The sequence below is a fragment of the Leisingera sp. S232 genome, assembly GCF_049800895.1.
In the GTDB taxonomy this organism is placed as follows: domain Bacteria; phylum Pseudomonadota; class Alphaproteobacteria; order Rhodobacterales; family Rhodobacteraceae; genus Leisingera.
In genome coordinates this window covers 1-46609 of sequence record NZ_JBNAFX010000024.1, presented here as the reverse complement: position 1 = coordinate 46609, position 46609 = coordinate 1, and the positions used below count along the sequence as shown (strand labels likewise).

General features: G+C 63.5%; 45 protein-coding genes and 1 pseudogene. 24 read left to right on the top strand and 22 right to left on the bottom strand.

The window, feature by feature from the left end; genetic code table 11:
* Positions 1 to 133: 133 nt before the first annotated feature.
* The 4 genes from ACP151_RS14540 to ACP151_RS14525 all read right to left on the bottom strand — a co-directional run bounded on the left by ACP151_RS14540 (position 134) and on the right by ACP151_RS14525 (position 4629).
* Positions 134 to 1789 (bottom strand): DUF4139 domain-containing protein, encoded by a 1656-nt coding sequence (locus tag ACP151_RS14540; protein WP_424979626.1) that lies wholly within the window; start codon positions 1787 to 1789, stop codon positions 134 to 136.
* Between the two features lie 92 nt (positions 1790 to 1881).
* Positions 1882 to 2214 (bottom strand): hypothetical protein, encoded by a 333-nt coding sequence (locus tag ACP151_RS14535; RefSeq protein ID WP_424979625.1) that lies wholly within the window; start codon positions 2212 to 2214, stop codon positions 1882 to 1884.
* Between the two features lie 125 nt (positions 2215 to 2339).
* Complete coding sequence (locus ACP151_RS14530; RefSeq protein WP_424979624.1) at positions 2340 to 3362, bottom strand: aspartate-semialdehyde dehydrogenase; 1023 nt, start codon at positions 3360 to 3362, stop codon at positions 2340 to 2342.
* 82 nt (positions 3363 to 3444) lie between these two features.
* Complete coding sequence (locus ACP151_RS14525; protein ID WP_424979623.1) at positions 3445 to 4629, bottom strand: MFS transporter; 1185 nt, start codon at positions 4627 to 4629, stop codon at positions 3445 to 3447.
* 122 nt (positions 4630 to 4751) lie between these two features.
* Between ACP151_RS14525 and ACP151_RS14520 the strand changes: the two genes are divergently transcribed.
* The 4 genes from ACP151_RS14520 (at position 4752) to ACP151_RS14505 (ending at position 8854) form a co-directional block, all read left to right on the top strand.
* Positions 4752 to 5915 carry a DUF3095 domain-containing protein gene (locus ACP151_RS14520; protein WP_424979622.1) on the top strand — a complete coding sequence of 388 codons (1164 nt, stop codon included), beginning with the start codon at positions 4752 to 4754 and terminating at the stop codon, positions 5913 to 5915.
* A 282-nt stretch (positions 5916 to 6197) separates the two neighbouring features.
* Positions 6198 to 6557, top strand: coding sequence for a hypothetical protein (locus ACP151_RS14515; protein ID WP_424979647.1), 360 nt, complete (start codon positions 6198 to 6200; stop codon positions 6555 to 6557).
* A gap of 84 nt (positions 6558 to 6641) precedes the next feature.
* On the top strand, positions 6642 to 8024 hold the full coding sequence (locus tag ACP151_RS14510) for a leucyl aminopeptidase family protein (protein ID WP_424979621.1): 1383 nt from the start codon (positions 6642 to 6644) through the stop codon (positions 8022 to 8024).
* Between the two features lie 5 nt (positions 8025 to 8029).
* Positions 8030 to 8854, top strand: a complete 825-nt coding sequence (locus tag ACP151_RS14505) for a C40 family peptidase (protein WP_424979620.1) — start codon at positions 8030 to 8032, stop codon at positions 8852 to 8854.
* A 94-nt stretch (positions 8855 to 8948) separates the two neighbouring features.
* Here ACP151_RS14505 and ACP151_RS14500 read toward each other — a convergent pair whose 3' ends face one another.
* From ACP151_RS14500 to ACP151_RS14490, 3 genes are all read right to left on the bottom strand, one after another.
* Positions 8949 to 9293, bottom strand: a complete 345-nt coding sequence (locus tag ACP151_RS14500; RefSeq protein WP_424979619.1) for a DUF2794 domain-containing protein — start codon at positions 9291 to 9293, stop codon at positions 8949 to 8951.
* A gap of 115 nt (positions 9294 to 9408) precedes the next feature.
* On the bottom strand, positions 9409 to 10098 hold the full coding sequence (locus tag ACP151_RS14495) for an ArsR/SmtB family transcription factor (protein ID WP_424979618.1): 690 nt from the start codon (positions 10096 to 10098) through the stop codon (positions 9409 to 9411).
* Positions 10099 to 10185: 87 nt separating this feature from the next.
* Positions 10186 to 11871: a Y-family DNA polymerase gene (locus ACP151_RS14490; protein WP_424979617.1), complete on the bottom strand. Its 1686-nt coding sequence runs from the start codon at positions 11869 to 11871 to the stop codon at positions 10186 to 10188.
* A 111-nt stretch (positions 11872 to 11982) separates the two neighbouring features.
* On the opposite strand from ACP151_RS14490, the gene ACP151_RS14485 reads away from it, so the two are divergent.
* Positions 11983 to 12459, top strand: coding sequence for a c-type cytochrome (locus tag ACP151_RS14485; protein WP_424979616.1), 477 nt, complete (start codon positions 11983 to 11985; stop codon positions 12457 to 12459).
* Positions 12460 to 12467: 8 nt separating this feature from the next.
* Here the strand turns inward: ACP151_RS14485 and ACP151_RS14480 are convergent, their stop codons facing one another.
* A complete protein-coding gene (locus ACP151_RS14480; protein WP_424979615.1) occupies positions 12468 to 13085 on the bottom strand; it encodes a TetR/AcrR family transcriptional regulator in 618 nt (205 codons plus the stop codon).
* A 146-nt stretch (positions 13086 to 13231) separates the two neighbouring features.
* Here ACP151_RS14480 and mbfA point away from each other — a divergent pair, with 146 nt between their 5' ends.
* Positions 13232 to 14206, top strand: coding sequence for an iron exporter MbfA (gene mbfA, locus ACP151_RS14475; protein WP_424979614.1), 975 nt, complete (start codon positions 13232 to 13234; stop codon positions 14204 to 14206).
* A 260-nt stretch (positions 14207 to 14466) separates the two neighbouring features.
* The gene (locus ACP151_RS14470; RefSeq protein ID WP_424979612.1) at positions 14467 to 15402 is read left to right on the top strand and encodes an AEC family transporter; all 936 of its coding nucleotides are present in this window, start codon (positions 14467 to 14469) and stop codon (positions 15400 to 15402) included.
* Between the two features lie 10 nt (positions 15403 to 15412).
* On the opposite strand, the gene ACP151_RS14465 is transcribed toward ACP151_RS14470, so the two are convergent.
* Positions 15413 to 15754, bottom strand: a complete 342-nt coding sequence (locus tag ACP151_RS14465; protein ID WP_424979611.1) for a cupin domain-containing protein — start codon at positions 15752 to 15754, stop codon at positions 15413 to 15415.
* Positions 15755 to 15981: 227 nt separating this feature from the next.
* On the opposite strand from ACP151_RS14465, the gene fghA reads away from it, so the two are divergent.
* From fghA to ACP151_RS14450, 3 genes are read left to right on the top strand one after another with little or no spacing between them, the layout of a single operon-like run.
* A complete protein-coding gene (fghA, locus tag ACP151_RS14460; RefSeq protein ID WP_424979610.1) occupies positions 15982 to 16815 on the top strand; it encodes an S-formylglutathione hydrolase in 834 nt (277 codons plus the stop codon).
* 18 nt (positions 16816 to 16833) lie between these two features.
* Complete coding sequence (gene sthA, locus ACP151_RS14455; RefSeq protein ID WP_424979609.1) at positions 16834 to 18330, top strand: Si-specific NAD(P)(+) transhydrogenase; 1497 nt, start codon at positions 16834 to 16836, stop codon at positions 18328 to 18330.
* Positions 18327 to 18785 (top strand): YaiI/YqxD family protein, encoded by a 459-nt coding sequence (locus ACP151_RS14450; RefSeq protein ID WP_424979607.1) that lies wholly within the window; start codon positions 18327 to 18329, stop codon positions 18783 to 18785. The genes sthA and ACP151_RS14450 overlap by 4 nt, the downstream gene beginning before the upstream one ends.
* Positions 18786 to 18818: 33 nt before the next feature.
* Here ACP151_RS14450 and ACP151_RS14445 read toward each other — a convergent pair whose 3' ends face one another.
* Positions 18819 to 19112, bottom strand: coding sequence for a hypothetical protein (locus ACP151_RS14445; protein ID WP_424979605.1), 294 nt, complete (start codon positions 19110 to 19112; stop codon positions 18819 to 18821).
* Between the two features lie 109 nt (positions 19113 to 19221).
* Complete coding sequence (locus ACP151_RS14440) at positions 19222 to 19560, bottom strand: NIPSNAP family protein (protein WP_424979604.1); 339 nt, start codon at positions 19558 to 19560, stop codon at positions 19222 to 19224.
* Positions 19561 to 19887: 327 nt separating this feature from the next.
* On the opposite strand from ACP151_RS14440, the gene ACP151_RS14435 reads away from it, so the two are divergent.
* From ACP151_RS14435 to ACP151_RS14420, 4 genes are read left to right on the top strand one after another with little or no spacing between them, the layout of a single operon-like run.
* A complete protein-coding gene (locus tag ACP151_RS14435) occupies positions 19888 to 20850 on the top strand; it encodes a DMT family transporter (RefSeq protein ID WP_424979603.1) in 963 nt (320 codons plus the stop codon).
* A gap of 4 nt (positions 20851 to 20854) precedes the next feature.
* On the top strand, positions 20855 to 21163 hold the full coding sequence (locus ACP151_RS14430) for a hypothetical protein (protein WP_424979602.1): 309 nt from the start codon (positions 20855 to 20857) through the stop codon (positions 21161 to 21163).
* The gene (locus ACP151_RS14425; RefSeq protein WP_424979601.1) at positions 21160 to 22077 is read left to right on the top strand and encodes an ornithine cyclodeaminase family protein; all 918 of its coding nucleotides are present in this window, start codon (positions 21160 to 21162) and stop codon (positions 22075 to 22077) included. The genes ACP151_RS14430 and ACP151_RS14425 overlap by 4 nt, the downstream gene beginning before the upstream one ends.
* Positions 22074 to 23000 (top strand): alpha/beta fold hydrolase, encoded by a 927-nt coding sequence (locus tag ACP151_RS14420; protein WP_424979600.1) that lies wholly within the window; start codon positions 22074 to 22076, stop codon positions 22998 to 23000. The genes ACP151_RS14425 and ACP151_RS14420 overlap by 4 nt, the downstream gene beginning before the upstream one ends.
* A gap of 87 nt (positions 23001 to 23087) precedes the next feature.
* Here the strand turns inward: ACP151_RS14420 and ACP151_RS14415 are convergent, their stop codons facing one another.
* The gene (locus tag ACP151_RS14415; RefSeq protein ID WP_424979599.1) at positions 23088 to 24329 is read right to left on the bottom strand and encodes an MFS transporter; all 1242 of its coding nucleotides are present in this window, start codon (positions 24327 to 24329) and stop codon (positions 23088 to 23090) included.
* Positions 24330 to 24534: 205 nt separating this feature from the next.
* Between ACP151_RS14415 and rffA the strand changes: the two genes are divergently transcribed.
* The 5 genes from rffA (at position 24535) to ACP151_RS14390 (ending at position 29219) form a co-directional block, all read left to right on the top strand.
* Positions 24535 to 25680 (top strand): dTDP-4-amino-4,6-dideoxygalactose transaminase, encoded by a 1146-nt coding sequence (rffA, locus tag ACP151_RS14410; protein ID WP_424979598.1) that lies wholly within the window; start codon positions 24535 to 24537, stop codon positions 25678 to 25680.
* Positions 25680 to 26243, top strand: coding sequence for an acyltransferase (locus ACP151_RS14405; protein WP_424979597.1), 564 nt, complete (start codon positions 25680 to 25682; stop codon positions 26241 to 26243). Before rffA ends, ACP151_RS14405 begins: the two co-directional genes overlap by 1 nt.
* Before the next feature lie 34 nt (positions 26244 to 26277).
* On the top strand, positions 26278 to 27177 hold the full coding sequence (locus ACP151_RS14400; RefSeq protein ID WP_424979596.1) for a hypothetical protein: 900 nt from the start codon (positions 26278 to 26280) through the stop codon (positions 27175 to 27177).
* A 66-nt stretch (positions 27178 to 27243) separates the two neighbouring features.
* Positions 27244 to 28317, top strand: coding sequence for a cell division protein ZapE (gene zapE, locus ACP151_RS14395; RefSeq protein ID WP_424979595.1), 1074 nt, complete (start codon positions 27244 to 27246; stop codon positions 28315 to 28317).
* Positions 28314 to 29219, top strand: a complete 906-nt coding sequence (locus tag ACP151_RS14390; RefSeq protein WP_424979594.1) for a bestrophin family protein — start codon at positions 28314 to 28316, stop codon at positions 29217 to 29219. Before zapE ends, ACP151_RS14390 begins: the two co-directional genes overlap by 4 nt.
* Positions 29220 to 29381: 162 nt before the next feature.
* Here the strand turns inward: ACP151_RS14390 and ACP151_RS14385 are convergent, their stop codons facing one another.
* From ACP151_RS14385 to ACP151_RS14375, 3 genes are all read right to left on the bottom strand, one after another.
* Positions 29382 to 30650: a bifunctional folylpolyglutamate synthase/dihydrofolate synthase gene (locus ACP151_RS14385; RefSeq protein WP_424979593.1), complete on the bottom strand. Its 1269-nt coding sequence runs from the start codon at positions 30648 to 30650 to the stop codon at positions 29382 to 29384.
* Positions 30651 to 30758: 108 nt separating this feature from the next.
* Positions 30759 to 31706 carry an acetyl-CoA carboxylase, carboxyltransferase subunit beta gene (gene accD, locus ACP151_RS14380; RefSeq protein WP_424979592.1) on the bottom strand — a complete coding sequence of 316 codons (948 nt, stop codon included), beginning with the start codon at positions 31704 to 31706 and terminating at the stop codon, positions 30759 to 30761.
* A gap of 63 nt (positions 31707 to 31769) precedes the next feature.
* Positions 31770 to 32660, bottom strand: coding sequence for a lysostaphin resistance A-like protein (locus ACP151_RS14375; protein WP_424979591.1), 891 nt, complete (start codon positions 32658 to 32660; stop codon positions 31770 to 31772).
* A 162-nt stretch (positions 32661 to 32822) separates the two neighbouring features.
* Between ACP151_RS14375 and ACP151_RS14370 the strand changes: the two genes are divergently transcribed.
* The 3 genes from ACP151_RS14370 (at position 32823) to ACP151_RS14360 (ending at position 34892) form a co-directional block, all read left to right on the top strand.
* Positions 32823 to 33650, top strand: coding sequence for a hypothetical protein (locus ACP151_RS14370; RefSeq protein ID WP_424979590.1), 828 nt, complete (start codon positions 32823 to 32825; stop codon positions 33648 to 33650).
* A gap of 92 nt (positions 33651 to 33742) precedes the next feature.
* On the top strand, positions 33743 to 34504 hold the full coding sequence (locus ACP151_RS14365) for a DUF6478 family protein (protein ID WP_424979589.1): 762 nt from the start codon (positions 33743 to 33745) through the stop codon (positions 34502 to 34504).
* Between the two features lie 10 nt (positions 34505 to 34514).
* On the top strand, positions 34515 to 34892 hold the full coding sequence (locus tag ACP151_RS14360; protein WP_424979588.1) for a hypothetical protein: 378 nt from the start codon (positions 34515 to 34517) through the stop codon (positions 34890 to 34892).
* A 3-nt stretch (positions 34893 to 34895) separates the two neighbouring features.
* On the opposite strand, the gene ACP151_RS14355 is transcribed toward ACP151_RS14360, so the two are convergent.
* The 7 genes from ACP151_RS14355 to ACP151_RS14325 form a co-directional block, all read right to left on the bottom strand.
* On the bottom strand, positions 34896 to 35639 hold the full coding sequence (locus ACP151_RS14355) for an isocitrate lyase/PEP mutase family protein (protein WP_424979587.1): 744 nt from the start codon (positions 35637 to 35639) through the stop codon (positions 34896 to 34898).
* Positions 35636 to 36700: a bifunctional transcriptional activator/DNA repair enzyme AdaA gene (locus ACP151_RS14350; RefSeq protein WP_424979586.1), complete on the bottom strand. Its 1065-nt coding sequence runs from the start codon at positions 36698 to 36700 to the stop codon at positions 35636 to 35638. The genes ACP151_RS14355 and ACP151_RS14350 overlap by 4 nt, the downstream gene beginning before the upstream one ends.
* A gap of 82 nt (positions 36701 to 36782) precedes the next feature.
* Positions 36783 to 37424 carry a LysE family translocator gene (locus ACP151_RS14345; protein WP_424979585.1) on the bottom strand — a complete coding sequence of 214 codons (642 nt, stop codon included), beginning with the start codon at positions 37422 to 37424 and terminating at the stop codon, positions 36783 to 36785.
* 440 nt (positions 37425 to 37864) lie between these two features.
* Positions 37865 to 39196 carry a S41 family peptidase gene (locus ACP151_RS14340; RefSeq protein WP_424979584.1) on the bottom strand — a complete coding sequence of 444 codons (1332 nt, stop codon included), beginning with the start codon at positions 39194 to 39196 and terminating at the stop codon, positions 37865 to 37867.
* Positions 39197 to 39203: 7 nt separating this feature from the next.
* Positions 39204 to 40337 carry a murein hydrolase activator EnvC family protein gene (locus ACP151_RS14335; protein ID WP_424979583.1) on the bottom strand — a complete coding sequence of 378 codons (1134 nt, stop codon included), beginning with the start codon at positions 40335 to 40337 and terminating at the stop codon, positions 39204 to 39206.
* On the bottom strand, positions 40334 to 41851 hold the full coding sequence (gene gpmI, locus ACP151_RS14330) for a 2,3-bisphosphoglycerate-independent phosphoglycerate mutase (protein ID WP_424979582.1): 1518 nt from the start codon (positions 41849 to 41851) through the stop codon (positions 40334 to 40336). The genes ACP151_RS14335 and gpmI overlap by 4 nt, the downstream gene beginning before the upstream one ends.
* Positions 41852 to 41997: 146 nt before the next feature.
* The gene (locus ACP151_RS14325; protein ID WP_424979581.1) at positions 41998 to 44925 is read right to left on the bottom strand and encodes an error-prone DNA polymerase; all 2928 of its coding nucleotides are present in this window, start codon (positions 44923 to 44925) and stop codon (positions 41998 to 42000) included.
* A gap of 234 nt (positions 44926 to 45159) precedes the next feature.
* On the opposite strand from ACP151_RS14325, the gene ACP151_RS14320 reads away from it, so the two are divergent.
* Positions 45160 to 45624: a DUF1203 domain-containing protein gene (locus ACP151_RS14320; protein WP_424979580.1), complete on the top strand. Its 465-nt coding sequence runs from the start codon at positions 45160 to 45162 to the stop codon at positions 45622 to 45624.
* A gap of 142 nt (positions 45625 to 45766) precedes the next feature.
* A pseudogene (locus tag ACP151_RS14315) lies at positions 45767 to 46609 on the top strand (transposase); the annotation flags it as partial.

The window sequence follows — 46609 nt, the reverse complement described above, 5'->3', positions numbered from 1 at the left end:
CACCGCTACCCAATGGCGGCCTGGGTGGGGGGTGCCGCCGCTCGGCGGGGGGCCCCACGCCCAACGGGAGGAAGGTATTTTCAATACCTGACGACGGGCGGGAGTTCCCCCAGATGCGGCGCGGATCAAAACGTCAGCGCAGCACCATACCGTCAGGCCAGTTCAGCGTTGTTTCCAACTGAATGGTCCGGCTTTCGCCCGCACCCAGTTCCATATCCCAGGCCAGAATGCCACGCTGCTTCTCGACATTCTCCTGCGAAGGCCGCGGTTTGGCGCGCCAAGCGATCTCCAGATCATCCTGCTGCGAATACGGTACCCGGTCCAAGAGCCGCAGCGGCCAATTCCGTCCGGTCAGGTTCTCGACCTCAATCTCCACCTTCTGCATCTGAGCATTGCTGCGCGAGATCAGCCCCTGTTCCCCCTCACTCTGCCCCAGCACATCGCGGCGCAGCCGCAGCCCTTTGATCGGGCCAAACCCTGCGTCCATCTCCGCCCCCGGCGCCAGCCCGGTAAAACGCTCCAGCGCAACCAGCTTGCCGTCTACAAACCGCGGCACCTCATCCGAGGCCAGAAGCGGCTCGCCAAATGTATTTGTGAAGGTGGCCACCCGGTAGGCGGTTTCATCCCGCGACGGCACCGCCACTGCCTGCAGCTTTGCCTCGGCTGTCAAGCTGTCCATCTCCAGCCGCAGCAGATCAGCGCCGGAGGCAACGGACACCGGCAGGCCGAACTGGTAAGTCGCCGCTGCACCGCCCAGATCAGCCCCCCATCCGCTTTGAGCCTCCTGGGCACTCATCGGCGCCGCCGCAACCGGCTCCGCCAGCGCAGACATTTCCGCCACGTCCCGTCCCATGGATTTCAGCGCCCGCGGCAGCGCGGGTTCTTCAAGCCGTCGCAGCCAGGGATACAGTACAGACGGGCTGCCCTGCCCTCCGGGAACCGCAGTCGACAGGGTCAGCGCCACGTCCTGCCAATTCTCGCCGGTGTCCTGCGCCAGCATCACCGCGCGTTTCAGGATCACCTGTTCCTCAGTCCCGGTGCTGAGATGCATTTCATAGGAGGGCTGCCAGCCGATATTGCCCGCGCCCGCAGTGTAGTAACTCACTTTGACGGCGCCCTCCCCCGCCTGCTCCGCCTCGATGTCCACTGCGATGTACAGGCGGTCGTCATCTTCCAGCGTGAGTGCCGCCAGCGCTGCCTGCGCCTTTGAAAGCTCCTCTGCCAGCCCCTCCAGTTGCAGCTCGATCCGGCGCGCTTCGGCCTCTGCCGCTACAGCGGCCTGGCTGGCACCGGCGGCCTCTTCCGAAATCATCCGGGCGATTGCACTCAAGGCGCTGGCATCTGCTTTGGCCAGGCCTTCGTTCGAACCCAGTTGCTGCAGGAACGTGATCGAGGCCTCCGCCGCCCGAACGCCGGATCGTGCGCGCGCAGCCTCGTCCCGCACGGCCGCGATCCGTGCCTCGACCTCGCGCAGGCGGGCTTCTGCGGCCTCGACTTCCGGGTCATCGGCGTTGCGTGGCGGCGCGTCATCTTCGCGCAACAAAGTAGCGACGCGCCGGGCACCGGAGATGTCCACCTGCAAAGTCTCCAGCAGGGCCGTTTTTGGAACATTCTGCAGGATCAGCCGGTGGCGCCCTTCCGGCAGGGTCACAGCCGCGGTCCGGGTCACATCCGCAAGCCCCGGATACAACGTTACCTTGGACACTGTGCTGCTGACCGGAATTGTGTCCGCAACAGCCGCCGCTGCAGCACAGGAGGTTAAGGCAAAAGCCATCAAGGAAATTCGCATTGGCATCTCACAATCAAAAATCTCGGCGGCTCCCCGCCTGATGCCATGCTACCGCTGCCTGACAGCTCCGGCCAGCCCGGCCGACGCCGTGTTCAGGCCTGCGGCAAAAGCCTGCCCAAACGCTGCTCCAGCACCGCCACCGGAAAACCCAGATACCGGCAGGAGCAGATTTCCACATGGCTGTGGATGTCACACAGAAACAGGCGCAGCCCCTGGCGGCGCAGGTAGAACCCATGCTGTTTCAGCCCCCTGCGCAGCTCCAGCCAGCTTTGGGTCGTCTCGAAGATTCCAGACAGAAGCATCCTCAGCTGCGCCGCCATTTCCGAGTCCAGCCGCTTGTGAATACGCGCGCTGGCCCATGCCGTTTGCGACGGAGCGGCGTTCCGGTTCACGAAACCTGCAATAAAATCCTTATGTGCCAGCATGGCCTAACCTCCTTTACACGACTGTTCAGGATCAGCGTAGGTCTGGCCGCGCCCGTCCGGCAGAGGCGCAAAAGAAAAGGGGCCGCCTCTTTCGAAGCGGCCCCCTATCCGAAAAGATACAAGGCTTAGCCTTTTTTCAGGACTTCGCGGCCCAGCAGCTCAGCAATCTGCACCGCGTTCAATGCAGCACCCTTGCGCAGGTTGTCGCTGACGCACCACAGGTTGATGCCGTTTTCGACAGTTGAATCCTGGCGGATGCGGCTGATGAAAGTGGCGAAATCGCCCGCGCATTCGATCGGCGAGACATAGCCACCAGGCTCGCGCTTATCGATCACCATGATGCCCGGCGCCTCGCGCAGGATGTTGCGGGCCTCGTCCTCGTCCAGGAACTCCTCGAACTCGATGTTCACCGCTTCGGAATGGCCAACGAATACTGGTACGCGCACGCAGGTCGCGGTGACCTTGATCGACGGATCGACGATCTTTTTGGTTTCCACAACCATCTTCCACTCTTCCTTGGTCGACCCGTCTTCCATGAAGACATCGATCTGCGGAATGACGTTGAAGGCAATCTGCTTCTGGAACTTGTTCGGCGGCACGTCCGTGGTCGGGTTATAGATCGCTTTGGTCTGATCCCACAGCTCGTCCATGCCATCCTTGCCGGCGCCCGACACCGACTGATAGGTCGACACGACAACGCGCTTGATCTTGGCACGGTCATGCAGCGGCTTCAGCGCCACCACCATCTGCGCGGTCGAGCAGTTGGGGTTGGCGATGATGTTCTTGTTCTTGTAGCCGTGGATCGCCTCCGGGTTGCACTCTGGCACGATCAGCGGGATCTCAGGGTCATAGCGGTACAGTGAGGAGTTATCGATCACCACACAGCCCGCAGCCGCAGCCTTGGGGGCGTACACTTTGGTCGCCTCGGACCCCACGGCAAACAGCGCCATGTCCCAGCCGGTGAAATCGAAAGTGTCCAGATCCTTGGTCGTGAGAGTCTTATCGCCAAAGCTGACTTCGGTGCCGAGAGAGCGGCGGCTTGCCAGCGCAGCAATCTCATCCACAGGGAACTGGCGCTCGGCCAGGATGTTCAGCATTTCGCGGCCCACGTTGCCAGTGGCGCCAACGACGACGATGCGGTAACCCATTTGTCTGTTTCTCCAGTGTATCCCGGCCCCATGGCCGGCGGCGGTGTGATACTGCCTTAGGAGACAAGTTTAAAGTCCCGGATCAGTCCAGGCTGTCGCGGCTGAGCAGATAAATTGCGCATCCCAGCACCAAAAAGGCCAAAAAGAAGCCGAAAATTCCCGTATAGGGCCCCGGATCAGACGGCAGACGGTCCGCAGCGGCCATTTCCGCGTGAATGCGTCCGGTGGCGAATTGCATGATTCCCACGCCGCCAATGCCAAAAAGGTTGAGCAGCGTCACCCCCCGCCCCGCCAGATGCGGCGGCACAAAGGCGCGGCCATGTGCCATGATCACCGGGAAGGATGCGCCAAAGAACCCGATCAGCGCCATCATTGCCACCGGCAGCCAGACCGGCGCCCCCGCAGCCAGGATCAGCCCGCCCAGCGCAGCACAGGCCAGCACGTTGCCGCCCAGGATCAGCCATTTGCGGGTGCCCAGCACCCGGTCCAGCGGCCCATAGGCAAATGTGCCCGCAATCATCGCAGCCCCCATCACCAACGTCGCCACCCCGATCTCCGGGGTGCTGAGACCGTAGACGTCGTTCAGATACGGACCGATCCACAGCCCCCGCAGCGCCCCCGAAGGCGCATAGGCCACCAGCATCAGCGGAAAAATCGCCCACATCACCGGCATCTTCAGCAGGTCCAGCACCGATCCCTTATGTTCGCCCTCTGGTTTGCCGGGATCGCTGACGGTCAGGAAAATCCCTGCTGCCACCAGTGCGGAAACTGCGGCCAACCCGGCCAGCGTCCCGCGCCAGCCAAACAGGTCCACAGCCAGCGCGGTGGGATAGGACGCAACCAGATTGCCAACCGATCCCACCCCCAGCATCACCGCCGCAAGCGTTGCAAAGCGTGCAGGCGGGTATTGTCGGGCAAAGATGTAGTAAGAGGCCATCAGCACCGGCGCGCAGCCGATACCGATCAGGAACATGGCGATGCTCACATGCGCCGGAGCAGTTGCCGCAGCAAAAACCGCTGCACCTCCGCTGCCTCCCAGCAGCAAGAGCAGCGACGCAGTCTTGCGCGGGCCGATATGATCCAGAGCCCAGCCCACCGGCAACTGCATGGCAGCAAACGACAGGAACCACATGCCCGAAGCAAAAGCGAGGTCATCCGGCGCCGCACCAATATCCTGACCCAGCACGGCTGACAGCACCGCAAGAAAGGCGCGGAAAAACTGGCTCAGCACATAGGCCAGGCACAAGAGTATCAATCCTGCCTGCATTCTCTGCCCCCAATTCCGTCCCGGTTGTCCTGTTCTGCCGCACAGCTTGCATGTTTGGCCCCGGCGTACAATTTGTTTAGGAAGAAACGAAAGGTCACAGGACCGGATTGCAGGGAGTGCTTATGCCGATGGACTCATTCTACGCCACCCTTCCCAAGATCCGCGATTTCGGCGATCTTTCAGACCCCTCTGCCTTTGCGCCGCTGCCAGCGGACTGGCACCTGTGCTGCACCGATATCGTGAACTCCACCGGGCTGGTGCGGGAAGGCCGCTACAAGACCGTAAACATGATCGGCGCCGCAGTGATCGCCGCCATGCGCAACGCGCTGGCAAGCGAGGCGTTTCCCTATGTGTTTGGCGGCGACGGCGCCTCTTTTGCCGTGCCGCCCCACCACCGGGCCACCGCTCAGAGCGTTCTGGGTGCTTTGCGCAGCTGGACCGAAGCCGAATACGGCATTTCCCTGCGCGCTGCGATGCTGCCCGCCTCTGCCATCCGGGCCAAGGGCCTGGACGTGAAGGTCGCCCGCTACGCTGTGTCGGATCACGCCGATTTCGCCATGTTCAGCGGCGGCGGCCTGGCCTGGGCCGAAGCACAGATGAAGGCGGGCCTTTTTGCGGTAGACCCCGCACCACAGGCGGATCCGCCCGATCTGGCGGGCCTTTCCTGCCGCTGGAGCAATACGCCCGCCCGCCACGGCATCATCCTTTCATTGGTTGCCCAGCCCGCCCCCGGTGCCAGCCCGCAGGCGTTTGCCCGGTTCGCCGCAGAGGTGCTCAGCCTTGCTGCGGAGCTGGAGGACAACGGCCACCCGGTCCCCGAATCCGGTCCCAAGCTGCAATTCCCGCCGGCCGGGCTGTCGATCGAAGCCCAGGCCTCTCACGGTAGGGTACCGCTGTTTCTGCGTAAAATTGCCCTGTTCTTTCACAGCAGCCTGGCCGGTCTGATCTTCCTCGCCCGGCGTCCCGTAGGCGGCTTTGATCCTGTGCATTATTTGTCGATGCTGCGAGCGCACTCCGATTTCCGCAAATTCGACGACGGGCTAAAGATGACACTGGATTGCACACCCGCCATCTGCGAGCGCATCCGCCGACATCTGCAGCAGGCAGCCGATGCCGGGCTGGTGCAATTCGGCCTGCACGAACAAGACGCTGCCATGGTCACCTGCATCGTTCCGTCACCCGTGGAGGAAGATCACATCCACTTTGTCGACGGTGCCGCAGGCGGTTACACCCAGGCGGCGGCCAATCTGGCGGCTGCCTTTGCTGTGAAAACAAAAGATCCATAAACCCGAACCGCAACACAGGCGCCGGTCGTCAATATACGCAAACGGCGCGCCCTGTCAGTGCGGCGCAGGCCCGCCAAACAACGGACAGGGTTGGGCAAAAACCCTTGCAAAACCCACCCTCGGCTGAATGCTGCCAGCCGTTTTTACCCTGCATTGTCCCTAAATTCGAATGATTTGAACCGCCCGCGGAAACCTTTTGAAAACGAATGGAACTCAAATTGGCAGTTGTGCCGTGGGGGCATATTGAATTGGGTGAATGTGGTGGCCAATATACTGACAGTAATGCACTCGGAAACAGTGCGCTTGGATCCTGACAAGCTTTCTGCGCTCTACGACCAGCTCGGCGAAGCCGGAGCTGAAGATGTCGTGTGCAGGGCGATTGAGGAAATGGCGGTCCGCCTGACACATTGTGAGCGTCTGTGGCGTCAGAATGATATGGCGAACCTGCGCAAAAGCGCCCGTTCGCTGATTGCGATTGCCGAACAAATCGGAATGACCGCGCTGGCCCGCATCGCCAGCGACGTCACAGAAGCAGTCGACGCCGAGGACGCGCCGGCGGTTGCCGCGATCCTGTTCCGGCTGATGCGAGTCGGAGAGCGTTCCCTGACTGCGGTCTGGGACCAGCAGGACATGACGATCTGACATTTCCACTGTCCGCGGGGCTTGCAGGCCGCGCGGCGGCGGCTAATCTGTTGCATCAGAAGTGATTGCAACCGGAGAATTTCAATGCCGCCAGTCTTTGCCGCCCCCGGCCCGGACAGCTGTCCTGTGCACGTGATTGAAAGCGATTCTTTCGACAGCTGGCTGTCCAGCCAGCCGCAGCGCGTTCAGGCTTGGGTTTCGGCGCAGGGCTTCAGCGGCGCCTGCGGTCAGGCGCTGACCGTGCCGGACGGCGATGGCGGGATCGGGATGGCCCTGGCAGGCTACGGCAGCGCCGCCCAGCGTGCGCGCCGCCGGTTCGTGCTGGCCGAAGCGGCGCAGAAACTGCCTGCCGGAACCTACCGCATTCTCTCTGGCCTGCCGGCAGAAGACGCCGCCAGCGAATCGCTGGGCTGGCTGCTGTCCGGCTATCGCTTTGACCGGTACAAGGAGACCAAGGGCGCCGCCGCTGCCTTGCAGGCGCCCGAAGGGGTGGAGGCCGCCGCCGTGGAATCACTGGCTGCCGCTGAATGCCTGACCCGTGACCTGATCAACACCCCCGCCTCCGACATGGGCCCTGCCGAACTGGAGGCCGCTGCCCTGAAGCTGGCCGAAGACTTCGGCGCCAGCGCATCCGTCATCACCGGCGAAGAGCTGCTGGAACAGAACTTCCCGCTGATCCACACTGTCGGCCGCGCTTCAAACCGCGCCCCGCGCCTCATTGACCTGCGCTGGGGCGCTGCCGGACCCACGCTGACCCTGGTGGGCAAGGGCGTCTGTTTCGACACCGGCGGTCTGAACCTCAAGCCCGGAAACAGCATGGCCTTGATGAAAAAGGACATGGGCGGTGCGGCAAATGTTCTGGGCCTGGCGCGGATGATCATGGCCGCAGGGCTGCCGCTGCAACTGCGCGTCCTGATCCCTGCGGTGGAAAACTCCGTTTCCGACTCCGCTTTCCGCCCGGGCGATGTGCTCACCTCACGCAAAGGTCTGACGGTCGAAATCAACAACACCGACGCCGAGGGACGCCTGGTGCTGGCTGACGCCCTGGCACTTGCGGCCGAGGACACGCCTGATCTGCTGATTTCCATGGCGACCCTCACCGGCGCTGCACGGGTGGCGGTCGGCCCGGACCTGTCACCGTTCTATACTGATCACGACAGCGACGCCGCTGCGCTTTCGGCCAGTGCGGCGCGCACTGCCGACCCGGTCTGGCGGATGCCGTTCCACACGCCATACGAAAAGATGATCGAACCGGGCATTGCCGACCTCGACAACGCGCCTTCGGGTGGCTTTGCCGGATCCATCACGGCGGCGCTGTTCCTGCGCCGCTTCGCCGGAGAGGCCCGCTATATGCATTTCGACATCTACGGCTGGGCTCCATCCGCCGAGCCGGGCCGCCCCAAGGGCGGCGCTCTGCAAGGCGCCCGTGCGCTGTTTGCCGCCCTGCCCGACATGCTGGAACTCTGACTGTCATGGCAGACCGCCGCCGCTTGCCCCTGAACATCCGTGTCGCCGCCGCGCATCTGGAAAACGTGCCGGACGGGCTGGAGCGGGTCAAGGGCACCCAGGCCCGCATTGGCGCATCCGTCACCGACCTTTTGCGGGCGCCAGACGGCGCCCGCGACCGCCAGCTTGTCTACGGTGAGCTGGTCACAGTTTATGAGAACCGCAATGGCTGGGCCTTTCTGCAATCCGCCAAGGATTCCTATGCAGGCTATGTGGCCAGCGCGGCGCTGACAGATCCTTTTGAAGCCACTCATCGGGTCCGCGCCCCGGCCACCCATGCCTATTCGGCGGATGACTTCAAATCACCAGAATGCCATGCGCTTAGCCATGGCAGCCGGGTGCAGGTTCTTGGCGGCACCGGACGGTTTGCACATACCAATCTCGGCTTCATCCCGGCCCGCCACCTGTCACTGCTGGGCACACATGAGGATGACCCTGTGGCAGTGGCGGAACTCTTTCTTGGAACCCCTTATCTCTGGGGCGGCAACAGCCGTTGCGGCATTGACTGCTCCGGTCTGGTGCAGGCAGCCCTGCTGGCCTGCGGCATCCCCTGTCCCGGCGACAGCGACATGCAGGAAACAGACGTGGGCAGCCAGGCCCCTGCCGGCGATTATCAGCGCGGCGACCTGCTGTTCTGGAAAGGCCATGTGGCACTGGTGCGGGATACCCGGACCCTGATCCATGCGAATGCGCATGATATGGCCGTGGCCCTTGAACCCATCGATGCGGCGATCGCGCGGATTATGGCACAGGGCGATGGCCCCGTCACCGCGCACAAACGGCTGGCCTAGGCCGGACCGGCAGCCGCAGACAGAAAAATCTTGCCAAGATTCTGGCCGGAAAATTTGAATTTTCCGGTCCCCGCTCCGCCGCAAACCCTTGCGGCTACTCCACGGAGCGGATCAGCTTGCGCTCCAGCACCCTCAGCACGGCCTTCAGATCCGCGCCGCGCTTGAGGATATGCCCGTCCATGCCAACCACCGAATACTGGCCCTGCCGCTGCCGCAGCTTGGGGCGTTTTTCGATACGGTAGAGCGGATGCTCCGCCGTGCGCCGGAAGATCGAGAAAACTGCCAGATCACGCAAGGAAGCAATCCCGTAGTCGCGCCACTCCCCGGCCGCGACCATACGTCCGTACAACGTCATGATGACCGACAGTTCCCGCCGGTCAAATGCGACTTGCTGAGGAATGGGAGATCCGGGAAAAGGCTGCACCTGATCAAAGCTCATACCTAAAAGGTTGCGCCATTCCCGGTTCAGATCAAGGTTTTTAACTGTCGAATTTTCGTGTGGTGCAGGATACACACAGGCTTTGCCGCTGTGTCGCAGACCTTTCAGCCCCCTCTCAGGCTGCCGCCGGCTCGCCGTATTTCGGGCCCAGAATCTGCTCCAGAGCCACCCGTCCCGGCGCCGTCAGCATCAGACCCCGCTTGTGCCGGTGCCGCTTGACCCAGCCGCTGTCCAAGGCGTGATCCAGGATCTGCCGCCCCATCGGACCGGCCACATGCAGCTTGCGCTCGGTCCAGTCCAGGCAGGGCCGGGCAAAAGGCTGGCGGCTCGCTTTCTCCGGCAGCACCACGCCCAGTTTCAGCCATTCTGGGGCCGGCACGGGGCGGAAGGCGCCCTGTTCCTCGACCAGCAGGCCGCGATCCAGAAACGCAGCTGTCATTGCCACCGCCAAAGGCCCTGCCAGATGATCGTAACAACTGCGCAGCTGCGCCAGCCCGCCTGCCTTGCGCCGCTGTGCCCGGTGCAGGCTGTCTGCGGGCGCAATCGCCGCCAGCTGCTCCAGCGCATGGGCAACCTCCGCCCCCGCCAGCCGGTGATAGACACAGCGGCCGCGCTTTTCAGCCACCACCAGCCCGGCCTCCTGCAGCAACCGCAAATGCGCTGTGGCAGTCTGTGGCGTGACACCCGCCGCTGCTGCCAGTTCCTTGTTGGTATAGGCGCGCCCCTCCATCAGCTCGCACAGCATCTGTGTGCGGCTGGCATCGGCAATAGCCTGACCCAGAATGTCAAAGCGTGGTGTGATCATTCCCCTATCTTATGCCGTTTCTGCAGGGCTGCCCAAGCAAAACCCTTCGCTGCGTGCCGAATTGTCCGGCGGTAGCTGGTGCAGCGGTCACGCAAACGACCCATGGCAGAACCAGCCCGGCGACAGCGCCCCGCCATGGGCAAAGAACAGCCACAGCCGGGTGCCGCACTGTGTCACCACCACCCAGTAATCCCGCACCCCGTTGCGCCATTCCGGATCATCCAGCCACCATTCCGGAGCGATCCGCTCCGGCCCCTCCGCTCCGGCCAACTGCCAGTCGCGACCGCGCCAGCGAAACTGCTGCGGTACCTCTGGCCGCTCCGGTGCATGGACCAGCTCAGGCCGCCACAAAAGCAGCGGCCGGGGCCGCGGTGGCAGCGGCCAATCCCCGGTGGCAGGCTCTGACCAGGCTGCTGCCTGCACAGTGAAACTCTTTTCCGGAATGTGGCTCTCGGCGGGGTGATAGCGGGTGATGGCCTCCAGCCCCAGCCGCGCGCCCAGGCGGCCGATCAGATCCTCCAGCGCTGCCTCATCCTCTTGCCGGGCCTCCTGCCGTGCCCGCGCCGCAGCGCCTGCCTGCATGTGGCCCGCCGGGGTGCGGGCATGAATGGCCTCTGCCTGCAAGACCTCCAGCCGCAGCATGTCGATGCCGTACCCCGCATCGATCTGCTCCAGCTTCATCTCCAGCAGAGGCCGGATGCGGGCCGGCGCGCGGCTGGCACGGGCCAGGCCCAGGGTCACCGCCTCCATCTCCAGATCGCAGCGGTGCGCCTCCAGCCGCAGCACCCGGGCGCCCTTGCCGCGTGCCTCCAGCCGGGAACACAGCCGCGGCAGCATCCGGTCGATGCCCGCCAGCAAATCCTCCATCAGCCCGATCGGCTCTGGCAGGGTCAGCCGCACTGCAAAATGATCCGGGCTGCGCGCGGGCGAGACTGGCTCTGGCGCACTGCCCATCGCCTGATCCAGCCGCAAGACCAGCCCCCGGCCAAAGCGGCGGGCCAGACCGGCGCGCGGCTGCCCCAAAAGATCTCCGATCCGCCTGAGGCCAAGCCGGTTCAGCTGTGCCACCGTGGCGCGGTCCAGCCGCAGGGCTGCCACCGGCAAAGGCGCCAGCGCCCCATAGGCCTGGCCTGCTTCGGCAATCCGCCCCGTCTGCGGCACCGCGGTCGGCAGCTGCGGCGCCGCCCCGCCCCGTGTCCAGTGGCGGCGCTTGACGCTCTGGCGTTTCTGCGCCCGGGCACGAGTCGCCCGCGCCTCCTGATCGATGGCATCGCCGGACCGCTCCGGCGCAGTCTCCTCCTCTGCGTAGCGCGCCAGCGCCCAGGCCGTGCCCAGGGTATCCGCCAGCCCCATCCGCACGCTCAGGCCCATCGCCACACAATCCTGCCCCGCGGTCTCCATCAGCGCCGCCTCGCTGCCGAACAGATGCGCACAGCCGGTCAGGTCGATGGTCAGCCCGTCCTCCCCGGCCTCTGCCACCCAGGGGCTGAACTTGCCCGCCCAGCGCCTGAGAACCGCCAGAAACGCTGTCTCTGCCGCCCGGTTGCGCGGCCGCACCACCAGGGCCGCGCACATCGCATGGGCATCGCGCAAGGGCTGGCCTACTTGCAGTCCTTGTGCAGAAGCGGCGCTGTTTAACGCAGAAATAACCTGGGTGTTGGAGACTTCCTCAGCGACGGCCAGAGGCCCGGCAATGTCGCCGCGCTCCGCCCGCAGAACGCGTTCGGCGCCAAGGCGCGGAAACCACAGCGACAGAATGCGGCGATGGGACATGGGCAGTTCGGGCAGCAGGGGCCGACAGACGGCAGGTTATAAGGATCAGTGACAGGTGTTCTCTTTTTGTTCCAAATATATGATTCGGTCAATCCACACAGAGGCCGCGCAATGACCCTGCATTGGCTCAAAGCCCTCGCCTTCCTCGCGATCCTTGTCGCGCTCGCCGTCGGCACCACGGCACCGGTCACGGCAGACAGCGGTCTCAGCAAACAGGTCACCCGGCGCATAACCCTGATGACCACTCAAAAGGCCGCAATGGATGTTCTGACCAGCATGATGGCCGGTCGTACCGCTTTTGACAGAGACACGGCGCAAACCGCCCGGCGGCAGCTGATCAAAACCACTGGCAGCATCCGCAAACGCTTCAAAAAACACCGGATGGACCCGCGCACCAATGCGCGGCCGCAGATCTGGACGGCCTGGGATGACTTCAAGGCCCGCGCAGAAACGACCCGGGCCGCGGCCCGCGATCTCAACACCTGGTCGCTGCCCGGATTGCGCCGCACCCTGCCCAGCCTGATGCAAAGCTGCCTTAGCTGTCACAAGACCTACCGCAGAGCGCCCAACAGCTTCATCACCCATTGAATAGGAGGTCAGGCGCCGAACCGCGCCATGAAGGTCTCGATCGCCCCTGCGACCACCCGCTCGCGCTCGGCTTCCGTGAACTCGGTCTCGACCTTGAAAAGAAACCGCAGAAAGATGTCGGCCTTGCACAGTTCGATGAACTGCGCCGCAGCCAGGTCGGCATCCCCGATCACCAGCTCGCCCCGCTGTGCCGCGGTTTCCATATAGCTGCGGATCTCCTCGTGCAGCGCCATCGGCCCGCTTTCATAGAACATCGGCCCCAGCTCCGGGAACCGATCCGCCTCGGCCACGAAGATCCGGAACAGCTGCAAGCTGAACCCGTTCAACAGAACCCCATGCACCCGCTCCGCAGCCAACCGCAGCACATCCCGCGGGCCGCAGCAGCCCTCAGCCAGCTCCATCGAGCTGTCCGCCTGCTGCACGCAGGCCGCGCGCACGACCTCCATGAACAAGACCCGTTTGTCCGGGAAATAGCTGTAAAGCGTTGCCTTGGACACGCCCGCCGCTTTGGCGATATTGTCGACGCTTGCACCTTCAAACCCATCGGCCAGAAACACCTTGCGCGCACCGTCCAGAACCTGATCGAATTTCCGGCCCGTGCGCAGGATGCTGTCTTGCTGGTTCATAAACTTCCCTCAGAATACGGGCAGGCAGCCGCATGCTCTGCCTCTAGTGTAACCCATGGGGCCTGTTTGCAACAGCTTTACAGCTGCAGTCTTGCGGCACCTCGCGAAACCGTTATATTTAGAATAATTCTAAAAAGAGACTCGAGATGCGGTTTTTCACTCAGCGCAAGCGTTTTGCAGATCTGACCGGGCAGGAAGTTCTTGCCCTGGCGATTTCCTCGGAGGAAGACGACGTCCGGATCTACCGCGGCTATGCCGAACGGCTACGGTCGGAATATCCCGCCTCCGCCGCCATGTTCGACGGAATGGCCGCCGAGGAAGACGGGCACCGCGCCCAGTTGATCGCCCTGCACGAGACGCGGTTCGGCCCGGCCATCCCGCTGATCCGGCGCGAGCATGTGGCCGGCTTTTATGCCCGCCGCCCTGTCTGGCTGATGGAAAACCTGAGCCTGGAGCGTATCCGCGCCGAGGCCCGCGCCATGGAGCGTGATGCCGAACGTTTCTATGCCGCCGCCGCGGCTCGCACCCAGGATGCCGCAACCCGCAAACTGCTGGGCGATCTGGCCGCCGCCGAAGCTGGTCATCAGGCCCGGGCGGGTGAATTGGAAAACGCGCATCTGGACGAAGACACCCGCGCAAATGAGGATGCCGCCGCCCATCGCCAATTTGTGCTGACATGGGTCCAGCCGGGGCTCGCAGGACTGATGGATGGCTCCGTCTCCACTCTGGCGCCGATTTTTGCCACCGCCTTTGCCACCCAGGACACCTGGACCACCTTTCTGGTCGGCGTCGCGGCCTCGGTCGGGGCCGGGATCTCGATGGGCTTTACCGAGGCCGCCTCGGATGACGGCGCATTGTCAGGCCGCGGCTCACCGATCAAGCGCGGCCTCGCCTCCGGGATCATGACCACCCTGGGCGGCCTGGGCCACGCCCTGCCTTACCTCATCCCCGAATTCTGGACCGCCACCACCCTGGCCCTGCTGATTGTCTTTGTCGAACTCTGGGCCATAGCCTGGATCCAGAACCGTTACATGCAAACACCCTTCTGGCGCGCCACCATGCAAGTGGTTCTGGGCGGCGCCCTGGTGCTGGGTGCCGGAGCCCTGATCGGCAGCGGCTAGGCAGGGGGCAAAGGCGGCCCTCCCGCCCGTTCCGGCACTGCCAAAGGCTGCCCCGCCCCGGTTGGGCCCGGCAGCGCTGACGCGCTGCTGGGCACACAATGCAACCGGTGGTCTCTGCAGGATCCCCTGCCCTGTGCGCAGCACAGGGCCACGCCCAACTGTGAAGGGCAGTCCCCGGACTGCCCATGAACAGGCGGGAGCTTCCCTTACAGTCCGAAAAACAGCCTTTGCCAATTGGTCAGCTCTTGTTACCAATCCCCATGGCCGAGATCTTCTTTCGCACCCTGCCCTTCTTCGCAATCATCGGCCTTGGCTACGGGGCCGGCCGCAGCCGCTTTTTCACCGAGGAAGCCACCGCATATCTCACCAAATTTGTCTTCTATTTCCCACTCTCGGCGATGATCTTCGGCTTTGCTGCCAACCTCTCCTTTGCCGAAGTCTTCGATCCTGCGCTGATCCTCGGCTATCTGGCCGGCACGCTGGCGGTCTATCTGCTGGTGACAGCTGTCGCCATGGCGCGCGGGCTGGATGTACCGACGACGGCGGTGGAGGCGCAATGTGCGGCCATCGGCAATGTCGGCTTCCTTGGCCTGCCGATGATGGCGATCCTGTTCGGCCCGGCCTCGGTTGCACCGATGATGGTGGTGCTCAGCGTTGATCTGGTGGTGTTCTCATCGCTGATCGTCATTCTGATCAACGCAGGCCGCGGCCAGGGCCAAGGATCCAACCTGGGTTTGGCGACCCTGAAGCTCGTTGGGCTGGGCTTGCTGAAGAACCCGATGATCCTGTCCATTGTCGCAGGCCTTGCCTGGTCAGCCTCAGAGCTGCCGATCCCGGGGCCCGCAAATGATTTCCTGACGATCCTCGGCGGCGCCGCCACGCCCGGCGCGCTGTTTGCCATCGGTGCCTCGCTGGCTTCAAAATCGGCGGAGCGGGTGCAGGTCGCGGGCTGGCTCAGCTTTGCCAAACTGGTGCTGCACCCGACCTGCGTCGCTGTCGCCGTGCTGTGGCTGATCCCGGCAGCGCCGTTCTCTGCCGCCGTTGCCATCGCGGCTGCCTCCCTGCCGGTGGCGGGCAATGTCTATATGCTGGCGCAACACTACGGCGTGGCCCCACACCGGGCCTCCGCCGCTATTTTCATTTCTACCGTGGTATCGATCGTCACCGTACCTGCGGTCATCGCCTGGGTCTCCTGAACCCGCGATTTCAGAGCCGGATCACGTAATCCTTGCGAGTGGTCTCGATCACCTCCCAGGTACCGCTGAAACCGGGCCGCAGGATGAAGCTGTCGCCGGCCGCCAGCGGATATTCACTGCCGTCATCGCTGGTGATCACCGACCGCCCCTGCAGAATTCGGCAGTATTCCCACTCGTCATAAGAAATCCGCCACTTACCTGGTGTCGACTGCCAGATGCCGCAGTACAGGCCCTCGCGCTCCTCGGCATTCCAGGTGGTAAACACCGGATCGCCAGCAATCACTTTCTCCGGCGCCGGGCGCTCCACTTCCGCCTCCGCAGCCTCCGGTGTCAGTCTCAGAAAATCGCTCATGGCTTTTGCCTCCCTCTTGTCTTGGCTGCGGACAGTCCCGGTTTTCACCGCTGCTGTCCAGCGCCCCATTGCACATTTGCTGCCACCGCCACGCAGCCGATGCGGATAATGTTTGCGAATTCGCAATCCTTCTGCCGCAAAAACAAGCATTGCTGCCGCCCTCCCGCTGGACCCTGAGGCCAACTGCGGATAGCGATAGGGCTAACAGATTTTGAGGAGCCTTACCCATGGAAACCGTTTCCGAGAACCGCGCCTTTGGCGGCACTCAGGGCGTCTACAAACACGCCAGCACCGCAACCGGCTGCGATATGACCTTTGGCCTGTTCCTGCCGGAGGAAGCCAAAGACGGTCCGGTGCCGGTGCTGTGGTATCTTTCGGGCCTCACCTGCACCCATGAGAACGCCATGACCAAGGCCGGCGCCCAGGCCTGGTGCGCCGAGCAGGGCATCGCCATCGTCTTCCCCGACACGTCGCCGCGCGGCGAAGGCGTGGCGGATGATGACGCCTATGACCTGGGCCAGGGCGCAGGCTTTTATGTAAACGCCACCCAGGACCCCTGGGCGCCGCATTTTCGCATGTGGGACTATGTGGCGGAGGAACTGCCCGCACTCCTGGGGGAGAAATTCGCCATCGACCTGGACCGCCAGGCGATCACCGGCCATTCCATGGGCGGCCACGGCGCGCTGACTTTGGCGATGAACCTGCCGGGCCGCTACAAGTCGGTTTCCGCCTTTGCACCGATCTGCAACCCGACCGCATCGGATTGGGGCCGCAAACAGCTGAGCGCCTACCTGGGCGACGATGAAGCCGCCTGGGCCAAACATGACGCCACCCTCATGATGCGCGAAACAGGGTTCGACGGCCCGGTCCTGATCGACACCGGCACCGCAGATCAGTTCATTGACCTCCTGAAACCCGAAGCGCTGGCCCATGCGGTGGCCGAACGCCGCCAGCAGGCCACCCTGCGGATGCAGCCGGGCTATGACCACAGCTACTTCTTCGTGTCGACCTTCATGGAGGAGCATGTCTCCTTCCATGCCGACGCGCTGTACCAAAACTAAAGAACGAAGGACGCGGCCATGAGTGACGAATTTGATTATGACCTGATCATCATCGGTTCCGGCCCCTCGGGCCGCGCCGCTGCCATCCAGGCAGGCAAGCTGCACCGCCGGGTGCTGGTGATCGACCGCAAGGACCGGCTGGGGGGCGTGTCGGTGCACACCGGCACCATCCCGTCGAAAACCCTGCGTGAAACCGTGCTGAACCTGTCGGGCTGGCGCGAACGGTCTTTCTATGGCCGCTCCTACCGGGTCAAGGACGACATCCTCGCCGATGACCTGAAAACCCGCCTGCACCAGACGCTGGATCACGAAGTCGACGTGCTGGAACACCAGTTCAACCGCAACCACGTGGACACGCTGCACGGTCTGGCGAAATTCATTGGTCCCAATGAGGTCGAGGTCGCGACCGAGGCCGGGGAGACCACCTGCCTGACGGCAGAGAAATTCCTGATCTCCACCGGCACCAAGACCTATCGCCCCGACTATGTGCCCTTCAACGGCACCACCATTGTGGATGGCGACGAGTTTCTGGAAATGGCGGAAATCCCGCGCTCGCTGGTGGTGATCGGCGCCGGCGTCATCGGGGTGGAATATGCCACCATGTTCTCTGCCCTGGACGTGCGCGTCACATTGATCGAACCGCGCGAGACCTTCCTGGATTTCATCGACAAACGGCTGATTCAGGAATTCACCCATCAGATCCGTGACAACGGTGTGGACCTGCGACTGGGTTCTGCAGTGGAGACTATCGAGGATGCGGGCGAACATATCGAGGTCACGCTGGAAAACGGCCGCCACGTGCGCGCAGAAATGCTGCTGTTTGCAGCCGGGCGCATGGGGGCCACCGCGTCGCTGAATCTCGAGGCCACCGGCCTCAAGACCGACCACCGCGGCCGTCTCAGCGTTGACCGCAAGACCTACCAGACCGAGGTGCCGCATATCTATGCCACCGGCGATGTGATCGGCCACCCTTCGCTGGCCTCCACCTCGCTGCAGCAGGGCCGGGTTGCCGCCTGCCATGCGCTCGACACGCCGACCATGCCGGAAAGCCCCTGGTATCCCTATGGCATCTATTCAGTGCCGGAAATGTCCACCTGCGGCATGTCCGAAGAAGAGCTGAAAGAACGCGGCATTCCTTATGAGGTCGGCGAGGCCCGCTTTCGCGAAACCTCGCGCGGCCACATCATGGGGCTGGAGCACGGCATGCTGAAGATGCTGCTGTCCCTCAAAACCCGCCGGGTGCTGGGGGTGCAGATCGTCGGCGAAGGCGCAACGGAACTGATCCACATCGGACAGGCGGTGATGAACCTCAAGGGTACGGTCGATTACTTCGTGCAGAACACCTTCAACTACCCGACCCTGGCCGAGGCCTATAAGGTCGCAGGGCTGGACGCCTTCAACCGGATGCCGATCCCGGAAGAATTCAAGGTGAAGAAACCCGCCCGCAAACCCAAGGCCAAACCCGCCCCCAAGGCGGAAAAGCCTGCCGAAGCGGACAAGAAGGCCGCCGAGTGACCGCGCTTTACATCGACGCCGACGCCTGCCCGGTCAAGCAAGAGGCAGAGCGGGTTGCCACCCGCCATAGGGTGCGCATGTTCGTGGTCTCCAATGGCGGGCTGCGCCCCTCGCAGAACCCGCTGGTGGAAACCGTGATTGTGTCCGAGGGCGCCGATGTGGCCGACATGTGGATCGCTGAGCGCTGCGGCCCCGGCGACGTGGTGGTGACGGGCGACATCCCCCTTGCAGCCAAATGCATCGAGGCTGGCGCCCGCGTGCTGCGCCACAACGGCGAGCGGTTTACTGAGGCCAACATCGGCCAGCAACTGGCGATGCGCGACCTGATGGCCGACCTGCGCGCCGCCAACCCGCTGGGCGCAGGCGGCAGCGGCAAAGGTTTCACCAAGGCCGACCGCTCCCGCTTTCTGGATGCGCTGGAACGCGAACTGCGTGCTGCAGAGGCGGGCCGCTAGTTTCGACCGGCTTAAGTCTTCAGGCGGCGGCCCTTACACTGGAACAAATGCCAACCAGCCCAATTTTTCCGCAACCATAAAGTAACCCGCGAACAGGCTAACAGCCACCAGCCAGTGCAAGAACGCATTCATCCGTTTGCCTTGTTTGGGAACCAGGCCGAAAATCCTGAAAAATCCGAGCGTAACATCCATAATCATCAGCGTGAACATCATTTGCCGGACCATAAAATATAGGCTCAATGCCACCAACACTACTAATGCTATCATGCTTTGCGGCAGTATTCGCCATGCGTCGCCATTCGCCTGCGCAACCACCTCAGTTTCCATCATAAAACCTTGCTTCAAAATCACTCTGCTTCGGGGTTGGCTAAACTTTCCAAAGCCTCAGCGTCAAGCCGATACCAAGGATGGTGAAGGTCGGCAGTACTATCCCCTACTAACCCATCGCAGCCTTCAACGGCGCCAGGTCCCCCTCCAGAACCGGGAGCAGGAAGGTCCGGTCATAGCGCCGGACAATTCCGCTCTCCTTTGCAAACCGGAACGCCGCCAGACAATCGGCATCCTCAAAGCTGCGCGCGCGATAGTCCTCATAGGCCGCCAGCGAAGGAAAAGAAAACAGCGCCACCGCCAGGTCATTGGCGCTTTCATGCGGCAGGAAGTAGCCATGATGGGTGCCGCCGAACCGCGCCACCAGCGGAATCCAGGCCTTGGCATAGATCTCAAAGGCTTCGACCTTGTCGGGATGAATTTCATAAGTGATGTAGCAGGTGATCATGGGTGTCTCTTTTGCAGGTTTGCTTCCAAGGCTATGCGCCACTGCCCGCCTTGCCCAATGACTTTGCGTGATCCCCCTGATCGCAAACACAAATACCCGAACCAAACAGGCCTGCTCCGGGGGCAAGGCACCGCGCCAGAGGACAATGTCTGAGCAAGATGTGGCCGTGACGCCGGAACAGGCTGCCCAGCACTGGCACAGACACGATCAGGGCGGGGTCTGCCCCGGAATTTCACCCTGGAAAAATTGCATTTTTCCGCCCCCGCCCATTGCCCGCTTTCACCAAATCAGCCACTGATCAAAGTCAGGGAGCAAAAGGGCAACAGCATGAGCGCAGAGGCAAAAGTCAGCGTCCCCGGCCTGTTTGCCGCGGTCGGCGCGGGTATTGCCTTCTCCGTCGTCGACATGATCTTCAAATTCCTGTCGGGCGATTATCCGCTCTATGAAGTTGTGCTGTTCCGCTCGGTTGTGGCGATGATCGTGATGCTGGCTATCATCGTTCCGCTGGAAGGCGGCTACCACCTGTTGCGCACCCATCAGCCGAAACTGCACCTGCTGCGCTGTTTCGTGGTGTTCTTTGCCAATATCTGCTTCTTCACCGGTCTCACCCTGCTGCCGCTGGCAGAGGCAGTGGCGATAGCCTTTGCCACCCCGCTGATCGTCACCGCCCTGTCGGCGCTGTTCCTGGGCGAACGCCCCGGTCCCTGGCGCTGGGGCGCAGTATGTGCTGGTTTTCTGGGGGTTCTCATCATCATGCGCCCCGGCGTGGGGACGTTTCAGCCCGCCGCCCTGCTGCCGTTCCTGGGCGCCTGCGGCTATGCCACCCTGCATGTTCTGACCCGCCGGGCAGGCAGCAGCGAAGCCGGCGCCACGCTCGCATTCTATCCAGTGCTGGGCTTTCTTGTGCTGAGCTCTCTGGCCGGGCTTGCCTTTGGCGACGGGCGCTTTGCCACTGGCAGCAGCCCTGCCTTCGACTTCGTCCTGCGCGCCTGGGTCTGGCCCGCCCCCGACGACTGGCCCTATCTGATCGGCGCAGGCCTTGCAGGTTCGGCAGGCGGCTATCTGGTCAGCCAGGCCTACCGCATGAACGAAGCCGCCCTGGCCGCCCCGTTTGAATATATCGCCATGCCAATGTCGGTTCTGTGGGGCCTCCTGATCTTCCGCGAATGGCCGGATCTGGCTGTCTGGTCCGGCAGCGCCCTGATCATTGCTTCAGGCCTGGTCTCAGTCTGGAGCGAGACCCGCAAGAACCGTCCTGCCCCGCGTCCGCGCCCGCGGACAGAAGGATAGCGCCATGGCAGCAGCAGCAAAAGCCGTCGCCTCTGACCTTGGTGGCATGCTGATCGAATGGGAGCCGGAACAGCATCCCGCCTGGTCCGGGGGCATCCGCTGGTGGCACGACTGCCGACTGCAAATGGGTCTGCGCGGCTGTGACCGCGCATTTGTCTCCATGCATCTGAAATGCATCAAGCCAGAGCCGGAAATCTATGCCATTCTGGCGCGCAAAATCGGGGGGACGCCGGGCCGGCTGGTGCAGGCGGCTCAGCTGACGAAACCAGAAGCGGCCGGAGCCGGCACAGCAGTAAGGACCAAGATCACATGAGCATTCCATTCATCGGCTTTGACGAGGGCGAGGCGCTGCTCGACTGGATCAGCTTCACAGAGGCACTGGCCGCCAGCCATGATCTGCCCAGGGCAGAGATGAGCGATACGTTCCTTTACCGTGATCCCGACACGCTGCTGAGCCGCTCCGCCTGGATCGACGGCCTGGGGCTGGCAGTGAAAACCGCCAATGTCTTCCCGCGCAACCCCGATGCCGGCAAACCGATGATCAACGGCTCCGTCTGCCTCTACTCCGACACCGACGGCACGCTCGAAGCTCTTGTGGATTTCCATCTGGTAACCAAGTGGAAGACCGCCGGCGACAGTCTTCTGGGCGCGCTGCGGCTGGCTGACCCCGATGCGAAAGAGGTGCTGATTGTCGGCGCCGGCACCGTTGGCGGCTCTTTGATCGAGGCTTTCTCTGCCGGGTTTCCACAAGCGCAGATCCGGGTCTGGAACCGCACCGCATCCAAGGCGCAGGACCTCTGCGCCCGATACAGCGGCACCAAACATGCCCCCGAACTGGAACCGGCGGTGCGCAATGCCGATATCATCGTCACCTGCACCATGTCGTCCGAGCCGGTGATCCAGGGCGCATGGCTGCGCCCCGGCCAGCATCTCAACCTGATCGGTGCCTACCGCCCCGACATGCGCGAAGCTGACGACGCAGCACTGCAGCGCGCACAGATCTACTGCGACAGTTTTGGCACGACACTGGATCACATTGGCGAGTTCAAGATCCCCCTGGCAAGCGGCACCATCCAGCGCAGCGATGTGCTGGCAGACTATTACAGCATCGCTGATTTTCCGGCCTTCGAGCCTGGGCGCATCACCCTGTTCAAGAACGGCGGCGGCGGCCATCTGGATCTGATGACCAGCCACCACATCCTGCAAAAGTGGAAGGCCCAAGCATGATCTGGCTTCTTCTGATAGTCCTGACGGTCGCCCTGGCCCCCTTCCTGCGCGAAACCAGGCGCAAAGTGATGAACACCGCCGCCCGCAAAGATGCGCCGGGCAGCTTTGCCAGCCTCTCCGGCGGCCTCACGCATTACCGCTGGACAGGCCCCCTCCGCGGCCCTGTCGCGGTCTGCGTGCACGGCCTGACCACCCCCTCCTTCGTCTGGAATGGCATCGCTGCGGGGCTGGGCGCCATGGGCTACCGGGTGCTGACCTACGATCTCTACGGACGCGGCTATTCCGACCGCCCCAAAGGGCTGCAGGACCGCGCCTTCTTCCTCTCCCAGCTAGAAGAACTTCTGGAGGATCAGCAGGCGGGCAGCGACATCACCCTGATCGGTTATTCCATGGGCGGCGCCATCGCCACCGCCTTTGCAGCGGCCCATCCAACCCGTCTGCGCGAACTGATCCTGCTGGCGCCAGCCGGTTTTGGCCGCAGCCCGGACCGCGTGACGCAGATCATCCGCCATGTTCCCCTGATTGGCAGCTGGCTGATGCACGCGATTTACCCCACCCTGCACATGCGCGGCACAGAAGCCGAGCGCAGCCTGCCTTCCTCTGTGCCGGGCATCACTGACTTGCAGCAGAAGGAACTGGGCTTCAGGGGGTTCATCCCCGCGGTGCTTGCCTCCCTGCGCGGCATCCTGAACGAGGATTTCACCGAAGAGCTGCGCAGCCTGCACAAAAAGGGCGTGCCGGCACTGGCAATCTGGGGCCAGGATGACGCGGTCATCCCGCCAAACTCCGCGGGCCGCCTGGCGGAGCGCGCCCGCTCCCTCCGGCAAGAAGAAATCCCCGGCGCCGGCCACGGCCTGCCCTATACCCACACCTCCGGGGTGCTGGACATCATCGCAGAAAACCACCGCCGCGGGCTGGTATAGCCCTGCCCCTCTTCATCTTTCCAACAATACTCCGGGGTCCGGGGCAGCGCCCCGGTCCTGCGGCCCGCGCCGGACAATACGACGGTGTTACGCCGCCGCGGCCTGCCCCAGCGGGCGTTCTTTCACCGGCAGATGCACAATCGCACTGAACGCCCCGACTGCAACGCCGATCCACCAGACAAAGGTGTAATCTCCATAGGCGTCATACATCCGCCCGCCCAGCCAAACCCCCAGGAAACTGCCCAGCTGATGGCTGAAGAAGACAATGCCATAAAGCGTGCCCATGTAGCGCAGCCCATAGATATGCGCGACCAGACCCGAGGTCAGCGGCACGGTGGCCAGCCACAGCGACCCCATCGCAACCGAGAAGATGATGACGCTCATAGGCGTGATCGGGAACAGGATGAATGCCGCCGCCGCAATCGTACGCCCGGTATAGATCGCCGCCAGCAGGTATTTCTTGGAATAGCGCTTGCCCAGATAGCCCGCCAGCAGCGTACCGCCCACATTGGCCGCGCCAATCAGCGAAATCGCAACCGCCCCCAGCGCCGAGGTTGAGGTGATCCCCATCGAATGCAGCATCCCGCCCGGCAGGATCGGTCCGCACATCTCGGTGACAAAGGCCGGGAAATGCGCAGTCACAAAAGCCAGCTGATAACCGCAGCTGAAAAAGCCCAGAAAGATCAGAGTATAAGACGGATCCTTGAACGCCTTGATCAGGATCGCGCCCATGCTCTCCTCCAGCTCGGCCTTGCTGGCAGTCTCGGGTACCCGCATCAGCGGCAGCAGCGCAATCAGCGCCAGCACCACGCCCGCAAACACCAGAAAAATCGTCTGCCAGGGCAAAAAGCCCAGCATCCATTCCGCCGTCGGCGCGCCAAAGATCTGCCCCGCAGACCCGGCCGCAGTGACAATCGCCAGCGACATGGACCGGTTCTCGTCGGAACTGGCCCGCCCCACAACTGCCAGCACCACGCCAAACCCGGTGCCGGCAATGCCGAACCCCACCAGCCATTCATAGGCCTGCATTTCAAACGGGGTGGTCGAGGCCGCGCTCAGTACCAGCCCGGCCGCATAGACAATGGCGCCCATGATGATCGCCTTGCGGTCGCCGATCTTCTCGGCAATGGCACCGAAAATAGGCTGCCCGATGCCCCAGGCCAGATTCTGAATGGCAATCGCCAAGGAGAATTCCGAGCGCAGCCAGCCGAACTCTTCCGCAATCGGGATCTGAAAGACACCAAAGGACGCTCGCACCGCAAAGCTCACCATGATGATGATACAGCCGACGATCAGAACGGGGGTAAACAGCGGCGCGGAACGGTCCATGGCTCTCTCCTGACAAGCCGCTGAACCTTCTGGAATTTTACAGATGCTGTCAAATCAGGAATTCTGGTTGCATGGCTAAAAGATTTTGATGCCACCGGAAATGGTGCAGGGCTGCCGCCTGCCCCAGCCCCGCCCCCGGTTCCCTTGCGGCTTCTGGCAAAGCCAATATAAAGGTCGGCGAAGATCAAGCGAGGCAGGCTGGCAAATGGGCACGGCGAAAATTCCGTTCAACAAACCCTCGATGATCGGCGGGGAACTGGCACATATCCAGGAGGCGCTGGAGTTCGGGCAGCTGTCCGGAGACGGCCGGTTTACGCATCTGTGTAACGCCCAGATCGCGGAAAAGACCGGCGCCGATGCGGCACTACTGACCCATTCCTGCACTGCGGCGTTGGAAATGGCTGCGCTTTTGTGCGACCTGCAGCCGGGCGACGAAGTGATCATGCCGTCGTTCACCTTTGTCTCCACTGCCAATGCCGTCGCCCTGCGCGGCGCAGTGCCGGTGTTCGTGGACATCGACCCGGAAACGCTCAACATCGATCCAGAGAAAGCGGCAGCCGCCATCAGCCCCCGCACCCGCGCCATTTTTGCGGTACACTATGCGGGCTTCCCTGCCGACATGGACCGCCTGACAGAAATCGCCCGCGCCCATGAACTGCTGCTGGTGGAGGATGCGGCGCAGGCCTTCGGATCCACCTACAAGGGCCGCCCGGCGGGATCGCTGGGGGATATGGGCGCTTTCAGCTTTCACGAGACAAAGAACATCATCAGCGGCGAAGGCGGTGCATTGACCCTGACCCGCCCCGATCTGGTGGAGCGGGCCGAGATCATCCGCGAGAAAGGCACCAACCGCTCCCGCTTCCTGCGTGGGCAGGTGGACAAATACACCTGGGTCGATATCGGCTCTTCCTTCCTGCCCGGCGAGCTCATTGCCGCCTTCCTCTATGGCCAACTTGAGCAATCCGAGGCGATCCTGGAAACGCGCCTTGCCCTGTACGACCGCTATTGCGCGGCCTTTGCAGACCTGCAGGCCGCAGGCCGCGTCACCCTGCCCAAGGCACCGCCGGACACCACCGGCAACGGGCATATGTTCTATCTGCTGATGCGCGATCTGGAAGACCGCGATGCCTTCATCGCCGCCATGCGCGAAGCAGACATCATCGCCCCCTTCCACTATGTGCCGCTGCATTCTGCACCCGCAGGCCTGCGCTATGGCCGCAGCGCCGGCGATCTGCCCGTGACCAATGACATCTCTGCGCGGCTGGTCCGCCTGCCGATGTATTTCGCGCTTGGCAGCAGCATCGAAACCGTGATTGCGACGGCCCGCAGCTGGCTGCAGCAGACCCCCTGATGGCCTATTACACACAGGACGCTCTGGACGGCATGGGCTTTGCCTCGCTCGGCCGCAACGTCCGGATCAGCGACAAGGCGTCGCTCTACGAGGTGCATAAAATGCACATCGGCGACAATTGCCGGATCGATGATTTCTGCGTGGTCTCCGGCAGGATCAGCCTTGGGCGCAATGTCTACATCGGCCCCTTCTGCCTGCTGGCCGGCGGTGAGCCCGGCATTGCAATGGAAGACTTTGCGACCCTGGCTTACCGTGTGTCAGTCTTTTCCCAGTCCGACGACTACAGTGGCGCCACCATGACCAACCCCACGGTTCCCGCCGCCTACAAGACGGAAATCAAGGTTCCCGTGCACATAGGCCGCCATTGTATTGTCGGCGCCGGCTCCCTGATTTCTCCCGGTGTGACACTGGCAGAAGGCTGCTCGGTCGGATCCGCCTCTTTGGTGTTGAAATCAACCAGCCCTTGGACCGTCTACGCGGGCAGCCCGGCGCGCCGGCTGAAAGACCGCAAACGCGATCTGCTGGAGCTGGAAAAGCAGTATCTCGCCACTGAAGCGGACTAAGCCGCCGCACGCGATATCATTGACAGGAAAACAGATGACAGAGCGGCCGAACTACATTGTGTACGCCCCCGCCTTTGACCCCGACAGCGGCGGCAGCATTTTCCTGCATGAGCTGGTCAACACGCTGAATGACCTGGGGGAACAGGCCTTCCTGTGGCCCTGGCGCCGCCTGCCCGCCGCCGGCCTGCGGGCAGAGCTTCTGTCGCGCCTGCGCCTGCCCGGCTCCCGCTGGGCGCGCGCTTATGGCACCAATCCCAGCCTCAACACCCCGGTGGCCCAGCCCGCAGATTTCAAACCATCCAGCATCGTCGTTTACCCTGAAGTCACCCTGGGCAACCCGATGCAGGCGCGGAACGTGACCCGCTGGCTGCTCTATAAACCCGGTGTCGAGAACCCGTTTAAATTCACACAAGAAGAAATGTTCTTTCGCGCGGGCAGCATTTGCGACATCCCCGAAATCACCGGCGGCGCCACCGACCTGTTCATGTGGCGCCGCAACCCGGCCTACCGGAACGAAAACCGCCCGGACCGCAGCGGCGCCTGCTATATCATGCGCAAGGGCGCGCATAAGGACCGCATCCCGGAAACAGAAAACGCCATCCAGGTCGACGGTCTCTCGCATGAGGAGATCGCAGAGATCTTCAACCGCTGCGACACTTTCTATTCCTACGACGAAGCGACATTCTATTCCCAGTACGCGGCCATCTGCGGCTGCCAAAGCGTGGTGATCCCGGGAATTTACACCAGCCGCGCGGAATGGAACCAAAACCACGCACTGGGCCGCTATGGCATCGCCTATGGCACAAGCACAGCAGAACTGGAGCATGCAGAGGCAACCCGCCACATGGTTACAGGCCTATTGCAGGAACAGGAAGACCAGGGCCGGCGCTCAGTGGAGACCTTCGTGCAGCTGACCCAGGACCGCTTCGGCTAGACCGCAGGGCTGCCGCCTCCATTCCCGCGCTTCCCATCCACTGCGCCCCGCGTTATCCCTGTTCTCATGACCCATCTGACCACGCTTTACCGGCAGAAAATCGACGCGGGCGACCTCCAGCCTGATCCGGCCCAGGAGGCCGTCCTGCCCCATTTCGACCGCATCGCCGAGGGGCTGATCGCACCGCCGGTCAAACGCGGCTTCTTCCGCCGCGCCGAGTATGAGCCGGTGCAGGGGCTCTACCTCTGGGGCGGGGTCGGGCGCGGCAAGTCGATGCTGATGGATCTGTTTGTCGACAGTCTGGAAGATATCCCTGCGCGCCGGGTGCATTTTCATGCCTTCATGCAGGAAATCCACAGCCAGATGCATGAGGCGCGCCAGCAGGGCGTCGAGGATGCGCTGGCGCCGGTGGCCAAATCGGTGGCTGAGTCGGTGCGCCTGCTGGCGTTCGACGAGATGCAGATCACCGACATCACCGACGCGATGATTGTCGGGCGCCTGTTCCAAGCGCTGTTCGAGGCAGGCGTCTGCGTCATTACCACATCCAACCGGGTGCCGGATGATCTTTATAAAAATGGGCTGAACCGGCAGCTGTTCCTGCCGTTCATCGACCTCATCAAGGCGCAGATGGACGTGCATGAGATGGTCAGCCCGATCGATTACCGCCAGCACCGGCTCACTGGTGCGCAGGTCTATTTTGCGCCCGTCGATGCAGAGGCACGGGCGCAGATCCGTGCCATCTGGACGGATCTTTCGGGTGGCCCGGCACAGCCGCTGACGCTGGAGGTGAAGGGCCGCGAAGTCACCCTGCCCGCCTTCCGCAACGGCGTCGCGCGTGCCAGCTTTTATGACCTGTGCGGCAAGATGCTGGGGCCGGGCGACTATCTGGCCATTGCCGAAGAGGTAAAGGTTCTGGTGCTCGAGGACATCCCACGTCTTTCGCGCAATAATTTCAACGAGGCCAAGCGTTTCGTGACCCTGATCGACGCGCTGTACGAGGCCCGCGTGCGGCTGATCTGCTCGGCCGCGGCGCAGCCCGAGATGCTTTATGTCGAGGGCGAGGGCACCTTTGAATTCGAACGCACCGCCTCGCGGCTGCGCGAAATGCAAGACAGGGATTGGGGCCTCTCCGAGCCATGATTGTCCGCGAAACCCCCAGCCGCTGGGAGCTGTTCCTGATCCTCAACGGATCGGTTGTGCCCCGCATCCTGCCCAACATCATCGGCACCGCGCTTTGGGCGCTGCTGCTGTTGCTGCTTGACCGCTATGTCTTTGCGATGCCGCATATGTCCATCGGCGCCATTGGGGTTTTCGGCCTGTCGCTGTCGCTGTTCCTCAGCTTCCGCAACAACGCCGCCTACGAACGCTGGTGGGAGGCGCGCAAGATCTGGGGGCGGATGGTGTCGGATGTGCGCAGCCTGGCACAGGAGCTTCGAATCTTTGCAGGTCAGGGCCCGGATGAAGAATATATTCTGCGCCGCATTCTGGCCTTTCACCATCTGCACCGCGCCCAGCTGCGCGGTGATGACGTGGCCGATGTGGTTCGCCATTGGGTGGGCGAGGACGCAGCGGAAGATTTCCAGACGAACGCAAATGCGCCCAACGCCGCCCTGCGCGATATCGCAACCCGGCTGCGCGAGATGGCCGAGGCCGGGCGTATCGACGGTTTCGGCCAACGTGCTCTGACGGAACGGCTGGCGGCTTTCCCCGCGGCCCAGGCCGGCAATGAGCGGCTGCTGACCACGCCGCTGCCTTTTGTCTACTCATTGCTGGTGTGGCGCACGACCTATCTCTATTGTCTGCTGCTGCCTTTTGCGCTGCTGGACACGGCTGGCTGGTTCGAACCGCTGGTGGCAGCGGTGGCGGCCTATGTGTTCTTTGGCCTCGCGCAGGTAACCCATGAACTGGAGCACCCGTTCCGCAAACAGGCCAATTCAGTGCCGCTCAGCGCGTTGTGCCGGGTGATGGAAATCTCGGTCTGCAATGCACTTGGCCGTGACGTCCCGCCCCGGCTGGAACCGGTGAACTACGTCCTCGACTAACGACTGACAGCTAAAAGGGGCTCTGCCCCCGGCCTGACGGCCTCCCCCGGGGTATTTTCAGCCAGAAAGAAGCACAGGCCGCGCCGCGCCAGCGGCGCCCGGCCCAACGGGATGAGATCGCCAGATCGAAGCCGGGCGGGAGAGCCCCCGCCGCAGAAAAAGTCAGCCGTTTTCGCGTAGGATATGGCCCGCCAGATAGAGCGAACCGCAGATCAGCACACGCGCCTGCGGATCCCTGGCCGTGATTGCCTGCAGCGCCGCCAAAGTGCTGTCCGCCGTGCCGGCCTCAATGCCCACGGACTTGGCTGCTGCCTCGGTCTCTTCGGCGCTCAGCGTGTTCACCTCATCCGGGATCGAAATCGCGATGAGGCTTGCGGCCTGGGCGGCCAGCGGCTGCATATAGCCGCTCACGTCCTTGGTGTTCAGCATGCCGCAGATCAGATGGGTGGGCCGTTTGGGCAATTTGGCCAGCACATCCGCCAGCGCAATGCCCGCAGCCGCGTTGTGGCCCCCGTCCAGCCAGAGTTCCGCTTCTGGTGCAGCCTCGATCAACAGGCCGGTTTTCAGCCGCTGCATCCGGGCGGGCCATTCGGCGTTTTTCATCGCCGCCTCGCAGGCGGCCTCATCGGCGCCCAGATGGCGCAAGGCTGCCAGAGCCGCACCGGCGTTCTGGATCTGATGTGCGCCGAGCAATGCAGGCAGCGGCAGATCCAGCAGCCCGTTTTCGTCCTGAAAGACCAGACGGCCGTGTTCCTCATGCACATGCCAGTGCTGACCGTATGCGATCAGCGGCGCGCCGAGACGGGCGGCAACAGCCTCGATCACTTCCATCGCCTCCTCCGGCTGCGGGCCGACAACAACCGGCACGCCACGCTTGATGATACCGGCCTTCTCTGCAGCAATCTTGGCCAGCGTATCGCCCAGGAATTGCTCATGGTCGATGGAGACAGGAGTGATCACCGACACCTCGGGCGTGATGACATTGGTGGCATCAAGCCGCCCACCCAGACCCACTTCCAGCAGCGTAAAATCCGCTGGCGTGCGGGAAAACGCCAGCAGGCCGGCAACTGTGGTGATCTCGAAATAGGTGATGTTCTCGCCATTGTTCGCTGCATAGCACTCATCCAGAATCTCGGTGAGATGCGCCTCGGAGATCAGCTCCCCTGCCAGCCGGATCCGCTCATGGAACCGTGCCAGATGCGGCGAGGTATAGGCGTGCACGCGTTTGCCCATGCCCTCCAGACCGGCGCGGATCATCGCCTGGGTTGACCCCTTGCCGTTGGTGCCCGCGAGATGGATCACCGGCGGCAGTTTTTCCTGCGGGTTGTCCAGCGCTGCCAGCAGCTGCCAGACCCGGTCCAGCGTCAGGTCGATGATCTTGGGGTGCAGCGCCATCATGCGGGCGAGGATCGCGTCGGAGGTCTGGGTCATCAGCCTGGTCCTGTCAGAACGAAATGTCTTGCGTGGCATAAAAACGCCCGCCCTGCTCAGGACGGGCGCTGCCCGGTCTTGCAGCCGGGCGGTTCACTATTCGCCGGATTACTCGGCAGCTTCTTCGCTGGAAGCGCCATCGGTCTGCGCGTTTGCGGCCGCAGGCGTCTCTTCCTCAGGCGAGGGCAGATCCCCCACCACCTGTGGCGGCAGGCCCATCAGCATGCGGATGATGGTGATCAGTTCCGCGCGCATCTCGGTGCGCGGGGTCACCCGGTCCAGCATGCCGTGATCCAGCAGGTATTCGGCGCGCTGGAAGCCTTCGGGCAGCTTTTCGCGGATGGTCTGTTCGATCACCCGCGGGCCGGCAAAGCAGATGAGCGCATTGGGTTCGGAAATATGCACGTCCCCCAGCATCGCATAAGATGCCGTCACCCCGCCGGTGGTCGGATGGGTCAGCACCACGATATAGGGCAGACCTGCCTCTTTCAGCATCTGCACAGCCACGGTGGTGCGTGGCATCTGCATCAGCGACAGGATGCCTTCCTGCATGCGGGCACCGCCGGCAGCGGAGAACAGCACCAGCGGGCGGCCCAGCTTCACGGCCTCTTCGGCGGCGGCAATGATGGCATTGCCCACATACATGCCCATGGACCCGCCCATATAAGAGAAGTCCTGCGCCGCAGCGATGATCGGGGTACGGCCGATTTCACCGGCAGCCACCAGCATCGCGTCTTTCTCGCCGGTTTTCTTCTGCGCAGCTTTGACCCGATCCGGGTATTTCTTCTGATCCTTGAATTTCAAAGGATCGGCCAGCGGTTCCGGCACCGCGACCTCCGTGAACACTCCGCCGTCAAACAGCGCAATAAAGCGATCGCGCGGAGTGATATGCATGTGATGGCCGCAGCTGGTGCAGACGTTCTGATTGTCGCTCAGCTCGCGATGAAACAGCATGGTGCCGCATTCATCGCATTTCTGCCAAAGGTTCTCGGGCACTTCGCGGCGGGAAAAGATCGAGTTGATCTTGGGCCGGACGTAGTTGGTGATCCAGTTCATATTGCTTGCCTCTCCGGGGGCGCGGTTTGTCCCCCAGATAAGGCGCATTTGCCGCAATTGCAATCAGCGGCGTATGGCAAGCCGCGCACAAAGCCAGCTGACCAGCATCAGCGCAAAGTCGACAGCCATCCACGGCCGCAACGCCTGGACGTCCGCCAGTCCGAAGGGGATCAGATACAGCGCCAGCCCATTCAGGCTGGTTGGTGAGGCAAACAGCAAAAGCGCCGTGACATTGTTAAAGAAATGCACCGCCATCGCCGGGCCAAGCGTGCCAGCGCGTGCGGTCAGGTCTGCCATCAGCACCCCGAACAGCCCGGCCCAGGCAGTAATCACCAGCGCATTGTCCCCGGCCTCTGCCGGCAGGTAGTGGCCCAGCGCAAACAGGGCTGAGGGCACCAGCAGCCAGACTGCAGGATGGCGGAACCGCGCGGCCAGCGCCTGCTGGATGTAGCCGCGAAACAGGATTTCCTCCGATCCGGTCTGCACCAGCACCGCGGCCACAGACAGCGGCAACAGGCCAAGCCAGGTCCAGAACGGCAGGTTCCGGGTCATCGGCGGCCCCATATCATAGGGCGGCAGCACCATCAGCAGCAGGCTGAGGCCCAGCAAGTACAGGCTGACCCGCCCGAACTGGTGCAGCAGCGGATGCAAATGGCCGGTCACGGTGGCAAAGCCGCGCTGGTGAAACAGCCGTGCGGCCATTGCCACCCCCAGCGACAGAAAAACAAAACTGCCCAGCAGCACCAGCATCGCGCCGGGGGTGCTGCCATCCGCCAGCCCCTGCAGCCAGCTGCCAGGGAACAGCCCCGCCACGGCCACCTGCAGCGCCGCCGTCATCGCCAGGCTGACCGACGCCACCAGCACCAGCCCCAACACGAGGCGCCACAGCGCAGGCTGAAGCCGGGCAAAACGCACCAGCGCCTCATGTGCCCTGTAACTTTGCTTACCGTACATAGGTCCTCCGGGGCTGCTCCGGGATCAGGCCGCGATCCGGCCCACGTTATGCATTGCTGCAACGCCAAGGCAAGGCAGACGCAGCCTTGCACGCTTCTGTCTTGCTGCTTTGCTGTCCGCTCCGTATGGGTTTTCAAAAAACAGTGACCAGCAGGAACACCAGTGACCACCAATAGCAACGCGAAACCCGCCTCTTTTCCGCCCTCCGGCGGAAATGCGCCCAAGATGCGCGGCGCAGCGGCGGCGATTGCGCTCGCCGCCTTCGCGCTTACTGGCTGCAGCCTGGCACCGCAAAGCATGCCCTTTGCCGCCCGCTCTGCCAATGAGGCGCCCCGGGCCGGCGTTCAGGTGATGTCTTTTGGCGATGGCGGCGTGCTGCTGGCCGCCCCTGCGGCGTATTGCTTCGACCGAAGCAGCAGCCAGCCGGAAAAGGACGGTGGGTTTGCTCTGCTGGCCCATTGCAGCCGCATCGGCCGCCAAAATTGGTTCGGCGCCAGCAAATCTGCGGTGCTCACCGCCTCGATCGGCCCTGCCAAACCCGGCGCCGCCGCGCCGCAGGCCGCCGACATCACCGCGATGTTCCCTGATGCCAAAGTGCTGGAAACCAGCACGGATCAGCTGCTGCCGCTGGTCAAACTGGAGTTCTCCGGTGCGGTCGCGGAAGGCGCCAGCCCGGTGCATTGGCGCGGCGCCTTCGTGCTCGACCGCCATCTGATTGCTCTGGCACTATACGCGCCTGAAGGCAGCCGCACCCTCGACAGCCACGGCGCCGCCTTGCTGAATGAGATGACCCACCGCACGCTGGAAGCCTCCACGCTGCCGCCACAGGACACCGCAAACCGTGCCCCAGCACCTGCGCCTGCTGTCTCCGCCGCCGCAGCGACCCTGCGCCCGCAGCTGCGACCAGCGCAGGAACAGACCACAGACGCTGCGCCGGCAGTGCAGAAAAAACGCGTGCCAAGACGGTGGATTGCCGGTTTATTTCAATAGCCCTGCCCGGTTACACTGCTGCCAGCCCCGGCAGCATGTGTCGCCGGAACTGACAGGCAAGCAGGATCAAACGACAGGCAAGAGAGAGCACAATGGGCAGGATATTGGACCGGTTGCTTCATCTGCGCAGCCTGCGCCGCTGGCGCGCTGCGGCGGAAGAATCCTCGCGCGCGCCATTGTCTGAGCTGCGCCGCCAGCGCAACCAGGCACGCCAGTTGCGCACTCATCTGGACCGGCTTATTCACACTGCCGACGGCCGTATGGCCTTGCCGCAGATCGGTTCCTCCTATTTCCCGCGCCCACATGGCACCGACTGGTCCTGGCGGCCCGAAATGTGGCGCGGCCCGCTGCCTGAACGCGGCCTGGCCTCTGTGCCGCCCAAAGCCCGGCTGGGCAACGAAGTACAGCTGTTTCACGATTGCACTTTCTCCGAACTGACCCTGCGCCAGCTGCGTAATATCCGCGAGGAGGATCTCGCCCCCTTTGGCCTGCGCATGGATGTGTTCAAATTCGACGGTTCCTTCCTGTCGCTGGTCATCGACCTGCCGCCCGAGGCCGCCAAGGGCCTCACCCGCCAGCATCTTCTGCGCATCGACAGCATCATCGAATCCGAAAAGCCGATTGAGATTTTTGCCCGCCTCAATATCCAGCACGGACCCAACACCGAACAGCTGGTACGAGAGCTGCCGCAGGACGAGAAAAACATCGTGGTGGAATTCGATCTGGCCTATTCCAAGCTGAACGAGAAGCGGATCGAGAAGATCTGGCTGGACCTGATTTTCGAGGCCCCGGACTTGAATCAAGTCGTCCTGCGCGATCTGACTTTCTCGCGCCACCGCCGCGCAGCGATCTGAGGAGCCCCCTATGAGCGACCTGACACTGACCAAAATCCGCTTTCGCAACGGGATCTGGGAGGGCAGGATTTCCGGCGCCTCCGGCAGCGGCGCGCGGCCTGGCATCACCGTCATGTTTCAGGATCAGCCGGTCAGCGGCGTCACCCTGACCGAAGGCCAGGGCGAGGGCGACTGGCTGGTCGCCGTCCCGGTCCCGGCTGAGGCGCTGGCCGACGGGGTGCAGACCTTTGTGATCTTTGATGATGCAGCCGGCACCCGGCTGGGCGATTTCACCCTGATTGCCGGCGAAGCCGTGGCCGACGACCTGCGGGCAGAGGTGGAGCTGCTGCGCGCCGAGCTGGACATGCTCAAACGCGCATTTCGCCGCCACTGCCTGGAGACGACCTGAAGTTTATTCCAAAGACTGGAAGTGCTCGGCCAGAACCTGCATCAGTTTTGCATGCGGGATTGGCCCATAGCTGCAGCGCGCCACCCCGGCCTGGCGTGCGGTCTCCAGCGTGATGCCGCGCATCATCGTGTTGACCGGCACCGGGCTGCCCGCGCAGACTTGGGCGATCAGATCAGGATCGCTGAGGCCCGGCACAAAGAACCCGTTGCCGCCGGCCTCTGCATAGGCCGCCGCGCGCTCCAGCGCTTCCGGCAGCAGGGCCGCGTGTTTCGTGCCATCCCTTTCTTTCAGGAACAGATCCGTGCGCGCGTTCACAAAGAGCTCCGCATCCGCCGCCCGCACCGCGGCCACCCGGCGGGCCTGTTCGTCGATGCTGTAGAACGCATTGCTGCCAACCACCTGATCCTCGAAATTTAGTCCCACAGCTCCGGTCGCTGCCAGCCGTTTCACATTGGCCGTCAGCTGCTCCGGTTCGCGGCCATAGCCGCCCTCGAAATCGATTGTCACCGGCAGGTCGGTGGCCGCTACGATGCGTTCGGCATTGCCCAGCACAAACTCCAGCGGCACCTGTTCGCCATCCGCGAACCCTTGTGCCGCCGCCACCGGGAAACTGCCGGTCGCCAACGCCGATGCCCCGGCCCCGGCAATCGCCTTGGCGCTGCCTGCGTCCCAGATGTTGTATAAAACCAACGGGTTGCCCGGCTGATGCAGCGCCGCAAACGCCGCTGCGCGGTCGGAATATGTCATGCGGAAATCCTCTGTTTGTAACCTGTTTCTATCTCAATCAGCCGCTGCTTGCGCCACAGCCCGCCGCCATAACCGGTCAGCGCGCCATCTGCTGCAATCACCCTATGGCAGGGCACCACCAGCGCCAGCTGATTGCTGCCATTGGCCCGCGCCACCGCCCGCGTGGCCGAAGGGCGCCCCAACTCGCGCGCGATTTGCGAATAACTGCGGGTCTCGCCTGGCGGTATCGTCAGCAGATGGTGCCAGACTTCGCGTTCAAAGGCGGTGCCGTGCAGCGCCAGAGGGGTCTGAAAATCGGCCCCCTCGCCTGCAAAAAACCGGCGCAGCTCCTCTGCGATCTGCACGGTCGGCGCCGGGCGGCCAAAGCCCAATCCGCCGGGCTGCGCCTTTTGCAGCCTGGCCACTTCCCGCGGCAGCGCCTTGCGGTCGGCAAACTCCAGCAGATGCAGCTGATGTGCACAGCTGATCGCAATCATCGCCCCCAGCGGCGTGTCGATCCAATCTGCCAACAGCAGCGCATCCTTGCGAAATGCCCCCGGCGCAATCCCCACCAGTTTGGCAAAAGCGGCGCGAAAGGCGCTGGCGCTTTCAAACCCGGCATCAATCTGCGCGGCAATCACCGGCGCGCCGGCCTTTAGCGCGGTGAAGCCTTCGCGCAGGCGGCGCTGCCGCGCCATTTCCAGGAAAGTCATGCCGAAATGGCGTTTGAAAGCGCGACGCACAGTCGACGCATCCAGCCCCAGCCGCACCAGATCCCCCTCGCCCCAACGGTAGGCGGGGCGTTCCTCCAGCCGCGCCAGCAAGTCCTGCACCATCGGATCGTCCCCGGCTGCCGCGGCCAACGGCTTGCAGCGTTTGCAGGCCCGGAAACCCGCCTCGATGCAGTCGCCGGGCGTGGCATAGAACCGGCAGTTCTCGAACTTCGGGTTTCGTGCCGGACAGGACAGCCGGCAGAAAATGCCGGTGGAGGTCACCCCCACATAGGCGCGGCCCTCATAGGCATCATCACGGGTGATCAGCGCATGGTACAGCGTCTGGGAATCAGGCAGGTCAAACATCATGCGGCAAGCTTAGACCAGCATTAGCCGCCAATGCGCCGAAGATCGGGCGTTGATGTTCAAAACCCGTTGATCTGCCCCAGCGTCACGCCCGGCGGGCAAAGGCGGTTGCAGCCTGACCCAGGATGAAAACACCAGTGCTGCCGATGATCGCCGCCGCAATGCGGTTCAGCTTTTGCAGCGCATCGGCCCGCGCCATCATTTGCCGCGCCCCCGAGGCCAGCAGCGCATAGGGGCTCAGCGTGGCGAACAGAACCAGCACTGTCAAAACGCTCAGCATCGCCCATTGCCAAACACCAACAGCTTCCAGATCGATGACCGTCGGCAACAGCGCCAGATAGAAGATGATCGTCTTGGGGTTGCCCAGGGTCAGCGCAAATCCGGACAGAAATGTCTTGGCCGATCTGCGGTCTGCAGCCTTGGCAACCGCTGTCAAGCCCGCCTCGCTGCGCCAGAACTTATAGGCCAGATAGACCAGATAGGCCCCGCCCAGCACCTTGATGGCCAGCAGCGCCCCGGAAAACAGCTGCACAATGGCGGCCAACCCGGCTATGGCAACGGTCAGATAAAACACATCCCCCAGCGCAATCCCCGCCAGAAACACCAGCGACACCTTCAGGCCGCTGCCCAGAGACTGCCCGACAAGCCCAGCCACACCCGGCCCCGGAATCACTGCAGCAATCGACAAGGCGATGGAGTAAGCAATGAGCGGTGCAAGCAGGTCCATGGCGGCTATCCTGAATTCTGAATCGCGGCGACTCTAGCAGCCTGCCCTCCCCAAGCAAGTGGAATGCCGCGGCGCATCCAAGGTGTTGCGCCCCCAGCGTACGCCCCCTTCACGCAATTCTCATGCCCCCATGCCAGACTGCCCCCTGATCGATCCCCCGCCATGGCTCCGCGCATGGGCCATGATACGAGGCGCAGGCATCTATGGGCTGCCTGCGCGACACCCCGGAACCGGCCCTGATAAAAAGGGGGTCGTCCAGGATATCCTGTCCGAGCAGGCCCCCCGTGGGGTCTGTCCACCTCCACCCCGGCGGCGCCGCCCCCTTAATTGGGACACAGCGCATCAACAGCACCCACAGCCCGCCAGCCCCGGCGGCACAGCAGCAACGAAAAAGGCCGCCCAACCGGACGGCCCCTTTGTGCTGCGTGTGTGCCCCGGCCTTACTTCGGCCCCAGCGCCACCATGCCTTTCAAGATGTCGATGGCATAGGCCAGCTGATAATCCTGCTCGCGCAGCTCGGCTGCTTTCTCCGCCTTTTCGCGCTCTTCCTCGATCTGACGGATTTCATCCTCGCTCAGAGAGTCGTTATTCAGACTGCCGCGCAGGTCCGCCTCAGAGCGGGAACGGCGGGTTGAGCCTTCCTCCTCCTCAGCGGCCGCAGTACGGCGGGGCTGCTCCACCACAATGTCGGGGCTGACGCCCAGCGCCTGGATCGATCGGCCCGACGGCGTGTAATAACGCGCGGTGGTCAGGCGCATGGCGCCGTCCCCCTTCAGCGGCATCACGGTCTGCACCGACCCTTTACCAAAGGATTTGGTGCCCACCACGATGGCACGGCGGTGATCCTGCAGCGCGCCCGCGACGATTTCCGAGGCCGAGGCCGAACCGCCGTTGATCAGCACCACAATCGGCTTGCCTTCTGCCAGATCGCCCGAGGTTGCGTTGAAGCGCTCGCCGTCTTCCGGGTCGCGGCCACGTGTTGATACGATCTCACCTGATTCCAAGAAGCTGTCGGCCACCCGGATCGCCTGGGTCAGCAACCCGCCCGGGTTGTTGCGCAGATCCAGAACGATGCCGTTTACATTGTCGATACCGCCGGCTTCCTCGATCTGCTTTTTCAGCCCCGATTCCAGGTTCGGCGTGGTCTGATCGTTGAAGGTGGTGATCCGCATCACCACCGTGTCGCCCTCGGTGCGGCTGCGCACAGCTGTCAGCTTGATGGTGTCGCGGATGATCGAAACATCAAACGGCTCCGACTCGCCTTCGCGCACCACGGTGATCACGATCTCCGAACCAACCGGCCCGCGCATCAGGTCCACTGCCTCGTCCAGTGACAGACCCAGAACGCTTTCGCCATCCACATGGGTGATGAAATCGCCAGCTTCCACCCCGGCCTCATCGGCAGGGGTGCCATCGATGGGAGAGACGACTTTGACAAAGCCCTCTTCCTGAGTGACCTCGATCCCCAGGCCGCCGAATTCGCCACGGGTCTGCACCCGCATGCTGGCGGCATCATCCGGTGACAGATAGCTGGAGTGCGGGTCGAGCGAAGCCAGCATGCCGCTGATCGCAGCCTCGATCAGCTCCTTCTCATCGACGTCTTCGACATATTGCGCGCGGATGCGCTCGAAGATATCGCCGAACAGGTCCAGCTGCTCATAGACATTTGCCTCGCGCGCACCTTCCTGCGCCAGCAAGGGGCCCGCCACATAGGTTGTCGCCATGATCCCTGCCAGCGTGCCGCCCAGAGCGGCCATCGCAAATTTTTTCATCAAGCCTTCATCCACCTTTTCCAGTGCGGAACCATGTTTCCGGGTCCACCGGGCTGTTGTCCATTCTCACTTCTATATAGAGCGTTTCTGTCCGGTCAGTTCCACCCCCTTCACCGCTTGTTGACAGAATTGCGTCCGGTTTCGGGTTTTCTCCGCTCATCAGGCCGACAGGCGTGCCCTCAGGGATCACTTGACCCGCCTCGCCGAATACCTCCGCCAGGCCCGACAGCACAAACAGCGTATCGGGCTGCGGTTCCAGAATCACCACATTGCCCAGATCCAGGAGCGGCCCGCGATAGCGGATGGTCGCCGCAGTGGGCGATGTGACCAATGCCCGGGGGCGGGCTGCGATCAGCCATCCCGGCCGGGCAATGCCCGCGGCATCCCGCTCGCCATAGCTGCGCAGCAGCAGCCCCTCGACCGGCAAGGACAGACTGCCGCGCAGGGCGCTGATGTCGGCCTCGCTGGCAGAAATCTCACCACCCGCAATTTCTGACAATCCATCCGCAAACCCCGACAAGGTTTCGGTCGATGAGATCAGGATCGCGGTGCGCACCGGGTCTTCGGTAAAGCGTTTCGGCAAGGTGGTGCGGTCGGAAATCGCAGTGGACAGCTGCACCCGCGCGCCCTGGACGCCGGCCAGCCCCTGCTCCAGCGTCTTTGCTGCATTCTGCTGCAAAAGCCGCAGACCCTGCACTTCGTCCAGATCCGCCTTCAGGGACTGTGCCTTGGCCTGCAGCGCCGGTGTCACCTCTGCCAGCATCATTGCTGAGCGTGCCGCCCCCAACGGCCCGGAGGGATGCACCATCAGCACTGGCGGCGGCGAGGTTTCAATGGTCTGAATGATGCCCAACAGGCCCGAGACCTCTTCCTGCCGGGCTGCCAGCCGGGCGCTCAGCTGACCCTCGCGCCGCGCCACCCGGCGCAACCCGTCGCGCATGGCGGCAAGGCCCGCCTCATAGGCCTGCACGGCAGAAGTCAGCGCCTTCACCCGGTCGCGGGAACTGCCGGCCTCCTGCAATTGAACCGACGCCGCCTCAAGCTGCGCCGCGGCCTCCCGTGCGGCAGCACCCGGATCCGCAGCCGCCTGCAGCGGCGCGGCGACCAGAGCCAGCGAGACAAGGCCAGCGCGCAGGATCATGACAGCAGACTCTCCCCGGTCATCTCGGCCGGTTTTTCCAGCCCCATCAGGGCCAGCAGGGTCGGCGCCAGATCGGCCAGCCGCCCGTCGCGCAGACCTGCGCCTTGCGGCCCGCCCACCAGCGCCACCGGCACCAGGTTGAGCGTATGGGCTGTGTGAATACCACCGGTTTCCGGATCAATCATCACTTCGCAATTGCCGTGATCGGCAGTGACAATCATTGCCCCGCCAGTTTTCTCCAGAGCTTGAACCACCTGGCCCAGCCCCCGATCCACCGCCTCACAAGCCAGCATCGCGGCCTTCAGGTCGCCGGTATGGCCGACCATGTCGGGGTTGGCGTAATTGGTCACGATCAAATCATACCCGGCCTCGATCGCCTCAACGAATTTCTCCGTCACCTCCGGCGCCGACATCTCCGGCTGCAGATCATAAGTCGCCACATTCGGCGACTTCGGCATATAGCGGTCCTCGCCCACCTCCGGCTCTTCCTTGCCACCGTTGAGAAAGAAGGTCACATGCGGGTATTTCTCGGTCTCCGCCAGGCGGAACTGGGTCTTGCCCTGTTTGGCCACCCAGGCGCCCAGCGTGTTGACGATGGCCGCCTTGGGATAGCAGGTGGTCATGTAGGCATTGTGGCCGTCGGAATATTCCACCATACCCAAGAGCCCTGCCAGCTGGGGGCGCACGCCGGTGTCAAATTCAGCAAAGCCCGGCTCGCCGATGGCGCGCAGGATTTCCCGCGCCCGATCCGCGCGGAAGTTCAGGCAGAAAAACCCGTCGCCGTCCTTTACCCCGTGGAACCCTTCCAGCACGGTGGCAGCGATGAATTCATCTGTCTCCGACTGGTTATAGGCATGGTCCACCGCGCCATGGGCGTTTAGCCCGGCGCGCCCTTTGGCATGGATCATCGCGTCATAGGCTTCACTCACGCGGCCCCAGCGGTTGTCGCGGTCCATCGCGAAATAGCGCCCGGTGACAGTTGCGATGCGCACGCCTTCGGGCAGTTTCTCCTCCAGCCGACGGAAGTGGCGAAAGGCCGATTTCGGCGCCACGTCGCGCCCGTCGGTGATGGCATGCAGCCAGACCGGCACCCCGGCCTCATGAATGGCTTTCACCGCCGCCAGAATATGATTGATATGCCCGTGCACGCCGCCGTCAGAGACCAGCCCCATCAGATGCGCCGCGCCGCCGCTGTCCTTCAGCTGCGCAATGAAGGCTTGCAGCGCCTCGTTTTCAAAAAACGATCCATCCTCGATCGCCAGGTCGATCTGGCCCAGATCCATCGCCACCACCCGGCCCGCGCCTATATTGGTGTGGCCAACCTCGGAATTGCCCATCTGCCCGGTCGGCAGCCCCACATCCGGGCCGTGGGTAATCAGTTGTGCCTTCGGTCCCTTGGCCATGATCGCATCAAAGGCGGGAGTGTCCGCCAGATAGGGCGCGTTGGCCTTGCCCGGTTCGCCACTGCCCCAACCATCAAGGATGCACAGGACAACGGGTTTGGGTGCGGTCATGATCGGACTCCGGGGCAAGGCAATGTTCGTAAGCCTTCTAACGCTTCCCCGCGCCGGGGTGAACCGGCATTCCTGCCACAGTTGGCGTTATCAGAGACCAGGCCAGCCGCACTGCCCGCCTCGCCGCTTCATCTTTCCCCAAATACTCAAATCCCCGGCCCGCCCCCAGACCTGCCACCCCTGTTCTGCGGAGTCAGCAAATGCCGGATCAGCGCCACCGGATGGGCGCGCAGGGACAGGCGCATGGCGACGTAATCCTCCACCACCTCCTCGCCCGGGCCCATCTGCGGCAGGTCCGCCTCCGGCTCATATATCCCTTCGCCCTCCAGCTCGCGGGCAAACAGCGGCAGGGGCTTGCGGGCGGTGATCGCCTTGGCGGCCCACAATGCCTCGCGCCGGTTGAGGCCAAGGGCGGCAAAGGCATCCGCTTCTGCCAGCCGCTCGATCACCGGCGGCGGGGTGCCAGCCTTGCGCCAGACGTCCTGCACCTCCGTATAGCCATTGCCGCGCGCGGCAGTCAGCCAGGCGGCGTCTTCATCGCGCAGCCCCTTGAGCTGCCGGAACCCCAGCCGCAGCGCGAGGCCGCCCTGGCCGTCCGGCTCCATCACATTGTCCCAATAGGAACGGTTGATGCAGACCGGGCGCACATCCACGCCGTGCTCGCGGGCGTCGCGGACGATCTGCGCAGGCGCGTAAAATCCCATCGGCTGGGCGTTCAGCAGCGCACAGGCAAAGATCCCCGGATGGTGGCATTTGATCCAAGCCGACGCATAGACCAAGAGCGCAAAAGACGCGGCATGGCTTTCCGGAAAGCCGTAGGAGCCGAAGCCTTCGATCTGGGAAAAGCAGCGTTCGGAGAACTCCGCATCATAGCCATTCCTGGCCATGCCGCGCAGAAACAGGCTGCGGAATTCACTGACGTTGCCGTGCTTTTTGAAGGTCGCCAGCGAGCGGCGCAGCCGGTCGGCCTGATCCGGCGTGAAACCGGCGCCGACGATGGCGATCTGCATCGCCTGCTCCTGAAACAGCGGCACGCCAAGGGTCTTGCCCAAGACCTCACCCAGCGCGTCGGAGGGGAAATGCACCGGCTCCTCACCATTGCGGCGGCGGATATAGGGATGCACCATGTCGCCCTGAATCGGCCCTGGCCGGACGATGGCAACCTCGATCACCAGATCATAGAAATGGCGCGGCTTCATCCGCGGCAGGAAGTTCATCTGCGCCCGGCTTTCGACCTGAAAGACGCCGATGCTGTCGGCCCGGCACAGCATGTTGTAGACTGCCGGGTCCTCCGGCGGCAGGGTGGCCAGGCTGTAGTCCAGCTGGTGGTGCTGACGCATCAGATCAAACGCCTTGCGGATGCAGGTGAGCATGCCCAAGCTCAGCACATCGACTTTGAGGATGCCCAGCGTGTCGATGTCATCCTTGTCCCAGCAGATCACCGTGCGCCCCTCCATGGTGGCGTTCTCGATCGGCACCAGCTCGTCCAGCCGTCCTTCCGTGATGATAAAGCCGCCCACATGCTGGGACAGATGGCGCGGGAAACCGATGATCTGCTCGACCAGCTGCAGTGTCAGCTGCAGGCGGCGGCTGCCCGGGTCCAGGCCAATCTCGCGCATCCGTTCGGCCTCCACGCCCTTGGCGCTGAAAAAGCCCCAGAGCTGCGAAGACATGGCCGAGATCGTATCCTCGGTCAGCCCCATGGCGCGGCCCACCTCGCGGATGGCGCGTTTGCCGCGATAGTGGATCACCGTGGCGCAGAGGCCGGCGCGGTGGCGGCCGTAGCGTTCATAGATCCACTGGATCACCTCTTCGCGCCGTTCATGTTCGAAATCCACATCGATGTCGGGCGGCTCGTCGCGGGCCTCGGAGACAAAACGCTCAAACACCATGGTGCCCAGCTCGGGGCTGACAGAGGTGACACCCAGGCAGTAGCAGACCACCGAATTCGCCGCCGAGCCCCGCCCCTGGCACAGGATCCCGCGAGAGCGGGCAAAGGCGACGATGTCGCGCACGGTCAGGAAATAGGGATCGTATTTCAGCTTGGCGATCAGCGCCAGCTCATGCTCCAGCAGGGCGCGCACCCGCTCCGGCGCGCCGCCCGGGTAGCGCCAGCTGAGCCCCTCTTCGGCCAGCCGCCGCAGGCGCTGCGGCGGCGTTTCACTGTCGCGCCCCTCATCCGGGTAGTCATAGCGCAGCTCATCCAGCGAGAAGGTCACCTGCTCTGCCAGCCGGGCGGCATGATCCACCGCCGCCTCATAGCCGTGGAACAGACGGCGCATCTCGGCCTCGGACCGCAGGCGCTGCTCGGCATTGGCCAGAGCAGCGCGGCCAAGGGTTTCCACCTTGCAGCGCAGGCGGATGGCGCTAAGGACATCGCCCAGACGGCGGCGGCTGCCGTGGTGCATTTTGGGCGCGGCGCTGGCCAGGAGCGGCAGGTTCAGATGGGCGGCCAGCTCTGCCAGCTGGGCAAACCGCGCCCGGTCGCCGCCGTCATAGGCCGGCGCCATCAGCAGGTGCATGCGGGAGCCAAAGCGGCGCGTCAGAGCGCTCATATGCGGCCCCCATCCATCCGCGCCGCCGGGCAGGTGTTGCGTTTGCGGCAGCAGGAGCAGATGAAGCCCGTCTGCAAACTCCATAAGGTCAGAGAGATGCAGCGTGCAGCTGCCCTTATCCGCCCTCAGCCGCCCGGTGGACAGAAGCCGGGTCAGGCTGCCCCAGCCCGCACGGGTCTGTGGCAGGGCAATCACCTGAGGCGCGTCGGTGAACATGAGCTTTGCTGCCGGGATCAGCCGCACGGTACCGTAGACCGGGAAGGAGGCGGGCTGCGCAACACCTGCGGGGCGCGGCGGGCCGATGGGCGCATTCTGCCGGTCCCAGGCCTGACGCTCTGCCACCCGGCGGGCGATGTCGCGGCACGCCGCATGGGCGCGCACGATGCCCGCCACCGAATTCTCATCCGCAATGGCAAAGGCACCGATCCCCAGCATCAGCGCACGCGCGGCGTATTCTTCCGGATGCGAGGCCCCGGTGAGAAAGGTGAAGTTCGAAAGACATGCAAATTCGGCAAACATGCATTGCATGATATTCCCGTTTTGTTCTCATGTGGAGTCCTGCTGCAAGCGCCACCCGCGCCGCGCGCCAGCGCGGCGCTGCGCCCAACCGCCGGAGGGCATTTTCAATGCCCGCACGGCGGGCGGGAGAGCTTTGCTACAGGCGCTGCATGCCCCTGCTGCCGGATGCGCAAGATCCGGGTCGATTGCCGCCGCGCGGTTCAGGCAGGGTGCTGGCAGCAAAGGAGCCCCCCCATGACCAAGATCACCGCCCTCCCCACAGACCTTGTCCGCACCCTGCAGGGTGGCGGCCCTGACGCCTATGGCCAGAAGCCCGAGCGCGCCGTGTCCGACGGCGGCGGCAACCCCTGCCGCCACTGCCTGCACCACATCCCCGAAGGGGCAAAGATGCTGATCCTGGCCCACCGCCCCTTCCCCGCGGCGCAGCCCTATGCCGAGACCGGGCCTATCTTCCTGTGTGCGGATCATTGCGCACGGCACGCAGGTGGGGCGATGCCAGAGATTCTGACGAGCTCCCCCGATTACCTGATCAAGGGCTACAGCGCCGATCACCGTGTCGTTTACGGCACCGGCAGTGTCATCCCGCAGACAAAGATGATGGCGCGGGCCGAGGCGGTTTTTGCCGATGAGCAGGTGGCCTACATCCATGTCCGGTCGTCGCGCAACAACTGCTATCAGGCACGGATTGATCGGGGGTGAGGGGTTAGGGGCGGGCGGCGGCTGCGGTGTCTCACTCCGTCAGCCAACGGCAGAACTGAGTCCTATTCTGTTGAAAAACTCGGGTTGTTTTGGGTGTTGAGTGCTGATTCACTTTCTGCGAGGAAAGCGGAGGTGGGTGGCAATGATGGGACCACGGCAGGAAGCGCAGGGCGCGCTGTTCTATGAGTTCTCGATCGAGGATCATGTCCCGCAGGATCACATGCTTCGGGCGATAGATCGGTTCGTCAACCTGTGGCATCCGGCGGCACCTGGCTCCTTTCTACAGTTCGACCGGCAGGCCGTCGGTTGATCCGGAACTGATGATCCGGATGCTCCTGGTCGGTGACACGATGGGCATCCGCTCGGAGCGACGGCTCTGCGAGGAGGTGCATCTCAACCTCGCCTATCGCTGGTTCTGCCGCCTCGATCTGACCGCCCCAGTGCCCGACCATTCGACCTTCTCAAAGAACCGGCACGGTCGGTTCCGCGATAGCGATCTCTTGCGGCATCTGTTCGAGACGGTGGTCGCGCGCTGCATCGAGGAAGGGTTGGCGAGTGGTCAGCGCTTTGCGGCGGATGCCAGCCTGATCCAGGCCGATGCCAACCGGCAGAACTCGTCGCCGCAAGCGGACTGGGCCCCCGAGAAGATCGCCCACGAGGACGCGCCGCGCGCTGTCAGGGAGTATCTGGCGACGCTTGACGATGCGGCCTTCGGCGCGGCCAGCCCGGTAAAGCCGAAGTTCACCTCGCATTCCGATCCGGCCTCGCAATGGACCGGCGCACGGGGTGGACCCGCCTATTTTGCCTATTCCACGAACGACCTGATTGACACCGACAATGGCGTGATCCTCGATGTCGAGGCGACCCGCTCGATCCGGCAAGCCGAGGTCGGTGCCGTGCGGACAATGGTGGATCGGGTGAGCGATACCTTCGACCTGAAACCTGAAACCTGAACGCCGATACCGCTTACGGCACGGGCGAAATG

Bases quoted from the DNA above. Each gene is read 5' to 3' on its own strand.
- ACP151_RS14445 (WP_424979605.1), bottom strand. From the start codon at position 19,112: ATGGAAACTGAGGTGGTTGCGCAGGCGAATGGCGACGCATGGCGAATA.
- ACP151_RS14520 (WP_424979622.1), top strand. From the start codon at position 4,752: ATGCCGATGGACTCATTCTACGCCACCCTTCCCAAGATCCGCGATTTC.
- accD (WP_424979592.1), bottom strand. From the start codon at position 31,706: ATGAACTGGATCACCAACTACGTCCGGCCCAAGATCAACTCGATCTTT.
- ACP151_RS14405 (WP_424979597.1), top strand. From the start codon at position 25,680: ATGGCCTATTACACACAGGACGCTCTGGACGGCATGGGCTTTGCCTCG.
- ACP151_RS14470 (WP_424979612.1), top strand. From the start codon at position 14,467: ATGGCCGAGATCTTCTTTCGCACCCTGCCCTTCTTCGCAATCATCGGC.
- ACP151_RS14350 (WP_424979586.1), bottom strand. From the start codon at position 36,700: ATGATGTTTGACCTGCCTGATTCCCAGACGCTGTACCATGCGCTGATC.
- ACP151_RS14515 (WP_424979647.1), top strand. From the start codon at position 6,198: ATGCACTCGGAAACAGTGCGCTTGGATCCTGACAAGCTTTCTGCGCTC.
- ACP151_RS14355 (WP_424979587.1), bottom strand. From the start codon at position 35,639: ATGACATATTCCGACCGCGCAGCGGCGTTTGCGGCGCTGCATCAGCCG.
- rffA (WP_424979598.1), top strand. From the start codon at position 24,535: ATGGGCACGGCGAAAATTCCGTTCAACAAACCCTCGATGATCGGCGGG.
- ACP151_RS14385 (WP_424979593.1), bottom strand. From the start codon at position 30,650: ATGACCCAGACCTCCGACGCGATCCTCGCCCGCATGATGGCGCTGCAC.
- sthA (WP_424979609.1), top strand. From the start codon at position 16,834: ATGAGTGACGAATTTGATTATGACCTGATCATCATCGGTTCCGGCCCC.
- ACP151_RS14375 (WP_424979591.1), bottom strand. From the start codon at position 32,660: ATGTACGGTAAGCAAAGTTACAGGGCACATGAGGCGCTGGTGCGTTTT.
- ACP151_RS14505 (WP_424979620.1), top strand. From the start codon at position 8,030: ATGGCAGACCGCCGCCGCTTGCCCCTGAACATCCGTGTCGCCGCCGCG.
- ACP151_RS14325 (WP_424979581.1), bottom strand. From the start codon at position 44,925: ATGTTTGCCGAATTTGCATGTCTTTCGAACTTCACCTTTCTCACCGGG.
- ACP151_RS14360 (WP_424979588.1), top strand. From the start codon at position 34,515: ATGAGCGACCTGACACTGACCAAAATCCGCTTTCGCAACGGGATCTGG.
- ACP151_RS14495 (WP_424979618.1), bottom strand. From the start codon at position 10,098: ATGATCACACCACGCTTTGACATTCTGGGTCAGGCTATTGCCGATGCC.
- ACP151_RS14540 (WP_424979626.1), bottom strand. From the start codon at position 1,789: ATGCGAATTTCCTTGATGGCTTTTGCCTTAACCTCCTGTGCTGCAGCG.
- ACP151_RS14345 (WP_424979585.1), bottom strand. From the start codon at position 37,424: ATGGACCTGCTTGCACCGCTCATTGCTTACTCCATCGCCTTGTCGATT.
- zapE (WP_424979595.1), top strand. From the start codon at position 27,244: ATGACCCATCTGACCACGCTTTACCGGCAGAAAATCGACGCGGGCGAC.
- ACP151_RS14530 (WP_424979624.1), bottom strand. From the start codon at position 3,362: ATGGGTTACCGCATCGTCGTCGTTGGCGCCACTGGCAACGTGGGCCGC.
- gpmI (WP_424979582.1), bottom strand. From the start codon at position 41,851: ATGACCGCACCCAAACCCGTTGTCCTGTGCATCCTTGATGGTTGGGGC.
- ACP151_RS14465 (WP_424979611.1), bottom strand. From the start codon at position 15,754: ATGAGCGATTTTCTGAGACTGACACCGGAGGCTGCGGAGGCGGAAGTG.
- ACP151_RS14390 (WP_424979594.1), top strand. From the start codon at position 28,314: ATGATTGTCCGCGAAACCCCCAGCCGCTGGGAGCTGTTCCTGATCCTC.
- ACP151_RS14510 (WP_424979621.1), top strand. From the start codon at position 6,642: ATGCCGCCAGTCTTTGCCGCCCCCGGCCCGGACAGCTGTCCTGTGCAC.
- ACP151_RS14435 (WP_424979603.1), top strand. From the start codon at position 19,888: ATGAGCGCAGAGGCAAAAGTCAGCGTCCCCGGCCTGTTTGCCGCGGTC.
- mbfA (WP_424979614.1), top strand. From the start codon at position 13,232: ATGCGGTTTTTCACTCAGCGCAAGCGTTTTGCAGATCTGACCGGGCAG.
- ACP151_RS14430 (WP_424979602.1), top strand. From the start codon at position 20,855: ATGGCAGCAGCAGCAAAAGCCGTCGCCTCTGACCTTGGTGGCATGCTG.
- ACP151_RS14490 (WP_424979617.1), bottom strand. From the start codon at position 11,871: ATGTCCCATCGCCGCATTCTGTCGCTGTGGTTTCCGCGCCTTGGCGCC.
- ACP151_RS14335 (WP_424979583.1), bottom strand. From the start codon at position 40,337: ATGATCCTGCGCGCTGGCCTTGTCTCGCTGGCTCTGGTCGCCGCGCCG.
- ACP151_RS14415 (WP_424979599.1), bottom strand. From the start codon at position 24,329: ATGGACCGTTCCGCGCCGCTGTTTACCCCCGTTCTGATCGTCGGCTGT.
- ACP151_RS14425 (WP_424979601.1), top strand. From the start codon at position 21,160: ATGAGCATTCCATTCATCGGCTTTGACGAGGGCGAGGCGCTGCTCGAC.
- fghA (WP_424979610.1), top strand. From the start codon at position 15,982: ATGGAAACCGTTTCCGAGAACCGCGCCTTTGGCGGCACTCAGGGCGTC.
- ACP151_RS14500 (WP_424979619.1), bottom strand. From the start codon at position 9,293: ATGAGCTTTGATCAGGTGCAGCCTTTTCCCGGATCTCCCATTCCTCAG.
- ACP151_RS14440 (WP_424979604.1), bottom strand. From the start codon at position 19,560: ATGATCACCTGCTACATCACTTATGAAATTCATCCCGACAAGGTCGAA.
- ACP151_RS14340 (WP_424979584.1), bottom strand. From the start codon at position 39,196: ATGAAAAAATTTGCGATGGCCGCTCTGGGCGGCACGCTGGCAGGGATC.
- ACP151_RS14535 (WP_424979625.1), bottom strand. From the start codon at position 2,214: ATGCTGGCACATAAGGATTTTATTGCAGGTTTCGTGAACCGGAACGCC.
- ACP151_RS14525 (WP_424979623.1), bottom strand. From the start codon at position 4,629: ATGCAGGCAGGATTGATACTCTTGTGCCTGGCCTATGTGCTGAGCCAG.
- ACP151_RS14320 (WP_424979580.1), top strand. From the start codon at position 45,160: ATGACCAAGATCACCGCCCTCCCCACAGACCTTGTCCGCACCCTGCAG.
- ACP151_RS14485 (WP_424979616.1), top strand. From the start codon at position 11,983: ATGACCCTGCATTGGCTCAAAGCCCTCGCCTTCCTCGCGATCCTTGTC.
- ACP151_RS14420 (WP_424979600.1), top strand. From the start codon at position 22,074: ATGATCTGGCTTCTTCTGATAGTCCTGACGGTCGCCCTGGCCCCCTTC.
- ACP151_RS14365 (WP_424979589.1), top strand. From the start codon at position 33,743: ATGGGCAGGATATTGGACCGGTTGCTTCATCTGCGCAGCCTGCGCCGC.
- ACP151_RS14400 (WP_424979596.1), top strand. From the start codon at position 26,278: ATGACAGAGCGGCCGAACTACATTGTGTACGCCCCCGCCTTTGACCCC.
- ACP151_RS14480 (WP_424979615.1), bottom strand. From the start codon at position 13,085: ATGAACCAGCAAGACAGCATCCTGCGCACGGGCCGGAAATTCGATCAG.